Annotated in this window: 60 protein-coding genes and 1 pseudogene; 44 read left to right on the forward strand and 17 right to left on the reverse strand. The window is 36.4% G+C overall.

Features of this window, described 5'->3' with window-relative positions; all coding sequences use genetic code 11:
• Nucleotides 1-107: 107 nt before the first annotated feature.
• A complete protein-coding gene (locus ACIQZG_RS18725) occupies nt 108-443 on the reverse strand; it encodes a hypothetical protein (RefSeq protein WP_402756984.1) in 336 nt (111 codons plus the stop codon).
• Nucleotides 444-528: 85 nt separating this feature from the next.
• Here ACIQZG_RS18725 and ACIQZG_RS18730 point away from each other — a divergent pair, with 85 nt between their 5' ends.
• The 6 genes from ACIQZG_RS18730 (at nt 529) to ACIQZG_RS18755 (ending at nt 6,986) form a co-directional block, all read left to right on the forward strand.
• Nucleotides 529-885 carry a hypothetical protein gene (locus ACIQZG_RS18730; protein ID WP_402756985.1) on the forward strand — a complete coding sequence of 119 codons (357 nt, stop codon included), beginning with the start codon at nt 529-531 and terminating at the stop codon, nt 883-885.
• 250 nt (nt 886-1,135) lie between these two features.
• Entirely contained in the window at nt 1,136-2,869 is a 1,734-nt protein-coding gene (locus ACIQZG_RS18735; protein ID WP_402756986.1) for an ABC transporter ATP-binding protein, read from the forward strand.
• On the forward strand, nt 2,866-4,680 hold the full coding sequence (locus tag ACIQZG_RS18740; RefSeq protein WP_402756987.1) for an ABC transporter ATP-binding protein: 1,815 nt from the start codon (nt 2,866-2,868) through the stop codon (nt 4,678-4,680). The genes ACIQZG_RS18735 and ACIQZG_RS18740 overlap by 4 nt, the downstream gene beginning before the upstream one ends.
• Before the next feature lie 111 nt (nt 4,681-4,791).
• Complete coding sequence (locus ACIQZG_RS18745) at nt 4,792-5,331, forward strand: sigma-70 family RNA polymerase sigma factor (RefSeq protein ID WP_402756988.1); 540 nt, start codon at nt 4,792-4,794, stop codon at nt 5,329-5,331.
• Nucleotides 5,322-5,708, forward strand: a complete 387-nt coding sequence (locus ACIQZG_RS18750) for a PadR family transcriptional regulator (protein ID WP_402756989.1) — start codon at nt 5,322-5,324, stop codon at nt 5,706-5,708. Before ACIQZG_RS18745 ends, ACIQZG_RS18750 begins: the two co-directional genes overlap by 10 nt.
• Before the next feature lie 6 nt (nt 5,709-5,714).
• On the forward strand, nt 5,715-6,986 hold the full coding sequence (locus ACIQZG_RS18755; RefSeq protein ID WP_402756990.1) for an FtsW/RodA/SpoVE family cell cycle protein: 1,272 nt from the start codon (nt 5,715-5,717) through the stop codon (nt 6,984-6,986).
• 61 nt (nt 6,987-7,047) lie between these two features.
• Here ACIQZG_RS18755 and pdxR read toward each other — a convergent pair whose 3' ends face one another.
• Complete coding sequence (gene pdxR, locus ACIQZG_RS18760; RefSeq protein ID WP_402756991.1) at nt 7,048-8,478, reverse strand: MocR-like pyridoxine biosynthesis transcription factor PdxR; 1,431 nt, start codon at nt 8,476-8,478, stop codon at nt 7,048-7,050.
• A 179-nt stretch (nt 8,479-8,657) separates the two neighbouring features.
• Between pdxR and ACIQZG_RS18765 the strand changes: the two genes are divergently transcribed.
• From ACIQZG_RS18765 to ACIQZG_RS18795, 7 genes and pseudogenes are all read left to right on the forward strand, one after another.
• Entirely contained in the window at nt 8,658-9,194 is a 537-nt protein-coding gene (locus tag ACIQZG_RS18765; RefSeq protein ID WP_402756992.1) for a pyridoxamine 5'-phosphate oxidase family protein, read from the forward strand.
• An 87-nt stretch (nt 9,195-9,281) separates the two neighbouring features.
• A complete protein-coding gene (gene glyA / locus ACIQZG_RS18770; RefSeq protein ID WP_402756993.1) occupies nt 9,282-10,535 on the forward strand; it encodes a serine hydroxymethyltransferase in 1,254 nt (417 codons plus the stop codon).
• Nucleotides 10,536-10,684: 149 nt separating this feature from the next.
• Nucleotides 10,685-10,816 (forward strand): hypothetical protein, encoded by a 132-nt coding sequence (locus ACIQZG_RS18775; RefSeq protein ID WP_402756994.1) that lies wholly within the window; start codon nt 10,685-10,687, stop codon nt 10,814-10,816.
• A complete protein-coding gene (locus ACIQZG_RS18780) occupies nt 10,786-11,883 on the forward strand; it encodes a benzoate/H(+) symporter BenE family transporter (RefSeq protein WP_402757040.1) in 1,098 nt (365 codons plus the stop codon). The genes ACIQZG_RS18775 and ACIQZG_RS18780 overlap by 31 nt, the downstream gene beginning before the upstream one ends.
• Nucleotides 11,884-12,079: 196 nt before the next feature.
• Nucleotides 12,080-12,409 carry a DUF3889 domain-containing protein gene (locus ACIQZG_RS18785; protein ID WP_483869793.1) on the forward strand — a complete coding sequence of 110 codons (330 nt, stop codon included), beginning with the start codon at nt 12,080-12,082 and terminating at the stop codon, nt 12,407-12,409.
• Between the two features lie 158 nt (nt 12,410-12,567).
• Nucleotides 12,568-12,729, forward strand: a pseudogene (locus ACIQZG_RS18790) (3-ketoacyl-ACP reductase); the annotation flags it as partial.
• Nucleotides 12,730-12,831: 102 nt separating this feature from the next.
• Nucleotides 12,832-13,563 carry a sulfite exporter TauE/SafE family protein gene (locus tag ACIQZG_RS18795; RefSeq protein ID WP_402756996.1) on the forward strand — a complete coding sequence of 244 codons (732 nt, stop codon included), beginning with the start codon at nt 12,832-12,834 and terminating at the stop codon, nt 13,561-13,563.
• Nucleotides 13,564-13,715: 152 nt separating this feature from the next.
• Here ACIQZG_RS18795 and ACIQZG_RS18800 read toward each other — a convergent pair whose 3' ends face one another.
• Entirely contained in the window at nt 13,716-15,485 is a 1,770-nt protein-coding gene (locus ACIQZG_RS18800; RefSeq protein WP_402756997.1) for a methyl-accepting chemotaxis protein, read from the reverse strand.
• A 241-nt stretch (nt 15,486-15,726) separates the two neighbouring features.
• The gene (locus tag ACIQZG_RS18805) at nt 15,727-16,578 is read right to left on the reverse strand and encodes a LysR family transcriptional regulator (protein ID WP_402756998.1); all 852 of its coding nucleotides are present in this window, start codon (nt 16,576-16,578) and stop codon (nt 15,727-15,729) included.
• Between the two features lie 132 nt (nt 16,579-16,710).
• Here ACIQZG_RS18805 and ACIQZG_RS18810 point away from each other — a divergent pair, with 132 nt between their 5' ends.
• Entirely contained in the window at nt 16,711-17,931 is a 1,221-nt protein-coding gene (locus ACIQZG_RS18810) for an MFS transporter (RefSeq protein WP_402756999.1), read from the forward strand.
• A gap of 82 nt (nt 17,932-18,013) precedes the next feature.
• Here the strand turns inward: ACIQZG_RS18810 and ACIQZG_RS18815 are convergent, their stop codons facing one another.
• Both ACIQZG_RS18815 and ACIQZG_RS18820 read right to left on the reverse strand, forming a co-directional pair.
• A complete protein-coding gene (locus ACIQZG_RS18815) occupies nt 18,014-18,172 on the reverse strand; it encodes a P-loop NTPase family protein (RefSeq protein ID WP_402757000.1) in 159 nt (52 codons plus the stop codon).
• On the reverse strand, nt 18,163-18,528 hold the full coding sequence (locus ACIQZG_RS18820; protein ID WP_402757001.1) for a P-loop NTPase family protein: 366 nt from the start codon (nt 18,526-18,528) through the stop codon (nt 18,163-18,165). The genes ACIQZG_RS18815 and ACIQZG_RS18820 overlap by 10 nt, the downstream gene beginning before the upstream one ends.
• A gap of 207 nt (nt 18,529-18,735) precedes the next feature.
• Between ACIQZG_RS18820 and ACIQZG_RS18825 the strand changes: the two genes are divergently transcribed.
• The 3 genes from ACIQZG_RS18825 to ACIQZG_RS18835 all read left to right on the forward strand — a co-directional run bounded on the left by ACIQZG_RS18825 (nt 18,736) and on the right by ACIQZG_RS18835 (nt 21,018).
• Nucleotides 18,736-19,341 carry a DedA family protein gene (locus tag ACIQZG_RS18825; RefSeq protein ID WP_402757002.1) on the forward strand — a complete coding sequence of 202 codons (606 nt, stop codon included), beginning with the start codon at nt 18,736-18,738 and terminating at the stop codon, nt 19,339-19,341.
• 254 nt (nt 19,342-19,595) lie between these two features.
• Complete coding sequence (locus tag ACIQZG_RS18830) at nt 19,596-20,126, forward strand: sigma-70 family RNA polymerase sigma factor (RefSeq protein ID WP_402757041.1); 531 nt, start codon at nt 19,596-19,598, stop codon at nt 20,124-20,126.
• On the forward strand, nt 20,110-21,018 hold the full coding sequence (locus ACIQZG_RS18835; RefSeq protein ID WP_402757003.1) for a hypothetical protein: 909 nt from the start codon (nt 20,110-20,112) through the stop codon (nt 21,016-21,018). Before ACIQZG_RS18830 ends, ACIQZG_RS18835 begins: the two co-directional genes overlap by 17 nt.
• Before the next feature lie 86 nt (nt 21,019-21,104).
• Here the strand turns inward: ACIQZG_RS18835 and ACIQZG_RS18840 are convergent, their stop codons facing one another.
• Nucleotides 21,105-21,494, reverse strand: a complete 390-nt coding sequence (locus ACIQZG_RS18840; RefSeq protein WP_402757004.1) for a hypothetical protein — start codon at nt 21,492-21,494, stop codon at nt 21,105-21,107.
• A gap of 203 nt (nt 21,495-21,697) precedes the next feature.
• Here ACIQZG_RS18840 and ACIQZG_RS18845 point away from each other — a divergent pair, with 203 nt between their 5' ends.
• From ACIQZG_RS18845 to ACIQZG_RS18855, 3 genes are all read left to right on the forward strand, one after another.
• Nucleotides 21,698-22,063 carry a hypothetical protein gene (locus ACIQZG_RS18845; protein ID WP_402757005.1) on the forward strand — a complete coding sequence of 122 codons (366 nt, stop codon included), beginning with the start codon at nt 21,698-21,700 and terminating at the stop codon, nt 22,061-22,063.
• 123 nt (nt 22,064-22,186) lie between these two features.
• A complete protein-coding gene (locus ACIQZG_RS18850; protein WP_402757006.1) occupies nt 22,187-22,903 on the forward strand; it encodes a toast rack family protein in 717 nt (238 codons plus the stop codon).
• Nucleotides 22,904-23,018: 115 nt separating this feature from the next.
• A complete protein-coding gene (locus tag ACIQZG_RS18855) occupies nt 23,019-23,198 on the forward strand; it encodes a hypothetical protein (protein ID WP_402757007.1) in 180 nt (59 codons plus the stop codon).
• 154 nt (nt 23,199-23,352) lie between these two features.
• On the opposite strand, the gene ACIQZG_RS18860 is transcribed toward ACIQZG_RS18855, so the two are convergent.
• Nucleotides 23,353-25,167 carry an L-lactate permease gene (locus tag ACIQZG_RS18860; protein WP_402757008.1) on the reverse strand — a complete coding sequence of 605 codons (1,815 nt, stop codon included), beginning with the start codon at nt 25,165-25,167 and terminating at the stop codon, nt 23,353-23,355.
• 141 nt (nt 25,168-25,308) lie between these two features.
• On the opposite strand from ACIQZG_RS18860, the gene ACIQZG_RS18865 reads away from it, so the two are divergent.
• Complete coding sequence (locus ACIQZG_RS18865) at nt 25,309-26,031, forward strand: FadR/GntR family transcriptional regulator (protein WP_402757009.1); 723 nt, start codon at nt 25,309-25,311, stop codon at nt 26,029-26,031.
• 108 nt (nt 26,032-26,139) lie between these two features.
• Complete coding sequence (locus ACIQZG_RS18870; RefSeq protein ID WP_402757010.1) at nt 26,140-26,664, forward strand: tubby C-terminal domain-like protein; 525 nt, start codon at nt 26,140-26,142, stop codon at nt 26,662-26,664.
• 189 nt (nt 26,665-26,853) lie between these two features.
• On the opposite strand, the gene ACIQZG_RS18875 is transcribed toward ACIQZG_RS18870, so the two are convergent.
• From ACIQZG_RS18875 to ACIQZG_RS18885, 3 genes are read right to left on the reverse strand one after another with little or no spacing between them, the layout of a single operon-like run.
• The gene (locus ACIQZG_RS18875; RefSeq protein WP_402757011.1) at nt 26,854-29,358 is read right to left on the reverse strand and encodes an ABC transporter permease; all 2,505 of its coding nucleotides are present in this window, start codon (nt 29,356-29,358) and stop codon (nt 26,854-26,856) included.
• The gene (locus tag ACIQZG_RS18880) at nt 29,358-30,086 is read right to left on the reverse strand and encodes an ABC transporter ATP-binding protein (RefSeq protein ID WP_402757042.1); all 729 of its coding nucleotides are present in this window, start codon (nt 30,084-30,086) and stop codon (nt 29,358-29,360) included. Before ACIQZG_RS18880 ends, ACIQZG_RS18875 begins: the two co-directional genes overlap by 1 nt.
• Before the next feature lie 52 nt (nt 30,087-30,138).
• Nucleotides 30,139-30,735, reverse strand: a complete 597-nt coding sequence (locus ACIQZG_RS18885) for a sigma-70 family RNA polymerase sigma factor (protein ID WP_402757012.1) — start codon at nt 30,733-30,735, stop codon at nt 30,139-30,141.
• Nucleotides 30,736-31,039: 304 nt separating this feature from the next.
• Here ACIQZG_RS18885 and ACIQZG_RS18890 point away from each other — a divergent pair, with 304 nt between their 5' ends.
• The 7 genes from ACIQZG_RS18890 to ACIQZG_RS18920 all read left to right on the forward strand — a co-directional run bounded on the left by ACIQZG_RS18890 (nt 31,040) and on the right by ACIQZG_RS18920 (nt 38,767).
• Entirely contained in the window at nt 31,040-31,954 is a 915-nt protein-coding gene (locus tag ACIQZG_RS18890; protein WP_402757013.1) for a DoxX-like family protein, read from the forward strand.
• Nucleotides 31,951-32,562 carry a DUF4166 domain-containing protein gene (locus ACIQZG_RS18895; RefSeq protein ID WP_402757014.1) on the forward strand — a complete coding sequence of 204 codons (612 nt, stop codon included), beginning with the start codon at nt 31,951-31,953 and terminating at the stop codon, nt 32,560-32,562. The genes ACIQZG_RS18890 and ACIQZG_RS18895 overlap by 4 nt, the downstream gene beginning before the upstream one ends.
• Nucleotides 32,531-34,087 carry a YndJ family protein gene (locus ACIQZG_RS18900; protein ID WP_402757015.1) on the forward strand — a complete coding sequence of 519 codons (1,557 nt, stop codon included), beginning with the start codon at nt 32,531-32,533 and terminating at the stop codon, nt 34,085-34,087. The genes ACIQZG_RS18895 and ACIQZG_RS18900 overlap by 32 nt, the downstream gene beginning before the upstream one ends.
• Before the next feature lie 134 nt (nt 34,088-34,221).
• The gene (locus ACIQZG_RS18905) at nt 34,222-34,659 is read left to right on the forward strand and encodes a hypothetical protein (RefSeq protein ID WP_402757016.1); all 438 of its coding nucleotides are present in this window, start codon (nt 34,222-34,224) and stop codon (nt 34,657-34,659) included.
• A gap of 585 nt (nt 34,660-35,244) precedes the next feature.
• On the forward strand, nt 35,245-36,930 hold the full coding sequence (locus ACIQZG_RS18910) for a methyl-accepting chemotaxis protein (RefSeq protein ID WP_402757017.1): 1,686 nt from the start codon (nt 35,245-35,247) through the stop codon (nt 36,928-36,930).
• 303 nt (nt 36,931-37,233) lie between these two features.
• Complete coding sequence (locus tag ACIQZG_RS18915) at nt 37,234-37,761, forward strand: sigma-70 family RNA polymerase sigma factor (protein WP_402757018.1); 528 nt, start codon at nt 37,234-37,236, stop codon at nt 37,759-37,761.
• Nucleotides 37,751-38,767: an LCP family protein gene (locus ACIQZG_RS18920; protein WP_402757019.1), complete on the forward strand. Its 1,017-nt coding sequence runs from the start codon at nt 37,751-37,753 to the stop codon at nt 38,765-38,767. Before ACIQZG_RS18915 ends, ACIQZG_RS18920 begins: the two co-directional genes overlap by 11 nt.
• A 516-nt stretch (nt 38,768-39,283) precedes the next feature.
• Here the strand turns inward: ACIQZG_RS18920 and ACIQZG_RS18925 are convergent.
• Nucleotides 39,284-39,709 carry a HEAT repeat domain-containing protein gene (locus tag ACIQZG_RS18925; protein ID WP_402757020.1) on the reverse strand — a complete coding sequence of 142 codons (426 nt, stop codon included), beginning with the start codon at nt 39,707-39,709 and terminating at the stop codon, nt 39,284-39,286.
• Nucleotides 39,710-40,495: 786 nt separating this feature from the next.
• Between ACIQZG_RS18925 and ACIQZG_RS18930 the strand changes: the two genes are divergently transcribed.
• The 8 genes from ACIQZG_RS18930 to deoD all read left to right on the forward strand — a co-directional run bounded on the left by ACIQZG_RS18930 (nt 40,496) and on the right by deoD (nt 45,928).
• The gene (locus ACIQZG_RS18930; RefSeq protein WP_402757021.1) at nt 40,496-41,338 is read left to right on the forward strand and encodes a DegV family protein; all 843 of its coding nucleotides are present in this window, start codon (nt 40,496-40,498) and stop codon (nt 41,336-41,338) included.
• Between the two features lie 173 nt (nt 41,339-41,511).
• Nucleotides 41,512-42,441, forward strand: a complete 930-nt coding sequence (locus tag ACIQZG_RS18935; RefSeq protein WP_402757022.1) for a GDSL-type esterase/lipase family protein — start codon at nt 41,512-41,514, stop codon at nt 42,439-42,441.
• A gap of 4 nt (nt 42,442-42,445) precedes the next feature.
• Entirely contained in the window at nt 42,446-43,024 is a 579-nt protein-coding gene (locus ACIQZG_RS18940; RefSeq protein ID WP_402757023.1) for a YpmS family protein, read from the forward strand.
• A 13-nt stretch (nt 43,025-43,037) separates the two neighbouring features.
• On the forward strand, nt 43,038-43,565 hold the full coding sequence (gene msrA, locus ACIQZG_RS18945; protein WP_402757024.1) for a peptide-methionine (S)-S-oxide reductase MsrA: 528 nt from the start codon (nt 43,038-43,040) through the stop codon (nt 43,563-43,565).
• Nucleotides 43,565-43,993 carry a peptide-methionine (R)-S-oxide reductase MsrB gene (gene msrB / locus ACIQZG_RS18950; RefSeq protein ID WP_402757025.1) on the forward strand — a complete coding sequence of 143 codons (429 nt, stop codon included), beginning with the start codon at nt 43,565-43,567 and terminating at the stop codon, nt 43,991-43,993. The genes msrA and msrB overlap by 1 nt, the downstream gene beginning before the upstream one ends.
• A gap of 192 nt (nt 43,994-44,185) precedes the next feature.
• The gene (locus ACIQZG_RS18955) at nt 44,186-44,401 is read left to right on the forward strand and encodes a hypothetical protein (RefSeq protein WP_402757026.1); all 216 of its coding nucleotides are present in this window, start codon (nt 44,186-44,188) and stop codon (nt 44,399-44,401) included.
• Between the two features lie 489 nt (nt 44,402-44,890).
• Nucleotides 44,891-45,118: a YozE family protein gene (locus ACIQZG_RS18960; protein WP_402757027.1), complete on the forward strand. Its 228-nt coding sequence runs from the start codon at nt 44,891-44,893 to the stop codon at nt 45,116-45,118.
• Between the two features lie 102 nt (nt 45,119-45,220).
• Nucleotides 45,221-45,928, forward strand: coding sequence for a purine-nucleoside phosphorylase (gene deoD / locus ACIQZG_RS18965; protein ID WP_402757028.1), 708 nt, complete (start codon nt 45,221-45,223; stop codon nt 45,926-45,928).
• A gap of 117 nt (nt 45,929-46,045) precedes the next feature.
• Here deoD and ACIQZG_RS18970 read toward each other — a convergent pair whose 3' ends face one another.
• The 3 genes from ACIQZG_RS18970 to ACIQZG_RS18980 all read right to left on the reverse strand — a co-directional run bounded on the left by ACIQZG_RS18970 (nt 46,046) and on the right by ACIQZG_RS18980 (nt 47,500).
• A complete protein-coding gene (locus ACIQZG_RS18970; protein WP_402757029.1) occupies nt 46,046-46,189 on the reverse strand; it encodes a hypothetical protein in 144 nt (47 codons plus the stop codon).
• Nucleotides 46,190-46,197: 8 nt separating this feature from the next.
• Nucleotides 46,198-46,401 carry a hypothetical protein gene (locus tag ACIQZG_RS18975; RefSeq protein ID WP_402757030.1) on the reverse strand — a complete coding sequence of 68 codons (204 nt, stop codon included), beginning with the start codon at nt 46,399-46,401 and terminating at the stop codon, nt 46,198-46,200.
• Between the two features lie 361 nt (nt 46,402-46,762).
• Nucleotides 46,763-47,500, reverse strand: coding sequence for a hypothetical protein (locus tag ACIQZG_RS18980; RefSeq protein ID WP_402757031.1), 738 nt, complete (start codon nt 47,498-47,500; stop codon nt 46,763-46,765).
• Between the two features lie 146 nt (nt 47,501-47,646).
• Here ACIQZG_RS18980 and ACIQZG_RS18985 point away from each other — a divergent pair, with 146 nt between their 5' ends.
• Complete coding sequence (locus ACIQZG_RS18985) at nt 47,647-48,522, forward strand: alpha/beta fold hydrolase (RefSeq protein ID WP_402757032.1); 876 nt, start codon at nt 47,647-47,649, stop codon at nt 48,520-48,522.
• A 105-nt stretch (nt 48,523-48,627) separates the two neighbouring features.
• On the opposite strand, the gene ACIQZG_RS18990 is transcribed toward ACIQZG_RS18985, so the two are convergent.
• Nucleotides 48,628-49,134 carry a hypothetical protein gene (locus ACIQZG_RS18990; RefSeq protein ID WP_402757033.1) on the reverse strand — a complete coding sequence of 169 codons (507 nt, stop codon included), beginning with the start codon at nt 49,132-49,134 and terminating at the stop codon, nt 48,628-48,630.
• Between the two features lie 550 nt (nt 49,135-49,684).
• Nucleotides 49,685-50,341: a pentapeptide repeat-containing protein gene (locus ACIQZG_RS18995; RefSeq protein ID WP_402757034.1), complete on the reverse strand. Its 657-nt coding sequence runs from the start codon at nt 50,339-50,341 to the stop codon at nt 49,685-49,687.
• A 315-nt stretch (nt 50,342-50,656) separates the two neighbouring features.
• Here ACIQZG_RS18995 and ACIQZG_RS19000 point away from each other — a divergent pair, with 315 nt between their 5' ends.
• From ACIQZG_RS19000 to ACIQZG_RS19025, 6 genes are all read left to right on the forward strand, one after another.
• Nucleotides 50,657-51,397 carry an N-acetylmuramoyl-L-alanine amidase gene (locus ACIQZG_RS19000; protein ID WP_402757035.1) on the forward strand — a complete coding sequence of 247 codons (741 nt, stop codon included), beginning with the start codon at nt 50,657-50,659 and terminating at the stop codon, nt 51,395-51,397.
• A 302-nt stretch (nt 51,398-51,699) separates the two neighbouring features.
• Entirely contained in the window at nt 51,700-53,223 is a 1,524-nt protein-coding gene (locus ACIQZG_RS19005; RefSeq protein ID WP_402757043.1) for a lmo1851 family serine protease, read from the forward strand.
• Nucleotides 53,224-53,293: 70 nt separating this feature from the next.
• Nucleotides 53,294-54,196: a CobW family GTP-binding protein gene (locus ACIQZG_RS19010; protein WP_402757036.1), complete on the forward strand. Its 903-nt coding sequence runs from the start codon at nt 53,294-53,296 to the stop codon at nt 54,194-54,196.
• 64 nt (nt 54,197-54,260) lie between these two features.
• On the forward strand, nt 54,261-54,815 hold the full coding sequence (locus ACIQZG_RS19015) for a hypothetical protein (protein ID WP_402757037.1): 555 nt from the start codon (nt 54,261-54,263) through the stop codon (nt 54,813-54,815).
• Nucleotides 54,816-55,019: 204 nt separating this feature from the next.
• Nucleotides 55,020-55,637: a CAP domain-containing protein gene (locus tag ACIQZG_RS19020; protein WP_402757038.1), complete on the forward strand. Its 618-nt coding sequence runs from the start codon at nt 55,020-55,022 to the stop codon at nt 55,635-55,637.
• Between the two features lie 308 nt (nt 55,638-55,945).
• The gene (locus ACIQZG_RS19025) at nt 55,946-56,869 is read left to right on the forward strand and encodes a CAP domain-containing protein (RefSeq protein WP_402757039.1); all 924 of its coding nucleotides are present in this window, start codon (nt 55,946-55,948) and stop codon (nt 56,867-56,869) included.
• Nucleotides 56,870-56,999: the final 130 nt, after the last annotated feature.

Raw genomic sequence — 56,999 nt, forward strand, 5'->3', positions numbered from 1 at the left:
CGCTGTCCGTCAGACTTCATGGAACCGCCGTATACGGATCCGTACGTACGGTGGTGTGAGAGGACGGGAGTTAGTCGCTCCCTCCTACTCGATTTGTAGTACAGTGATTATTCTTCTCCCTTTAACTGCATCATTAGAGAGGATTGAATATGTAATAAAATTAATAATGCGACGAGCCATCTCGGAAGGGGAAGCATCATAGTCGTTACGAATCCACTCAAGAATAAACTATAAATGCCATATGAGCGATACTGAATGAAATAGTCGTCATTAATTTCAACGTACTTGTTGCTGACAAATGACATTTTCTCTTGGAAAATGTATTGCAATTTGCTGAGAAGATTTTCTCGAATATTTGGAATGCAGTCTTCCATAACGACTAAGTCATAATAGTCACAATTGTCAACGATATATTGAAATACATTTGTACCCTTTGGTTGCATATGTGTTAAATCGAGCAGGGGATTGTAATAAACATTGACTGTTAGTATGCGTTTGTATACAATTGTATTCGAGGGTGTGGTATTTATGAGGGAAAAAAGATTTCGACATTCAGAAGGTTTGAACATTGAAGATTATAGTCGAGATGACAGCAAACAAAGACGAGGCGGTGGTCGAGGCCATGGTCGTGGAGGCGGTAGAGGAGCTCAAACGTTTCGACGTGGCCGTGCCATTGAATTTTTAAATCGATTACAGGTTAAGCGTACTACATTGAAACAACAGCTTGAAACAACGGAACTTCAAACGATTAACGCTATTTTAGTTGGAGAGTTAAAAGCAATTGATGGAGTAATTAACGAATTTACACAGCTATTTGAGTTATATGAAGACGAAACAAACTTGAAAGAATCCAATACTTCTGAAATAGCTACAAACAAGGATTAATCTTATGCCTTACTTCTTAATAAGTATAAAAATTGAGAGGTGAATAGCTTTTACATACGATTAATGAGGATTATAACGTTTGTATAAATTCGTAATAGGACTGATTTGAAAACTTTCAGATTAGTCTTTTTTAATGAAAAAATTGTTTTAGTTTAATATATTACGTGCCACGAAAAACTTTTTCCCTAATGAGAATAATTTTCAGTTATAATAAAGAGTAGATTCTATTAGTAGAAACGGAGACGAATAAATGCAAGCAGTGAAACAATTAGGGCAGTTTTTAGCGCCTTATAAATTCTTTACGATTATTGCGCCACTTCTGATGGTATTAGAAGTCGCAATGGATTTAATCCAGCCAACGATTATGCAACATATGATTGATACTGGTATTGCAAACAGTGACAATGCGTATGTGATGACGATGTTTGGATGGATGCTAGGGAGTGCAGTGCTCGGCCTTGTAGGAGGAATCGGCTGTTCTTACTTTAGCTCAAAGGCAGCGATTCACTTTGCATCAGACGTGCGCGAAGCATTATTTGAGAAGATGATGACATATTCAGCGAAGGAACGAGATGCATTTACGACAGGGAAGCTCATTACGATTTTGACGAGTGATGTTGAAAGTATTCAACGCGCGTTCATGATGACGTTGCGTATTTTTGTGCGTGGACCGCTATTATTTATTGGTGCAATTGTCATTATTTTTGTGACAGCACGAGAATTATTTTCGATTTTATTGGTAATTGTGCCAATCTTAATTATTGCGATGTACTTTTTTACAAGGTATTCAGGAGTTTTATATCGACGAGTACAAGAGGCAATTGATGGTGTGAATACGAAGCTACAGGAAAATTTAGCAGGGATTCGAGTGGTTAAGGCTTTTCGTCGTGAGCAGCAACAAGTGAATCAGTTTGGCGTACTCAATGATACACTGACAAAACGTTTTATTTCGGCAGAGCAAATTGTTGGTTTACTTGTACCCATTACGATGTTTGTTGTAAACCTTGGTATTGTGGCGGGGTTATGGCTTGGAGCTATTAAAGTCGAGGCGGGTATGCTACAAGTTGGGGTAATATTAGCTTTCATTAACTATTTGACAATTATTTTAAACGGCCTTATGTCGTCAAGTATGGTACTTATGCAAATTGCGCGTGCGATTCCTTCAGGAGAACGTATTGTTGATGTACTTAATAGAGAGGTAGCAGTAAGGGAAGCAGAACAAGCTAGTTCGCAAAAGATTAAAGGAGCAGTTGACTTCAAAAATGTTAACTACCGCTATTATGAATCTGCAGAAGATGTATTGAAGAACGTGACATTTTCTATAAAAGCTGGGCAAACAGTTGGTATTATCGGTAAAACAGGTAGTGGTAAGTCAACGTTGGTGAAACTACTGCCACGTCTTTTTGATCCGACAAATGGTGAAGTACTTATTGACGGCAAGTCATTAAAAGACTATGCATTAACGACATTACGTGAGCATATTGGCTTTACGTCACAAAAAGCATTACTATTTTCTGGAGCAATTGAAAAAAATATTCGACTTGGTAACGAAGATGCAACAATTGAGGAATTACATAATGCACTAGACGCCGCCTGTGCATCTGAATTTGTTGACAAGCTCGAAAATGGCTTGGCACATGAGCTAACACAAGGCGCCACGAATTTATCTGGTGGGCAAAAGCAACGTTTAGCGTTAACCCGTGCATTTGTAAGACAACCTGCTATTTTAGTGCTTGATGATACGACATCAGCATTAGACAGTGCATCAGAGAAACATGTACAACAGGCAATTGCTACAAACTTCCCTGATACGACTACTTTTATTGTGGCTTCCAAAATTGCCTCGATTCAGCAAGCGGATCACATATTAGTTATGGAAGACGGCGAAATCGTTGGGCAAGGAACTCATCAACAATTACTGAAAGATAACGTGGCCTATCAAGCTATTTACGCATCCCAACAAAAGGCTGGTGAACAACTATGAGTCAAAATCAACCAAAACAAATGAACTTCGGTCGAGGCCCCCGCATTGGTGGACCTGCTGAAAAGGCTACGAACCAAAAAGCAACAATTCTACGTGTATGGCAATATTTGAAACAACAAAAAGTTGGGTTATATTTCTCGATTTTCTTTGTTATTGCTTCTACATTTCTAAGTCTTGCAGGACCGTATTTAATCGGACATATTGTCGATGCGTACATCATGAAGAAAGACATTGATGGCACAATTCGTCTAGGGCTGGTACTAGCAGCTGTGTTCACAGTAGTGTCTATTTTTACGTGGCTACAAACGTTTGTCATGATTAATGTGTCGATGAAGACAATACGCACACTACGTTTAGAGTTATTTAATAAACTCCAAACGTTAACTCTAAAATTTTTCGACCAACGTGCACTAGGTGATTTAATGAGTCGCGTGACAAATGATATTGATAATTTAAATACAGCTTTAGCGCAAAGTGTCACGCAAATCGTCTCGTCTATTTTAACTGTCATTGGTGTAAGTATTGCGATGTTCTCATTAAGCTGGCAATTAGCCATCGTGACACTTATTATTATTCCATTAATCGTTTTTACAACAAAGCAAATCGTCAAACGTAGTAGTAAAAACTATGTGGCACGTCAGCGAGATTTAGGGAAACTAAATGGTTATGTCGAAGAAATGATTACAGGAGCAGAAGTTGTGACGTTGTTTGGAAAAGAACAGCAAACAATTGAAACGTTCCATCAACAAAATGAAGCGTTACGTAATTCGGCACAGCGCGCTGAGATAACATCTGGTTTACTAGGGCCGATGAACAATTTCATGAATAACTTAGGACTAACGGTTGTCATTGGTACAGGCGCAGTATTAGCAGTGAAAGGTGTTGTTACGGTCGGTGTTATTGCCGCATTTGTAACGTACACTCGTCAGTTTTTCCGTCCACTCAATCAGCTCTCTACCTTACTGAATACATTTCAGTCAGCCATTGCTGGAGCGGAGCGTGTATTTGAGATTTTAGACGAACCATCAGAAGTAGCCGATAAAGAAGGGGCACGTGATTGTAAGCATCTATTAGGAGATGTAATATTCCGCGATGTGTCATTTAGCTATGTAGCAGATAAGCCTGTATTAAAAAACATTAGCTTCCATGCAAAAGTGGGTGAAACAATCGCACTTGTCGGACCAACTGGATCTGGAAAAACGACGATTATTAACTTACTAACACGCTTTTACGATGTGGATGCTGGAGAAATCCTTATTGATAATACTAATATACAAGACTATAAAATGGCGACAATTCGTAAGCGTGTAGGTGTCGTCTTACAAGATACGTACTTATTTTCTGGAACTATTCGAGAAAATATCCGCTTCGGCAAACTGGATGCCACAGATGAAGAAGTAGAGGAGGCTGCGAAAATTGCTAATGCACATAACTTTATTAAATATTTGCCAGAGCAATATGACACACCTGTACAAGCGGGTGGGGCGAATCTAAGTCAAGGGCAAAGACAGCTACTTGCGATTGCACGTGCTATTTTAGAAAATGCCGATATATTAATTTTAGATGAAGCAACGTCCAGCGTCGATACGCAGACCGAGGTCGATATTCAAAAAGGGTTACTACGTTTGATGCAAGGAAGAACGAGCTTTGTCATTGCACATCGTTTGAAAACAATTGAAAATGCTGACCAAATTCTTGTCATCCAGCAAGGTGAAATTGTGGAGCAAGGCAATCACCAACAGTTAATGAAGCGACAAGGAATATACAGTAATCTACAGCAAAAACTGCTTTTAGAAAACGATGCGATGTAAATATTAGTTAGTGATTTAAAAGAACAATCATCGAGTAAAGTATGATTGTTCTTTTTTATGCAAACTTTTGTTATTTGGGACTCGTCTAATAGTTGAAATGGAGGTACGAACGTGGATGAATTTACATTATCACTTGAAAATACGCAGGTGCATACCATAGATGATATTATTCAAGCGTATGGACAAGAATTGTTACAGCTTGTATATGCTTATGTGAAAAATCAGGCAATTGCTGAAGATTTAACACAGGAAATATTCGTGAAGTGTTATCAGGCACTCCCTACATATAAAGGCAAATCGTCCGTAAAAACATGGCTTTGGCGGATTGGCATTAATCACTGTAAAGATTACTTAAAAAGTTGGTACAACCAAAATGTACATATAAGCACAGATGATCATTTCAGTCGCCAAGAAAGTAATGTCGATGTCGAGCAAACCGTAATCCAACAAGATGAGGATGCTAGGTTGGCGGGAAATGTAATGCAACTACCAATACTATATCGTGAAGTAATTTATTTGTTTTATTTTGAAGAACTTTCCATAAAAGAAATTGCACATGTACTTGCAATCAATAGCAATACGGTAAAAACGAGGCTGCGTAAAGGTAAAGCCTTATTAAAAGAGCAATGGGAGGTACAAGCATGGACTTAAACAATCTACGAAAATCGATGAAAAAGACAACATTTAAGAAGCTAGAATTTAAAGATAATCATAGACAAGCTGTTCTAGAGAAAATCGCTCAACTTTCTGAGATAGAAGATGTACGATTGGCAGTGCTCCAACTCTTAATGCAGCAAAAAACAGGATATGAGTTAACTCAATTACTCCTTGCTAGAGGGATGAAAGGGATTGAACGTAATGAAGGAGCGCTGTATGCTTTGCTCCATCAATTGGAACAGGAAGGACAGGTATACGCACATTGGTCGGATGAAGGAGAGAAGTTTTATGTTCTGAGCAAGCAAGGTGAAAAATTGCTAAAGAAACCCTCATCCAATAAATTCGCTAGAAAAATTTTACTACAGGGGTGAGGTTTCATGAATGTACTAGATACATATTTAAAACGCGTCACAAACTATATCAAATCAAAAGATGCACGTTCATTCGTAGTTACAGAATTAACGCAACATATTAAACATGCACAACAAGGGTGGATGAATAAAGGGTTGACTGAAGAGGAGGCTTTACAAAAAGCGATTGCAGAAATGGGGAGTCCATCAACATTAGGTGCGTCATTAAATAAAATCCATAAACCGAAAGTGGACTGGTTGCTGATAGGTTTGTTGGTGTTAGTTATGTTGCTGAGTTTTTTACCTGTTATGACACAGACGATGTATAGTTCAGATTTACTTGTGAAGAGAAAAGTTATTTTCGTTGTACTAGGGATTATTCTTGCGATAGGTTTGATGTTTTTGGATTATCGAAAGTTACAGAAATACGGCTATGTATTTTTCGGTATTGGGACAGCTATTTTACTCTGTGTTCATGCATTTCGTACGGGATATATGGGTGGTCAACCTATATTCGTCATTGGCTCGTTAAGAATAGAAAGTTCGATGGCGATACCGTTTTATGTTATTGCTTGGGCAACCTTGTTTCATAATCGGACGAATCTGTTGATGTGTATCCGTTTATTTTTCATCTCTCTTTTTTTACTCGCTTTTAATGGGCAAACAGTGACTTTAGTTATGTATTGCATGTTAGTTGCCGTGCTTTTCTGGTACAGCACTTTTTCAAAGAAAATCAAATTGATTGCCACGGGGATTGGTGTGACGTTTGGAAGTGCTATACTATTATTTTTTGTGAAAACGATTCGAACTTTTCAACTTTCGCAAATTGGCGTTTTTTTCAATCCAGAGGTGCATGTGGATAAAAAAGGATTTTATTATACGCTACTTCAAAATGTTATCACGCAAGGAAAATGGATCGGTGCAAGTGATAGCATGGTTATTCCAGATTCGCATACGGATTTTGTATTAGTAGGCGTGATTCAGTCATATGGTTATGCATTTGTTATTGTTTTTATAACATTATTAGCTTTATGTGTTATTCGTTTAATGAAGATTGTACTTCGTGTTCAGGATCCTTATGCACGCTTACTCCTTATTGGCGGTATGACGATTTTTGGCGGGCAGTTTGTCTATCATGTCGGCATGACATTTGGTTTTTTACCGATTGTAGTCATGCCAATGCCGTTTGTTAGCTATGGACTGATGCCGACAATGCTTGGCGCGTTTATTGTAGGTCTTGCATTAAGTGTATGGCGTAGAAGAAATTTATACGTAGAATATAACGGTCCTGTTAGTTGAGGTACCCAATCGTGAATCAAAGTAGCCGGCATCAAGTTTGATGTCGGCTTTTTTCAGTATTTCATGTAAGAATATTAGACAATTGTCGAATACCACGAATAATTGTTTCCTCATCTACTTTGGAGTATCCCAATACCCAACCCTTTCGCTTACTCTCAAGACAGTAAGGGCTGAGGGGATAGACACGTACCCCATTCCCTAATGCCTTTTTCGTCATTTCTTCTTCATTAAAATCTTCACTTGCTTCCAGTAACATATGCAGACCTGTTTCCACACCTTTAACTGAAAATACCTCTCCTAATTTGGTTGAAGCTATTGCCTTTATCATAGCCTCGTGCCTTCGTCGGTAGACATTTCTGACACGTCTCATATGTAGCATAAAATGACCATGCTCAATGAAGTGAGCAAGTGTTAACTGCTCCATGATGGGAAGGTGTCTAGAAGTGAGGTTTTGCACCCGAGCGATTTGCGTAATTGCTTCAGCGGGTCCAATTATGGCCGAAATCCTAATTCCTGGGGCAATCATTTTAGAAAAACTCATAAGGTAGAGCGTACAAGCAGGTTCTTGGCTAAATAATGTCGGAAGGGGCTCACCACTATGGCGAAATTCACTATCATAGTCGTCTTCTACAATCCAGGTTTTATTACGAATTGCACGTTCAAATAGTTGCCTTCGCCGCTTAACAGACATGATTACACCGGTCGCACATTGATGGGAAGGTGTAACATAGACAAGTTTAGATTGTGTAGGAATACAATCGACAACAATACCTTGTTCATCAACTGGTACGGGTATGATGTTCATCTTGCGGTACATCATTGTCAGCCAAGCAGGTGGAAATCCTGGATCCTCAACTGATACTGTGTCCCCCTCTAAGAGAAGTGCTTGTGAGATCAAATCTATGCTTTGCTGAGCACCTGATGTGAGTAAAATCTGTTCAATATCAACATGGATTCCTCGTTCTACTGATAAATAATGCTGAATTTGACGTCGCAAAGGTTCGTAACCAAAAGTGTTTCCATAAGTCCAGCAGGATAAATCCGCTTTGGCCGACGCATGGAGAAAAGATTGCCTCCATTTTTTCTGAAATAAAGGGTCTAAGTAAGGCTCATGAGGAGAAAAATCAATATCGACAGCGTTTTGCCTTTTCTCACCTGACCAATCATGTAATCGGCCTACTGCTTCTTCTAAAACTGGAAGCGGAGGTAGTGTCAGGTGGTGAGCTAATCTTTCTTCTTTTGAAATCAAGGGCTGGTTCCAGTCACTTACTCGTGTTCCTCCACGCCGTGATGTAACCGTATAGCCTCTACTAAAAAGTTCTTCATACATCGCCTGTACCGTTGAGCGAGCGATTCCTAATTGTTGCGCGAGTTCACGAGTCGGGGGTAGTCGATAACCAGCTCTCCATTTTCCGCTTGTAATATTATGTATTGCTTGATCTAGTAGCTGTTTCCAAATTGGTTTACTATCATGTCGATCGACTTTTAGCATTACGTATCGGACTCCTTTATGGACTGATAAAAAACTGTATATTTGGATATATCATACCATTCCAAAAACTACTAAACTACAAGCAAGTGGAAAAAACATCTTAGTACTTCCACAGTCACGCATACGCGAAAATCCGTAAAGGATGACAGTAGAACAAACTACAAAGGAGTGGATTCGATTTGAATTCAATACGTTATAAGGCTAGGGAGTGTAAGGATCAGAGAAAAATCGAGAATTTTCTTCAGACTTCGAGGGTCGGCCACCTTGGTCTATCGGATGGGAAACATCCATATGTTGTGCCATTAAATTATGTGTGGATGAATGACAAAATCTATTTTCATGGTGCAGAGGGGGGGAAAAGAAATCAAATCATGAAGGATAATGCTGAAGTCTGTTTCACAGTTTGTGTAGAATATGGCACCATTACTGATCCAGTTCCAGCAAAGACAGATACAGCGTATATGAGTGTCATACTTTTCGGGAAAGCGGAGGTTGTCACAGAGTTAGAGGAATCGACAAGTGTATTGCAAGAAATGATGGATAAATATATTCCAGGTTATCATAGCCGTTCGCTTTCTAAACAACATGTTGAAAAGTATAGGTCATCAATTTATGGATCGGCAGTTCAAGTTTATAGCATCAAACCACATCATCTTACAGCAAAAGAGAGTCCGATTGAAGTGGAAAAGATGTTTAAGCCAAATTCTGTTGAATAGCTACTTTCCGCTTTTAGGCAGGGATAGAAACCGTTTTGCATAGGAATTAAGGTATTCAAATAAATTGTGAATGGAGAGAAACAAGCTATGAATTTTATCAAAATGCAGGATCCTTTATTATATGAAGCTATTGAAAATGAATTAGAACGTCAGAGATCAAAAATCGAATTAATCGCTTCTGAAAACTTTGCATCAAAGGCAGTAATGGAAGCGCAAGGGTCTGTTTTAACGAATAAATATGCTGAAGGTTATCCAGGACATAGATATTACGGAGGATGTGAGTTCGTAGATATTGCTGAAGAGATCGCCCGTGATCGCGCAAAACAGATTTTTGGTGCATCCTATGTGAATGTTCAGCCTCATTCCGGTTCACAGGCGAATATGGCTGTATACTATACAATTCTTGAACAAGGTGACACGGTATTAGGCATGAACTTGTCTCATGGTGGACACTTGACCCACGGAAGTCCAGTCAATTTTAGCGGCAGGCAATTTAACTTTGTACAATATGGGGTTCGTGAGGATACTCAACATATTGATTACGATTATGTTCTTGAAGTTGCGCAGAAAACAAAACCCAAGCTGATTATTGCAGGGGCCAGCGCTTATCCTAGAGAAATGGATTTTAAGAAATTTCGTGAAATTGCCGATGAAGTGGGTGCTTTCTTTATGGCAGATATTGCGCACATTGCAGGCCTAATCGCGGCAGGACTACACCAAAATCCAATTCCATATGCACATTTTGTAACAACAACAACCCATAAAACACTCCGTGGACCTCGTGGTGGTATGATCTTGTGTAATGAAGAGACTGGGAAAGAATATGGAAAAAGGCTTGATAAATCCATTTTTCCAGGAATTCAGGGTGGACCACTTATGCACGTGATTGCTGCAAAAGCTGTAGCTCTTGGTGAGGCGCTTACTGATGAGTTCAAAACGTATTCACAAGCTATTGTTACGAATGCAAAACGATTGGCAAAGAAGTTACAATTGGAAGGCATAGATATAGTTTCAGGAGGAACAGATAATCACTTACTTCTGTTAGATTTGCGTTCAATTGGTGTTACAGGAAAGGTCGCTGAAATAACACTTGATAAAGTGGGGATTACGTCTAACAAAAATAGTATACCTTTTGATCCAGAGAAACCTTTTGTGACAAGCGGAATCCGTCTAGGTACGGCAGCAGTGACATCACGCGGTTTTAATGAGGAAACGATGGACGAGATTGGCGAACTTGTCGCAATAACGCTTAAGAATATTGAAAATGAGCAGGAGCTAGTGAAAGTGAGTAAGCGAGTGTCTACTTTAACAAGCCGTTTTCCTTTGTATTCTAACTTATAAAGATGGCACGCAAATATTTTAAATATTCGCGATTGCATTCAGTTGATTGTAAATAGTATTTATCATTCATTTTCATAATTTAAAAGAATTATGATTTGCAAAGTTACTGTGTACGATGAGCTATTAATACTTAAAGAGGTGAGTACGAAATGAAATCCAAAACAAGTGTGATTCATGTAGATGATCTTTTTTTTCCATCAATTGCTGCATTAGTATCCGTTCTTATTAATATGGAGGAACTTTTGCGATTATATTCCAAGCTGCCAAAGTTGCAAATCTAAGTCCCGAATTAACCGCCTCATGGGTTTTCTCCTTATCCATAGGTGTGGGCATAACAGGCATATGGTTAAGCTACAAATATAAAGAGCCTATTATTACAGCCTGGTCCACTCCAGGTGTAGCATTTTTAGCATCGGCATTATTATTTACTTCATATAATGAAGCAATAGGTGCTTATATCATGTCTGCAATAGGATTCGTTATTTTGGGCATGACTGGTATGTTCGATCGTCTCATTAAATACATTCCACCTGGCATTGCATCTGGTTTATTGGCTGGTATATTGCTGCAGTTTGGAATAGCGGCATTCGGTGGAGCGCAAGTGGAGCCTGCCTTCGTGATACTGTTGTTTTTTACGTATATCGTTATAAAACGTCTTGTTTCCCGATTTGCAATAGTAGGGATATTAGTTGTTGGGTTAGTATATCTCATCCTACTAAATAAAGTTAATTTCCATGGTATTGGGCTCGATTTAGCGCTACCGGTGTTAACTACGCCTGAATTTTCGATAGCTTCTGTATTAGGTGTCGCGTTACCTTTATTTATTATCACTTTAACCGGACAATATATCCCGGGTATGTTGATTTTAAGGAGAGATGGATTTAAAACTAGCGCCAATCCGATATTGACCGTTACAGGTTTAGGTTCATTAATGATGGCTCCGTTTGGTTCACATGCTTTTAATATCGCAGCCATATCTTCCGCAATTTGTACAAGTCCTGATGCCCATAAAGATAAATCAAAACGTTATATTGCTGGGATAATATGTGGGTTTATGTACATAGTTGTTGGTATTTTCGGGGTTACACTCGTAACACTATTTTTAACATTACCACCAACTTTTATAGCCACTCTAGCTGGTTTAGCATTGTTAGGGACAATTGGAAATAGCTTATCGGAAGCATTGAGCAACCCAGACAATCGCGAAACGGCACTGATTACATTTTTAGCTACTGCAGCAAATGTGACTCTCCTAGGAGTAGGTGGCGCATTTTGGGGATTGGTAGCGGGTATGTTAGCGCATGTAGTGATGAATTTAGGTTCTTTTAAGAAAGCTGTTACTACCTAACGTGTAATATAAGGACTAAAGGATGGGTAATTAAGTTTTTAATTCTATACATTCATCTATCGGTGATGAAGTTAATATTTTCAAGTCAATAATACACATGCCAATTCTGGTTTTTAAACTTGTTATGGAGTTTTTTTTAATGTCGAATGATATTAAGCAAATGACTCATCCTATAAGAAAGGAGATGAGTTCAATTATGCGGAAAAAAATCATTGCACTTGGCGCCTTACTTACAGCCAATGTAGTTCCAACACAAACCCCGATTACCGCTCTTGCACAACAAGAAATTCCATCCTACGCTAAATGGGGCCAGCTCGCGATTAAAGAAACTAAAACAAAGTATCCCAATGCGAAGATTATTGACTACTTGTATGAGGGAAGCGAGTCTAAAGAAGCATCTACAATTGAAAAATTTAAGCTTTGGTTAAAAGAAGGTGACCATGAATTCGGAGTTTTTGTAAGAATTGAATTCATAACTGATACTGAAAAAATGGTAAAGATAGAATTTCAAGAAACGACAAGATAAGGCTACTTAATGCAAGAACTAATACTCTATCCTTTTTAGTTTTTTCTTTTGTTAATAACATATACATTTTTACATCAATTAATTATTAGCACTTTAAAGAAGTAAGATGGGGGTATTTATTTAGCATTAATGATTTCGAATCAATAGATACCCCAATCATATCGGATTGGAGAAAGGATGAGTATTTAAACCAGCAATTAATGGATTCACCTGTGACGCCTAAAGATGTAGCGGATACCGTAGTTTTTTTATTATCAGACAAAGCAAAGCATTATACAGGGGTGACATTTGATCTGAATAATGGTGGATATCTAAGGTAGTCGTTAAAATTCAAAAGTGACCAATTGAATAGCAACCAAATGAAAAAACATCCTCGAAATGATAAAATAATAGTTAGTATATTATTGGTTAGGGGGATGGTTTTGGAAACAATAGTTATTTTCATTTGTATCATATTAGTAGCCTCTATTTTGCAAGCAAGTACCGGCTTTGGTTTTTCAATCATGGCAACACCGTTTTTGCTGATGCTATTTCTTCCACAAGAGGCGATACAAATAAATATAATTATATCGTTAATCATTTCCTCAATTTTAGTGTGGAAAATACGGGATGATATTGATAAGGTTCTATTAAAACGAATCTCGTTAGGTAGTATAGTAGGGCTACCATTTGGCTTTATCATTTTTATGTTTAGTAATATTACAGTAATAAAAATAGTTGTGGGCATTCTTCTTATATTATTGACGTTGTTATTAGTATGCAAATTCAAAATCAAAGCTACTTCTAATAGGGATTTTATTGTTGGTGGTATTTCAGGTATACTGACATCGAGTATTGGGATGCCAGGACCACCATTAATACTCTACTTTACAGGAACAAGCATAAAAAAAGAGCAACTACGCGCAACTAATTTAGCTTTCTTTCTCATAATATTTTCGATCAGTCTTGTAACTCAAATCCTCTTTACGGGAACAAACATATTAATATGGAAATACAGTCTTTATGCAATTCCAATTGTATGTACCGGGTTATATATTGGCCAAATTATTTTCAAGAAGATTAACCAACAGATTTTCACGCTATTTACATACATCCTATTAATTTGTACAGGAGTATTCCTATTAATAGAAAGTTTAAAATCGTTATTACATTAGATTTGAAAAATCGCCGACAGTGAGAACTGTCAGCGATTTTTTTTGCTCATCACCAAAAGGTGGGGTTAACATTTAAAATAAAGTGTTTGTTGATTGGCGTAACCGAAATTAATCCAAAAGTTAGGGTGATGAATCCTTTTTGTAAAGTACAATTATAAATTATATTTTCTAAGTGTATCATTTACCTTTTCACTTAATTCCGTTAAATCTTGTGCTAACGTTGTTACACTGTGAATAGCTTTGATTTGTTCATCGATGGATGCCGTTACTTCTTCAGAAGAAGCGGCTGTTTCTTCTGAAATAGCAGATATGTTTTGAATAGCATCAATAATTACTTTACTTTGTGCGGTCACCTGATGAATTTCTGTATTTAAGTGCTCCATCCCCATAGTTATTTCCTGAACAGTGTCTGAGATTTTATTGAATTCAGTTTCTGTATCGTTGACTGCATCATGTAGTTGGCTAGAGAGGGTATAGGTCATAGCCATAGCTGACACTGTAACTTCAACTTCTTTTTCAATGCCTGTAATCATTTGCTGAATTTGCTGCGTCGATGTTCGAGATTCTTCTGCTAATTTCCTTACTTCCTCTGCGACAACTGCAAATCCTTTACCATGTTCACCGGCACGTGCTGCTTCAATGCTTGCATTTAAGGCCAATAAATTGGTCTGTTGCGAAACGTTATTAATTGTGTCTGTGATTTTAGATATATCTTTAAGCTGATTATAGAGCTTTGTAATACCGATACTTATTTGTTCAGATGCTTCAGCCGATTCATCATTGGATTTTTTTAGAACTGTGACGATATCTTTTCCTTTAGCTGTTGCGTCTTCAGAAATAGCTGTGATATCTCTTATTTGTTGATTTTGATTGTTCATCTTTTCAATAGAAGTCGTTAAGAGATCTAAGCTTCTATTGGTTTCTTCTAAATTAGAAGCCTGCCCAATTGCCCCTGTTGCAATTTCTGTCATCGCAACTCCGATCTCATCACTACTAGCTGATGTTTGTTCGGAAACGGCCGATAATTCGCTAGCTGATGTTAATAGTGTTTCAATCGTTTGTTTTACATCGAATAGTAAGCTACGTAAATTTCGTGTCATTTGGTTGAAAGTTGTGCCAAGCTGACCAATTTCATCGTTTGATTCTGGAAGTTGCTTGCCGGTTAAATCACCTTCTGCAATTTGAAGGGATGATTGTGAAATGTCACTTAGTAATGCGAATTTCCTTTTCGTTGTAATATAGAAAATAGTTAAACCAAATACAACTGCAAGTACTGTTAATAAAGTAGAAATCCATTTTAACTTAGCGAGGGGGGCATAAAATTCATCTATATAAGCACCAATCCCAATATGCCAATCCCAAGGTTCGAAATAGGTGATGTAAGAAATCTTCTCACGTTCCTTTTCACCCTCATTATTGATCCAGCTGTATTCATAAAAATGATCTTCATATGAAGATGTTTGCGAAATTTTCAATAAATCTTGAACTACATATTGGCCACGATTATTTTGAAAGTTCGTTCGATCTTCGTTTAATGGAATTACTGGATGTAAAGTAATGCGATGATCTGAATCGTAGGCAAATAAATAGCCTTCGTTTTTATAAACAAAATTGGACTTACTATAGTCATGTAAAAGTGAAGAATCTTTAGCAGTAGGGCCGAGTATAACAGCGCGTGCTTTTTCTTGTGCTTCTTCTTTTGTTAGATGACCCAGCTCTACGTCATCATTTAACAGTTTAAGGACTTCAGTAGCGGAATTTGTTAAATGTGCTAAATCTAATTTTCCGCTAGTGATTAATTCCTTTTTTGCAAAATGATAATTTGTAATACCAATTGTAGAACCTATAACAGTAATTAAAAAAAAGATCAAAACAAACAATTTAAATGAGATAGTACTAGTAAAGCCTTTGTCTTTTTTCATATTTGAGCTCCTTTTCTTATGTAATTTGCCCCTATTAAGATTTTAATAGTTTTATAACAGTAAAGTTAGTGGATAACCTTACCAATAACCGTTTAGAAGGCCAGAGAAAGAAAATATAATAAGCTACAAAAGTCCAACTTCACAATTTGTACACATTTTATTTAATTTAATTTAACATTCTAGTAATATATTGTAAAGTTATTAGGCTTAAGGGATCGTTGCTTTTTGAAATGAAAGAGGACTAAAGGATAGATTGAATAACATTTTTTAATTGAATGATACTATTTTGATCATATTCGCTCTTTTTGTAGATAAAAACCGTATGTATCGAATTATCCAGTGGTAAATTGTAACTATGAATATTGGTAAATTTATAAAGATCAATCAGTTTGGTATTTAACACAGTAATTGAATGCTTTATTTGTAGAAAATCTAGAATACTACTGACAGATTTTATTTCTTTTATGTTATATGGAATTTGATTGTCTTTAAGCCATTCGACGATTGCTCGCGTATACATGCAACTTTTACTTAAGACGAGTAAGGTCAACGTTGTACGCTCATTAAAGTTAATAATATGTAAATCATTTGAAATTACCTCAAATGTTTCAGTAGCTATGATGTCATAGTTTAAATCTGGATAGATTTTAATTGGTTTACTTGTGAGTGCACAATCCATTTGGGCATTGTGTACTTTTTCATTTAAAGAAATACTAGATTCTACCGTAAAATCTACATCGAGAGAAATGTTATTGTTATTTAATGCGTTAACGATAGAAGCACCATAAATTTTGATTGTTGTAAGTGATGCACCAATATTTACTTTCGTATTCGCTTGCTCAGAACCAATAGCTTGTAAAAATTCCTCGTACTCTTGCGTAATGCGTTCAAGGTAGTTTTTATAGTGAATACCGACATCGGTAATTTTTAAGCCTTGCGGTGTACGTTTAAAAATAGGTTGGCCGATTTCTTTCTCCATCTTTTTGACTTTAGATGTTAGAGCAGATTGCGTATAATTGGTGATTTCGGCGGATTTACTTAAATTTTGACGGTTCAATATTTCGATTTTTAATGCGATATCTTCGATGTTCATATTATTTTGCACACCCTATAAAAAATTTTGATAGTAACAATCACTTTCTTCCATTTTACGCGACTAGCTATCCAGCGTAAACTCTATATAACAACAAATGCATAGTTGAAATGAAAAAATGGAGGTACTGCTTTGAAAGATTATTATAGATGGTTAATCGTAATCGTTGCTACATTTGCACAAACAGCAGCAACATTTGTGACGTATGGAATGGGGCCAATCGCAGCATTTTATCAAATTGAATGGGATTTAAGCCCATTCCAAACAGGCTTTATCGTTTCGGCAGTTAATATTGGTCCGATGTTTTCGATGATATTATTTGGCTATTGGATGGATAAAAAGGGAGAAAAACTGATTATTGGGTGGGGAGCGATACTACTAGGGCTTTCTGCATTAACACTTGTTTTCGTCAACAATTATATGGTCTTACTACTATTGTTATTTTTAGTTGGGGTATGGTATGGAAGTGCTCAAACTGGTGGAAGCACGGCGATTGTGAAATGGTTTCCAGACAAACATAGAGGACTGGCTTTAGGAATCAGACAGACAGGTATACCGATTGGAGGGGCCTTAGCTTCAGTCATACTAACCTATACATATTTTCATTTTGAATTACAAGCAGTCCATATTGTACAGGGGGCTGTCGCTATTGCGGGAGGATTGCTTTTCTTATTCGCGTATCATGAGCCAAAAGCAAACTACTCGTCAACATCTAAATCAGTGTCGTTTAAAGAGAAAATGCGTTCAATAAAAAATAATAAAGAACTTTACCCAATCTATATTGTTGGCATTGTCATGATGTCATTACAAATGATTATCATCGCACATTTTATGAGTTATTTACATCAAGAGGGGGGCTACACATTAACAGATGCAGGAAAGTATTTAAGCCTTGTTTTAATTGGCGGGATGATTGGACGAGTAGTCATTGCATGGCTGAGTGATCAATTCTTTGAGCACAATAGAGAAAGGTTATTGTTTATTGTGATGATTATTACAGTCGTTCATACTGTGATGTTGCCAATGGTTATCCATGCAAAATTAGTAATGCTACCATTCTGTTTTTTATTGGGGTTTGTAGCAATCGGCTGGTATTCTTTGTTTATTGCTTGTGTCACGGAACAATCAGATCCTCTGTTTATAGGTTTAACGGTTAGTTCTGCTTTAACATTAAATCAATTATTTATCGTTATAGCACCGTCTTTATTTGGCTTATTGGTCAATATTTTAGATAGTTATCAAATAGCACTATACGTAGTAGGAATAGCAGTAGCAATGGGTGCAGTGAATTTATATAAAGTGACAAAAAATAAAGTAGCCAACAATCGAACAAATGATAAAGCAGCATATTAAATAACGAAAAAAAGATGTGAATGGACCAATGAAAGGGTTTGTTCACATCTTAAGTATGCAATTTATCAATAATTTGAATTGATTAACGGAACTGTTTTTCATAATCAGACAGCCAATTTGAAAGTTGGCGAGGGCTTTTTATGATGATGGAATCCACTGGAGTTGAGCTCAATACATCTATTGCATTTTGACGTGCTACTTTTGGATACGTCCAAATCCATTTGATAAATTCTACATCCATCTTTTTGGACACCCAGGAGTCATATCAGCACGTGTTTTACCCAGATGTGTTATGTAGCGTTTCATCGCTCTGTATAAACATAGCTTTTTATCGTAATCAAGCATAATAATTAGGTCTGCATATTGAGCGCGTAATTCAAGGGTTGAATCGAAATTTCCATCGATAATCCATGCAAACTTTTGAAGTTCGACAATAAGCTTCTCATTAAACAGTACTTTTTCAGTTCCAATCCATCCAGGTTGCCAATAAAGTGAATCTAAATGAATAATCGGCAAAGAAGTGGCTGCTCCTAATTGTCTTGCAAGTGTAGATTTTCCAGCACCAGATGACCCCACAATTAAAGTACACTCACGCATCACATAATTCCATTTAAACCAATAATTTACTATCGTACTAAGCAGTTTATATTTGGAGAACATTTTTTTTGAATTGAAGGCCAATCTATTGCATCAAAGTAAATGACCAAGTAATGTTTACGACATAGGAATAATAAAATAATGAAGGGCAGATTTTGTTTTGGTTGGAAGGCTAATTTAACATGCGGGAGGCATCTATAAAAGTATATGGAGAATTGGATCATCAATGTGATGGAGCAATATGGCTACATAGGGATTTTCTTTTTAATTACTATTGAAAACATCTTTCCACCAATTCCTTCAGAGATCATTTTGACGTTTGGAGGATTTATGACGACACATAGTGATCTCGGGATTACTGGAGTTATTCTGGCTTCAACATTGGGATCATTACTAGGTGCTCTTGTGTTATATGCGATTGGAAAATTGGTAGATATCAATAAGCTTGAAAGTGTTATTAGCAAATGGGGTTTTTTACTGAGGTTGAAGAAGGGAGATATTCGAAAAGCCAATGATTGGTTTTTGGCCCATGGGGTGATGGCAGTTTTCTTTTGTAGGTTTGTACCACTCATCCGCAGTTTAATCTCTTTACCTGCTGGTATGGCGCGAATGCCTTTAGGCTTATTTCTCTTTTTAACAACACTTGGCACAATGACGTGGAATGTGGTATTGGTGAAAATAGGCGCAGCAGTAGGTGATTCATGGGAGCGAATTGTCTATTATTTAGATATTTACGCCAATATCGTGTATGTAGTGCTATTGGTTATTATGCTTTTGATGGTGACCCGTCTTGTTCGTAAAAGAAGGAATTGAGTAGAGTGAAAAGTTAATTATGCGATAAGCCACCTATGAGCGATTGGATTGATCAAAGGTGGCTTTTTATATTGCTGTACAATAAAAGTTTCATTCCGGGGGTAAAGCAGTAAGCTATAATTGCTGTATACATAGATCTGAAAAAGGTGAATAACAAGCCATTATTGGTAAGTTTTATAGGAATATTTTTTTATGAAACTTTTTCGTTGTTCATCAGTCTAACTAGAAATGATTTTTAGGAGGCGAGCCAGTTGATGAAAGAGCAGAAAGATGCTCGCTTAGCAGAAGCCATGACAGTTTACGGTGATTATTTAGTGCGCCTATGCTACACATACGTACAAGACTGGGCAGTGGCCGAAGATGTTGTGCAAGATACATTTGTCAAATACTATGAAAAAATGGAGCAATTTCGTGAAGAATCTTCGGTCAAAACGTATTTGTATCGCATAGCCATTAATCATTGTCATAGCTATCTAACAAGCTGGCGATACAAAAAGCTACAAGTGATTGATTCTTGGAGTAAATTAATGGGAAATTCAATTGATCCAGCAAGTGAACTAATTGCAAACGAAGAGGATGCTTTATTAGTTGCGGCAATTGAAAAGCTCTCAACCAAATATAAAGATGTAATACTGCTATTCCACTTTGCAAATTTCTCGCTAAAAGAAGTTTCACAAGCACTATATATACCCGAAAACACTGTCAAAACAAGACTAAGGAGAGCACGCCAAATGGTTGGTTTGACGCTAGAGGAAGGGGGATTTGAATATGGATCCAATTCGTAATGCCATCAACCACGTCTATAAAGAAGGTGAGTTTTCAGAAGAAAAACAAGCTGGAACATTTAAAAAAATACAACCAAAAAGAAAGAAAGTTTTCATCCCCTTAATTACCACTGCATTTGTCACCGGCTGTTTGCTAATAGGCCTGACTATGCTGTTAACGCAACATAGTATCGATAATGCTTTCCATCTGAGCTCGACCACAAGTAAAGAAACTTATCCTGAATTTTCTGGGAAAGTGAAAGACTACACCGTGCTAAAACAGCCATGGATGATTGTAGGGATAATAGTAGTAGTTGTAACTTTTTGCTATGGGATATTAGCTTTGGCGAAAAAGTGGTTATGGCAATTATTGTTATGCGGTATTGTTATTATTGCTGTTTTGGGTAATATGTCAGAACATATTGGCTATCGCTATTATGTGAAGGATGAAACTGAATTAATAAGGTCTTTGGATTGGGGTATTTACTCATTTGGAGGATCAGAAGATACCAAATTAAATGATGCAATTACGATTGATCAATACCGTGTAGCTTATTTTACAAGATGGGAATTAGAAGGTGTTGCAATTTTTGAAAATGATGGAAAAGGGTATGCTATTGAATATTTTATTCAAAGTGGGCCAGAAAGAAGGAGTGCTATTTATTTGAAAGAAGTTCAACAGCTAATAATTCCCTTAGGTGATGGGCATGATATAGGAAAGTTGTTAATACAGATGGACGCTGAACAAATTGAGGTTGATGTTTATTCTAATACCGCACAATTAGTGACAATTCCTTATAAGAAAGAAATGGGTATATCTGAAATTAGTATTCAAGCGGTAAGGAATGAAGGAAATATATTTGAGCTTTATGGACCTTCGGATATTTTCACGTATCCTGTAATATTGAAATAGTAGTTTTTATTGAACCTCGAATCAAGAAATTATTGATTCGAGGTTCTTTTTAATGACTAGTGAAACTTGTTTGAGAATGTGGATTTCTATGGAGCAATTTTAAGAAAATAATCCCTTATATCTTCTGGTAGTTCCTCAACGGCAAGGATCTTTAATTTTGTTGTACCAGGAGTGGTCATAATTACATAAGATTTTTGATTATATTCAAAAAGAGTAAATTGGCTGATTCTGTTAGGGCTTGTATCCAATCTACTGATAAAATCGAAATCTTCCTTCTTGAAATTGGCTTCATATCCCTCTAACATATGCTCTTGTGCCTTTTCAAAATCATTAGCAAATGAGATGGCTTGATACAATTCAAGTGAATTTTTCGGTGTTAAGAAAAGAATATAATAGGTTGAAGCACCAATGAAAGTGAAAATTATTATAAAAACTAAAATTAATTCATTTAATGTTGGTTGTTTATTAAATTTCAATGTAGTCACTGCCTTTCGCAGAAATTACTAAACAAAATTCTTCAGTGCTCGCTCTATCTAATTGTCATTACAAATATTTGTAACGAAATATATATTATCCATTTTAGAGAGCCTGTGATGGAAAGTATATAGAAATATTAAAAATAAGGTATAAAATATAATATTTGAGTTAAACTGTCCTCGTATTGAAAGGAGGAATTCCAATGAGAATTAACTATTTTATGTATACTACAATCATTTCTATTGTCGTACTAACGGCATGCTCAAAGAATGAGGTTGTCAATACGGATAATGCGCCAGAAGAGTGGGCTTTTGCATTTGCCGCTTTGGATGGCTACATTTATCAAATAAGTGACGAGTACGTAAAAGATATTAGTAAAGAACTTGGTGAAGTTACGACACATATGGATGTAGAAGGCACGTATGCAGGGAATTTCTCTAATGTATATGAAAAAGGAACAAAATATTATTCTATAGATGGTATTAGTATCAAAGAAGCTATTGCGATTAAAGAAGCAAATGGCACATATAGAAAAGCAGTAAGAAATGATAAGGGCAATGAAGAATAATACTTATCGAGGGAATTCTCTACGCCTTAGGTCTTAGATGAAATTAAAGCGGAGGGTCGTTATTATTAATTAACCTTTTCAATAAAATGGATTTATAGGATTTTTATTGAGGGGGAACTTATAATGAAGAAACCAATTTTAATTGGCTTGCTATTCAGTGCGACTTTATTTACACTATCGGGTTGTAGTTCGTTTATTACCGGAGAAGATAGGGAAGAGTCAATCTCTGTGAAGAAGGATAAAGCGAAGGAATTAGATGTAGAACTTAATTTAGACTTGGGTGAAATAACAGTTCAAAAAGGTGCTAAAGAGTGGGTTGAAGGCAGCGCTGTATATAATTTAAAGAAGCTGAAACCGCATGTTCAGTATGATCTTCATCGTGATAAAGGTGAAGTTGTAATTGAGCATAAAGATCAAAAAAGGTTTAAGATTTCTGAAATAAAAAATGAGTGGAATTTAAAGCTAACGGATGAGATACCTATAAACTTATCGATTAACACAGGTGCAGCAATGGCAAATCTTGATTTACGAGGGTTGGAAATTGAGGATTTAGATATTGAAGCGGGTGTAGGGGAGCTTTCTATAGACTTACGCGGTGATTGGAAAAAAAGCTTTGAAGCGGATATCGAAACTGGCATAGGGCAAACCACAGTACATTTACCATCAGAGGTAGGTGTGAAAATCACAATCGATAAAGGTATTGGCACAACGAATGTAGCTGGATTTATTTCTAAAGGTAATAACGTTTATGTCAATGAAGCTTATGAAGACGCTGACGTAATTTTAACGGTTAACGCGGAAATGGGTGTAGGTGAAGTTTCATTTGAATTAGATAAATAATTGCATATTTTCATGGACTATTTCTATAAGAGGTAGTCTTTTTTATTTCATCCCTAGTATGAAACAAGTATAAATCATGCCAAAATGGATAATTTATTAATTGGAGGTGATTATTTTGGCTAAAGATAATCGAAATAAAAAAGGCTTAGATCGAGAAGAGTTTGGATTTGGATTCGATATTAGTGCCGATGATTTAGCTGTGATTGGAAAAAACAATCAAGCGAAAAAACAAAATACGAATGACAACAAAGAAAAGCCGCAAAACAAAACAAATCCTGCAACATTAAATGAATAAGTATAAGCACTATGGATACTAACTTCCATAGTGCTTATTTTTAATTCATTCTTTAAATGAAAAATAGTTACTAATATTTGAACACTGCTAGATAGAGCGGAAAGCTCTCATACTTTAATAGAATGAAAATAACTGTTTTGCAACTTGCTCATTATTAGTTCGTTGTTACTTTGTAAAGGGGTTTATCTACTTTACGTTGTAAGAACCAGATGAAGAAAATTACGACAGAAGCAAACAAAAGTAGCCAAATATTTAAAACTCCGTGAATCACTGCCATTCCGAGGAAGCCAGCAGCAATTATGTAATACACAAATGGTAACCAGATAGTACGGATGATCTTACCTTCTTTACCGACTAGACCAACTGTTGCGGAAGCGGCTACGATATTGTGTACACAAATAATATTTCCTGCTGCACCACCAACTGCTTGTAGTGCAATAACCATACCTGATTGCTCTACTGAAAGGCCAATATTTTGCGCTGTACCAAATTGGAATAAAGAGAACATCATATTACTAAACGTATTACTACCTGCAATGAAGGCGCCCAGTGCACCAATGGCAGGTGCTACAAGAGGCCAGAAATCTCCAACGACAATGGAAACTGATTCAGCTAAAACAAGTGGCATATTTTGGCCAGCTAACGTTGATACTGTTTCTGCCACACGATCTTCTGCAAGTGCGGTATTTAAGAAAATTTTAATCATTGGTACTGCTAAAATTAATGCTGCACCTGCTGAAACTGCAGTCTTCGCAGATTCTTTTACACCTGACATAAAATCTTTCATTCTCATACGATGGACAAAGATTGTTAATATCGCAGAGAGGATAAATAATGTTCCTGGAAGGAAGAATGGTGTTGAAGTTGTGGTAATCCCAGAACCAAACATATCTTCAAAGACAATGGTTGGCGCTTTTAAGAATGCACCGAGTGAATCAATTGTACGTGAAGCAATTAAAAATAGTGCTAGTAATACATATGGAACCCAAGCTACAACGATAGAAAATGAACGTTTACCATCTTCAGGTGGTAATTCCTGATTGTTAAGTTTACCAATCCATTCAGGTGCCCATTGATTTCTAGATGGGAAATCAAAAGTTTTGTCCTTTGGTGGCATAAAAGTACCTTTACTAACCACTGGAATAACAATACACAAAGAGATAAGTCCACTGATTAATGATGGGAACTCAGGTCCTAAAAAGGTACCGATTAAAAAATAAGGAATTGTAAATGAGAATGCTGCGAATAAAGCGAATTTCCAAATTCCTAAACCTTCACGGTATGATTTGTTCTCACCGAAAAATCTAGTCAATAAACAAGATAAGAAGATAGGAATTAGCGTGCCAACAATCCCGTGGAATAAAACCACTTTACTTGTGATGAATAAAAGGTATTCACTTTGATTCATTCCTATTGAAGTAAGCCCTTCCATAATAGAACTTTGTCCAGAAATACCTGTGTTAACACCTATAAGTATGGGCGTTCCAACTGCTCCAAATGAAACAGGTGTACTTTGAATAACAAGTGCTACAACAACAGCGGCCATTGCTGGGAAGCCAATAGCAACTAACAGCGGTGCAGCTACTACTGCAGGTGTTCCAAAACCTGAAGCCCCTTCGATAAATGAACCGAATAACCAAGCGATTAAAATAGCTTGTACACGGCGGTCTGGTGAAATCTTCATAAAGCCATTACGTATCGTATGAATTGCCCCACTATATTTGACTGTATTTAACAGTAATACGGCTCCGAAAATAATAAAAATAACCTCGAGTGCTGTAATAAGCCCGTTAAAGGCAGCTCCAGCAACAATATTGCCATCCGTCCCCCATACGAATATAGCAATTAATGACGTGAATACTAATGTGATCAACATAGCACGACTTGCTGGCCAATTAAGAATAATTAAAAAGAAAAATATAGAAAGAATCGGCAGCAGTGCAACGATTGACAAAATCAATAAGTTCACATTTATTTCCCCCTTTGTATCATTAGATGATTAGGTCGTCAGATGACCTGCACTCATTATATAATAGTAAATTCAGAATTATCAATAAGATTATTAAAAACTATGAATATTTGGTATAATAAAAAAGAGGTGCATAGAAAATTGAACTATAAAAAAATAACTCGTAAAAAGATATATGAAGAAGTAGCAGATATCATAATAGAAATGATTAAAAGTGGTCAGCTAAAGCCAGGTGATCAACTAGATTCAGTTCAAGAATTGGCAAATAAATTTCAGGTTGGCCGTTCAGCAATCCGTGAAGCACTCACATCTCTACGTGCCATGGGCCTAATAGAAATGCGACAAGGTGAGGGTACTTTTGTTAAAACATTTACCCCAAACAACCTTACATATCCAATTCAAAGTGCTATGCTGATGACGAAGAAAAATATCGAGGAATTATTAGAGGTACGGTTAATATTAGAAGCGGCCATAGTTGTAAATGCAGCTCAAAAACGAACAATGGAAGACTTGCATGAAATGCGACTCCACTTAGAAGAAATGATGGTTCATGCTGAAAACGCGGAGCTAGGGGAACGCGCAGATTTAGCTTTTCATTTAGCAATTGCAAAAGCAGCTGATAATGCCCTACTAAGCTCGTTAATGCAACATGTATCTGATCTAATGACTGAGGCCATGCGAGAAACACGACGAATTTGTTTATATGATGAGAAGCAAACATTAGCTCAATTAAATGAACAGCACCTTTTGATTTATCGTCAAATCGAAGCGCAAAATATAGCAGAAGCCGAACAGGCGATGAAGTCACATTTACGATTTGTAGAAAGTGTATTGGCAAAGCATATGGAAGGGGAAATTGACTAATTTTCCGAGGGAAAGCACTATGGATAAAAGTAACCATAGTGCTTTTTAGTGGTGATGCCAATATATTTTGTTAGAATAGAATTAACTGTACTTGAAGGAGAGAAGTGATTGAAAACTTTTACATATAAGCAACCAGCAGCTATTGAATCGACAGAAATCGTAGAGGTTTTAGATGATAAAGGTAAGGTGTCGTCAACTGTTCAACGCGTCTATTCTAACGTGTTAAAAAAAATATTTGATCGTTCAATGGATTATCGTTATTTTGTACGTTTCGATGTGACTTCTACAGATGGACGCCCACTTTTCACATGTAAAAAGGTATCCCGTCGTGGCCGTGTATATTTTAAAGGAAAAGATTTAGGTACCGGTAAAGATTATATGATCGCCTATGATGGCTGGAAAATAATGATTCCTGATCTGATCATAATGGACGGTGAGCGAAAAATAATGTTGAATAAGGAAATGGAGGATTGGTCTGTTTTTAAAATAGATGAGCAGCCGATTGCACGTTGGAAAGCTACTTTCCGTGAAACCCATTTTAACATTGAATTACAAATAGAAGACACGAGTCCGATTCAACAGGAAGCATTTTTTATAGCAATTGGACAAGCTGTGTTATTTGTTGGTGCATAATATCGGAGCATCTCCCTTCATTAGGGGGATGTTTTTTTGTTGGATATACGGTGGATATCTATAAATTCCGGAATGTGGGCGATAAATATGAAAAGTAGGGTGATAAATATAGCAAGAAGGACGATAAATCGGAAATCGTGTCTGATAAAACAATAAAAGACCCTCAACTTTCAAGGGCCTGATTGAATATTACATATCTACAATCTCATTTGCTAGTTTTTTACGACTAATCCAGTAGCCTTGTAAGGTGAAAACAACGAGTGTTGCTATTAAAAAGACAAGACTGGTAATGCCTAATGTAAAGAAGTCATAGGTAGGAGCCCCCTTGTCAATAAAAGCAAGCATCCTTGTTAAAATGAGGCCAAGGAAAGTACCTACAGTCAGCCCGTATAGAACAAATGATAATACTTGCGTCAAAATGAGTTTCATTAATCCATTTGGCGAAAGACCAATTAGACGTTGAATTGCATAATCACCACGTTTTGCGTAAACCGAGTGAAGGAGTGTTTGTAACACGCCGAGGCAAGTAGCAGCAATTAAAATGACAAACACACCTACAAATAGACTCCAACGTTGGAAGGTAGCTTCATTATTTTGTTCTATAATTGTCGCTTTATCACTTATTTTTAGCGCAGGCCAGCGTTCTTCTAAATATGTTAGGTCAGCTAATGCTTGCTGTGTATCGGTTGCCTCCACCATAATGTTTGTAATGATAGGTGGATCTAAAACTAATAAGTCAGATGACCAATCGACATATAAGTTAGCAGCATATTCAGCAGGATTTGATCGAATACCAACCACTTGTAATTCATCTGAAGGGACCATTTGTTGAATCGTTTCATTGAAATTTCCTGTCAGTAAGCTATCACCAATAGTTAATTGATGTTTTTTCGCAAATCGCTCTGTAATAATTACACCATTCGTTAGATCACCTGTAACAGGATTTAACTTACCTAGTTGAACATATTTTTGGATATCAATTGGGTCAAAGTCTTCATCGTGCCAGTCATTCTCGAATTGTAGCGCTATCCTATAAGAGTGACTTTGCTCAATGGCATAAGATACACTTGGTAATAATTCGATTTCTTCTATTAAAGCAGGTGTAATGGTTGGATCATATAATTCATTTTTTATTTTAATAGATGTTTCATATTGAGAATTAATGAATTCATTGCTGTTTTTTTGATTTGTTTTAAATAATGTACTACCGAATATTAAAATAATCATTAGGCCAATAATACTGAGTACGATCGGCATGTTTTTGCGCACCTGGGGCATCAATTGCTGGCACGCTAAAAATGCCTCTTTCCCGAAAGATTTACGAATTGGTTTTAATGAAATGTTTAGTATAGTAGTAAACAAGTAAGGCATTAAATAAAGCAACACTCCGCAAGTAAGGAGTGTACCAATGAGTAGCATCAGCGCACTTTTTCCACTTCCATTATTCATTGCTAAGGAATTTAAAAATATAAATAGTGCAATGATAGAGACGCCACTTACAGCAATCGTTTTCCATTTTGTCCACTTTAGGCTTAAGTTCTCATTTTCTGTTGCAATTTGTAATGGTAATAGGCTGGCGCTTTTTCGTACTTGCCACTGTGTAACCAGTTGAAGGATACAAAAACTAGCAACTGCAATAATAAAAACAAATATAATAGGAAGTTCAGTTCTAGCACTTGGTAATTTCATTAGGTTAATAAGCTGAGGTAGCCAGTATTTAATGACCAATAAACTGACTGCCGTACCAAGTACTACTCCAAAACTAACAATAAGTGATAATTGCAGTTGTACAATACGACCTACTTGCTTATTGGTGGCGCCGAGTGCTCGTAATACCATTAGTTGTTCTTTAATTTTATAGAATAATAGCTGGAATGTTGACATCAATAAGACACTTGAAATGAGTAATATAAAAACTGAAAGTACAATCATAAAAATCATTAATGCTTGTAGATTTCTTTTATAGAAATCATATTCACTCGCAACATCCACACGTAATGTTTCATCTAACTGTTTAATTTCCATGCCAACATTCGTCGCATTACCATCTGTTTGAATGAGCGAATACATACCCGCTGTTTGCTCATCACTATTAACCATCCACGTTCTTAACACATCGTTTTGCAGAAGAATAAAATTTGGGCTTTCAGTGCCCTTAATAGGTGGCAGAATTTCTTGGATGATAAATTCACCTATGTCAGCTTCAAGTGAACCGTCAACGGATTTATTGAACGTAATTTGCAGTGTATCGCCAAGTTCTTTTTTAAAAAGGCGAGCAACATTTTCAGTAATCACGACGTCGTTTGGCGTTAGATCCACTGAAAAATGATAGCGACTTTTCACAAGATCATCGTTTTCTACACCAGCCGTATAAAATTTAGTATTGAATTCATTTTCTACAATTGTATGGGTCAGTGATACACTAGAAACTTTTGTTACACCATAGATGGACTCGAAACTAGCTATTTGCGAATTTGTTAGTACCTTATGTTGCTCTGGATTATAGCCAACCATTAAATCCATCTCACCAAATAACGCTTGAATGTCTTCTTTCATTTGCGTATTAGCATTCCAAATGTAGACACTCATCGTCATCACTAAGCAAATCGATATGGTGATAATGCTAATACTTGTAAGCACATTTGTCCAAGCAGCACGGAAGAGCTTGAGTGCAATGGTCCGCATTGAAAACATTAGCTATCACCCCTAGTAATCAACTTGAACTTCGTTAATATACAATCTAAATCCTCATGCGTTTTATTATTTTGATAGGAGTCAACAATCGCTCCATCATGGAAGAACAATACACGATTTGCGTAGGTAGCTACATATGGATCATGTGTGACGAGTAAGATTGTTTGATTCATATTTTTTTGTAGCTGTACAAGCAATTGCAAAATTTCATCTGTTGTATTCACATCGAGCGCGCCAGTTGGCTCATCTGCCAGTAAAATAGGGGGATTGGCGATGATGGCGCGAGCAATAGCGACACGTTGTTGTTGTCCGCCTGAAAGCTCGGTTGGTCGATGCTTACGCCAAGCTTCAATGTTCAATTGCTCCATAATTTGATGTACACGCACTTTAATCTCTTTACTTGGTAGATCATTTAAGATAAGCGGTAGTGCAATATTGTCTTCAACGGATAGATCTTTCAGCAGATGGAATGATTGAAACACAAAGCCGATATTTTCTTTTCGGAATTTCGATGCATTCGGTTCCTTATACACGTCTTGCGCTCGTTTTCCAAATAAGAATAGTTCGCCTTCAGTTGGCTCATCAATAGCACTAATCATATTAAGTAGTGTACTTTTTCCTGAACCACTCGTTCCCATAATAGCAACCATTTCACCTTGATAAATTGTACAATGAATATTTTTCAAAGCATTCACAGTATGATTTTTTTGCTGGAATACTTTTGACATGCCCTCCACACGTAGTACTTCTGTAAGTCGCCTTTCTGGAATTGGAATCGCGTCAATGACTTCCTTCAGCGGATTGAACCCATTCATCTACATATGCCCCCTTTAATTGTTGTCTTAATGTTTGTAAGCCTCTACGTATGTGTGTCTTTACTGTTCTCTCAGGACATTGCAAAATTGTCGAGATTTGCTTGACGGAGTAGTCTTGATAAAAACGTAATAATAGCGCGGTTTTGTATTTTTCTTCTAACTGGCAAAGTGCCTGCCATAAGTCTAGTTCTTCTTCGATATAAGAAGGTGATGTACTATTGACATCTTCGAGCGTGTGGGGCTCTACAAGATGGACGACTTTTCTTTTCGCTATGTATGTTTTACAGCAGTTAATAATAATTCGAGTAAGCCATGTAGAGAAGTAGTGTGGCTCTTTTAATTGAGGTAAACCTTCATACGCGCGAATAATCGTCTGCTGAAAAACTTCAACAGCATCATTTTCATTTTGCACATAGACATAAGCCATGCGATACAATTTATGTTGCTCTTGTTCAATGAGCTGATAAAATGCATCTTCATCACCGTTTTTAGCCAACTCAATAAGTGTGATTTGTTTAGTTGTAATGAAAAACGCCTCCCATTCGACCGTTAGACTCGGCAATCGATCATTTCGATTCGAATTTTTGTTTTTTTTGTAAAAATTATTTAAAGGTCGTCCAAATCTGAATTACTCCAATGAACATATATTGCCAATTAGTTTGGTCGAAAGCAATTACTTAAAAACTTAAAACAGTTAGCAATACCGACCTTTGTTTTTGCAAAAACCTACATTAATAAATGATGTTGTTATGTTATAAGTCATGTAATATAGAGGTGTTAGATATTTTACAATAATGTCTAAGTCGTGAATAAATGGGGAAGAGAGGAATGTAAAGGATTTATATTATTAATTAGGAGGGATTTTTTTGAAGAAGAACCCCATTTATGTAGAAATTGATATACAAGCACCGATCGATGATGCTTGGGCGTATACGCAAAATCCAAAGTTGCATGAGCAGTGGGATTTGCGTTTTACATCAATTACATATATTGAAAAGAAGTCGCTCGAAGACCCGCAACAATTTACATATGAAACAAAGGTAATGCCTGGCCTAAAGGTGAGTGGCTGGGGTGAAAGTAAGGGCACGCATCATAAAGAAAATGGCACGAAAACGTCTTCGCTTCATTTCGGGACCGCACAAAAAATATCACCTATTGCGGAAGGGAAAGGATTTTGGCAGTACATTCCACATGATAAAGGGCTGACGTTTTTAACGCAGTATGACTATGAGGTGCGTTATGGAAAACTAGGAGCTTTACTTGATATTGTTTTTCAACCGGCAATGGGCTGGGCAACGGCTCTTAGTTTTGATGTATTAAAGAGATGGCTTGAAAAGGGAGAAAATCCGTTATCTCAATATCGTCGTTTCTTTTTAACGATGCTTATTAGTGTGTTGTTTTGCTTTGTTTGGTTTTATCAAGGACTTGTACTTAAAGTATTAGTACAGCATCCAATGGAGGTTTCGATGTTAGCGAAATTAAGTGAGTTTCAACCAAATACTGCTACAAAAGCGGTGTTCTGGGTAGGGGTACTCGAAATTATTTTTGCTCTTTGTTGGTTGTTCCCACGTGGAAAGCGTCTGCTTTTTGGATTGCAAATATTAATATTCCCGCTACTAACAATTAGTGCAGTATTATCTGATATGGGTCTCTCGACAGCCCCATTCAATCCAGTAACTTTGAATGCGACTTTATGGATACTAGCGATTGTTGGTTTCGTCTTAAGTAAAGATTTACCGAGTGCAAAAAGTTGTATTCGAAAGAAAGGTGAGCGACGTTGACAATATATCAAACATTGTTAGGTGAAGACTTTAAGCGACTGCATCCTGAGCTTCAACAGCGTTATGCATTGCCAGTGGATGAGCCGTTTTTTGCAACGGGTGTGATGAAAAAGATTGAATCAGGTGCTGCGTGGATGCGTCCATTTTATACAGTCGCTACTCGGACAAAGTTTTTATTCCCGGAATCAGGTGAAAATATACCGTTTTCGATTCGCAATACTTGCAAAGTATTACCAACTGGTGAACTTGAAGTGTTTTGGGAACGAAGCTTTCACTTTGCTAAAAAAACAAGAAAATTTGATGCAAGAATGACGATTGATCCAGTGAAAAAAGTGGTTAAGGATTATTTAGGATCTCCATCACTTTTCTACTCGGATTTGCATTTTTCTGTAACAAAAGAGGGGAAATTACTAATTCGTTCGGGTATACAGCGTTTTGTATTATCGAAAATGGAGTTACCGATTCCAAAAGTTTTAGAGGGGCGTGTCATAGTAGAGGAAGGTTTTGATGAAATGCGACAAGTATTTACCATACATGTGTCAATCCATAATCCAATGTTTGGGAGGCTGATGATGTATGCTGGTGAATTTACGCCACAATCTATGTAGTCCAGTATTGATGTTTGGCATGATGCTCACTGTGATTTGTTACTTCTTTAGCCCACAACCCGACTATTTGTTAATGCTTACAGTTGCTCAGCTTGTCTTCGTGCCAGCAATGCTGAAGATGGTCGTCAGCCTAAATAAAGTAGGGGATATCATCCTTGTTGTCATGATGCTAGCGGTTACGATGCTTCACTGGTGGCCTGATGGTGGAATAGCTATTACACTTGCTCTTGTGTATGTTTGCTATACGGCATTTGTTGCGCTACAAGGAGTAAAGCGGTTTTTACAACGGGGCTTTACGAATATTGCTGAAATTGCAATTGATGTCGGACTTATTTATTTGTTTGTCGGAGGATTGTGGTTTTTCGCGTTTATAGCGAATATTGACACTGGTTTTACACCAATTATTACGTGGTTAACGGGTATCCACTTTCATTACTCTGCATTTTTGTTAGCCACATCAATTGGACTTTTGGGACGACTTCATCAAAGCAAGTGGTTCACTGCTGCGGTCGTTATTTTATTAGCAGGGCCAATGCTCGTAGCAATTGGTATTACATTTTCAACGATCCTAGAAATCGTATCGGTTGTGCTATATATTTTTGCAATATATAGTTTGTTTATTTTATCGATAAAAACAAAATTACCACGTATGCAAGGGTTACTTTTACGCATTTCTTATGGGGCTATATGTGTAACAATTTTATGGTCACTATTATATGCATTTGGTAACTTGATAGGAACATCAATCGTTGGTATACCTGATATGTTGAAATTCCACGGCTTCTTTAACTGTGCATTATTTGGAGGTTTTGGTGTTTTGGCTTGGGCGATAGCCGTTCCGAGGTCCACGCAACAACCGTATACGTTCCCGGTGAGTAAAATTCGTGGGAAGTTAACTGAAACCAATGGGGAACATCCTGGTTTAGTGGACGCATTAAGTGATTATGTAGATACGGTGAAACTGCCACAGGCCATATCGCATTTTTATGAACATACAAATGAGTATACACTTACTGCTTCAGTACAATGGCATACGTGGTTTAAGCCTTTTGCTTTCATTTACCAAGGAGTTAGTCGCTGGATGCAGCAATTGAATTTGCCACTTTCGAGAAAACCAATAGAAATGACAGGTAATATTTTGAAGGTAGATGAACAGTTAGATGGACGAATGACCCCGCGTGCCTGGATTCGTAAAATTGGCAAGCAAACGACATTCGTGGCAATTTATTCGCAACATACAACTGCACAAACGACATATATGAATATTGCACTACCGCTACCTTTTTCAACGATGATAGGTGTTTTGTATTTATATGAAGAAGATGGAAAACTGCATTTGACGAGTGCACACGATGGAGATGCGGGTACATTTTTAGCCATTCATCATTTTGTTTTCAAACTGCCATTTCATGAGCATTTCACACTTACTGCCTCAAGTGAGATGTCATTATCTGCAATTCACAAAATGCGTATTCTCGGGTTGCCATTCTTGAAAATTGATTATCATATTGAACATAATAAATAATTTTGTAATCGGAAAGGTAACCACCGCTTTTCTATTAAAGTTAATAATACTTTTCAATGAAATGACTGATTTAGCAGGGATATCAGTGTTTGCTAACGAAGAGAAGAATAATCGAATAGATAAGGGGTGGTTAGATGCGATTAACGAAAGGGATAACTGGATTGGATTCACAGCATTTACTACAACAGGATTTGCGAACATTTCAGTCAATGGTCTATCATCTTGTGACGAGTGAGCCACGTGCGAAAGTTTTTGCATTTGTTGATGATCCTCATCATGTCTATATGAGTGCAACTGTTCAGCTTGAAGATGAGCAGTTAATCATATTTCATCACCGATTAGCGCCCTATGTTGCCTTTGCCGTGGGTGAGGAGAATTTAGCGTTTGAATTTACAACCAAAATGGATCTGCATAAATATTTTCCTATGCGTAAATGTTTAGAAGCAGAAGTATTAAATACATCTCTCAAGAAGGATAAGCAACTGCATAATTTATCTGAGAGAGAATGGGAATTAGTCGATTATTTCCGCAGTGAGACGATTGGCGATGTTATGTTTAATTATTGGGATTAATTAATGCATATTTTAAAAACTTTTAATACAGAAGATATTCAAGTGAGAATCATAAATCCACGGCATTTAAGAAATATCGACTATTGACGCAAGATTGAGCAAACTTTTTCTATTAAGGTAAGAATGAAGGAAATGGTTATGCAGTTGTTGTTTGGAGAGCAGAGGAACGGAAATTGAATAGGATGGAATTGCATCTCAAAAAGAATCACTAGCTATTGGGCTAGTGATTCTTTTTGAGGAGTTAAAGACTTATGTAGTGTAATGAGTAGTTAATTGTACCTATTAGATATTGTAGTTGTATAGTAGAACGAAATAATTATTGAATTGCTGTAAAAAACAAAAAATTCTTGCGTTTATTTACTAATGTGAAGAGAAAATTTCAAACCTCTCTATTTTTGAGATAAAAATGGTAGATTACTAATATTGTGGAATTTTTTCTAGCTTTATTGGATGTGAAAGAAGATATATTCAAATGCGTAACAAATAATAAAGCAAATTGAAATTTCAAGCATTTTTTGCAGTAATAGATCCTGAAAAATGTAGTCAGTACTTGAGTAAAACTAGAAAAAATAGAGGAGAGATATAGTGTTTAAATTTAAGTCAATAAGTGCACGAATTGTTTTTGCTTTTAGTATTATTGTTGCGGTAATTGTATTATATATTGGTTTCAATATGTATACGAGCCTTCAAAATAGCCAGACAACAGATGCAATTGTAAATGAGGAATTACAATTACTGATTGCAGATTATGAACTTGCTTCGTCTATAGGGTTGCGTATTGCTGCTGCAAGAGGTTATGTTTTATCTGGTGAAGAAAAATATAAAGATATATATTTGCAAAATGTAAACCGTGCTAATAAAAACGAGAAAATTCGCTTAGCGCTTACAGAGTCAGGGGATTTCAATCGTTTTGCCAAAATGGCTACAGAATGGAGCAGCTATGTTCAAAAAGAAGTATTTGATGTATATGATCAAGGAAATAAAGAACTAGCCATACAAAATCTAGCGGCAATGGATGCCAAAGCTACTGAAGTTCGTGAAGGCTATGAGGGATTGGCAGAACAACGTAGACAATCCATAAATGCTGTGGGCGAAGATATGATGACTGCTAGTAAAAAAACGCAAGTTACAGGTATAATAGTTGGAATTGTGATTGTTTTGATCTCAATATTAATCGCATTGGCTAGTGCTAAATTAATTTCAAAACCAATAAAAGCTGTTACAAATCGTATGCAGCAAATTGCTCGAGGTGACTTAAGTGAGCCAGCTTTAGCGACAAATGGTAGAGACGAAGTAGGGCAACTTACGGATGCCACAAATAGTATGTCTGAAACGATGAATCACTTATTGAAGCATATTCAAACCGTATCAAATGATGTTGCATCACATAGTGAAGAATTGATGCAGTCTGCAACAGAGGTCAAAAGCGGCACTGAGCAAATTGTAGATACGATAACAGAAATTGCTAACGGTACAGAGTTACAAGCAAGTAATGCATCGAATGTTGCGACTACAATGACAGACTTTACAACGAAAGTGACAGACGTCAATACTAGTAGTAAAGACATCAATCAATATTCAAATGAAGTGATGAATTTAACTGAAGAAGGCAGAGGGCTAATGGAAGCCTCAACAAATCAAATGAAGACAATTGACCACATTGTTAAAGATGCGGTAATGCAAGTGGATGAGTTGAGTAAACAAACACAAGAAATTTCAACTTTAGTGTCAGTCATTCATAATATTGCTGATCAAACGAACTTATTGGCACTCAATGCTGCTATTGAAGCGGCACGTGCAGGTGAACATGGCAAAGGATTTGCAGTCGTTGCAGATGAAGTACGTAAATTAGCAGAGCAAGTTTCTTTATCTGTTGGTGATATAACAATCATCGTGCAAAAAATCCAAAAAGACTCTGTATTAGTAACAACTTCTCTAGAAAATGGATACGGTGAAGTAGAGAAAGGTACAACACAAATCGCTTCTACAAGTGCAACATTCACACATATTGCGGAGGCGGTTTACTCAATGTCAAACCGTATTGTAGATATGTCCAAAAAGTTAGAGGATGTTGTACAAAATACAATGATCATTGACAAATCTGTCGATGAAATTGCAGCTGTGTCAGAGGAATCTGCAGCAGGCATTCAACAAACATCTGCCACAGTCCAGCAAGCTGCAAGCTCAATGGATGAAATTACAAGCAGTGCTGTCAATTTAGCAGAGATGGCTGAAAATTTAAATGAAACCGTACGTAAATTTAAATTGTAGTTTACCAGAGGCCATTTTAAAAAGATTGATGCTATTGAACTAATGGCGCAGAGTGAAATATGCATAATAATTAAACAAAAGCCTGTATCTATGATTACTTGATAATCTAAGATACAGGCCTTTTATTTCAACTATAATCGTCATATATAGTAATGCTTGTTTTGGAGCGACGCGAATGAAGCGCCCCCGTCTGTAGTGGATTATGCTGTAAAAAATAAAATATTTTATAAAAATTGAACCTATTATGATTTGTTAATCGTCTAATAGCAGAATTTGAAGTAGGTTGAAAGGGAGGGTAGTAGATTGGACAGAGAAGAAAAAGATTACATATTAGAAAAAATAATGATCGAATACGGTAATGAATTAGTACGATTGGCCTTTTCTTATGTGAAGGATGCAGAGATTGCTAAGGATATGGTTCAAAACACTTTTATCAAATGCTACAAAAACCTCGATTCGTTCCGATTTGACGCACAAATAAAAACATGGCTCTATCGAATAACAATAAACGAATGTAAAGATTACTTAAAAAGCTGGAATTACAAAATGGTACATGTGAAAAGTTTTATCCATGAAACAGCAAAGTCAATATTACCATCAACAGAAAAAACAGTTATCGATAAATACAATAATGATGAAATAAAAGATACAATCTTCTCTCTTCCAAAAGTGTATCGGGAAGTGGTTTATCTATACTATTACGATTCATTAAAGACAGAGGAAATCGCCAAAGTTTTGGATATTCCAGTTAATACAGTGAAGACTCGATTAAGAAGAGCAAAACAAAGATTAGAGTCGATGATAAGGGAGGCAGAACTTAATGGAAGATAAGCAATTAAGAGATAGATTTTATAATGCGTCTGATCGAAAACTAAGATTTACGGAAGAAGATCGTAATGAAGTATTTGAAAAAATTCATAAGCTGGGGGAGAAGAATACTACACAAAAGAGTTTACTTGTTTCTTCTAAAAAGTTCGCTCCACTTACGGTTTCTTTATTGGTGGTAAGCTTGTGTATGTTTTTGTTTCTTCCGTTGATTTTTCCTGGAGGCTTTAATGAAGAATCTCATACAAGTGATGCAAGTGTATCAGTAGTTCAGGAAAATGAATTTTTAACCTCTTTAATTTCGGTGAAATCGAAAGAGATGGATAATCGAATATATCTAAATCTTTTACTGACATATAGTAAAGATAAAAAGATGATGAAGGTTGTATCGTTACCATATGATACGTATGCACCGGTAGCAGATAACAATGATGGGACTACTTTGTACGATAAATTGTTATTTTCTTATAGTTTTGGCGGCGCTGAAAATGTAAGCAAAACAGTTTCAAAACTAGTAGATTTACCAATTGATTATTATGCAGTCATCGATTTAGAAACCATTACTACGCTAATAGATTCTATGAATGGGATAGATTACGACTTGCAAGAAGATATTCGCGTAAGAGCGATATCACAAGTGGCATTTGAATTCGAAAAAGGAGCGCATCGCTTGAATGGAGAAGAAGTTGTGGCATTAATGATGGCTGCTACAGAGGGAATCAGCTTAGATGAAGAAGTCCTATTAAATCTAATGAATGCGGTAATGGATAAAGCGGAAAACGAAATTCCACAAATACAAATAAAAGAACTGTTTACTCAAATTGAAGCCAATGTATCGCTTGATTCGTTGTTAGAGAATCCAATGGAAATAAATACTATTAAATCGATTTCTTTAAGTGATGGAATGATATCTGACTCAATAATATTAAGTAGAACTGAGGGTAAACACATATATAAATTTGAGAAAGATTTCTTAAATTCTGTTTCAGAAGAGTTAACTACATTTAATTAAATATAAATTAGGAACATTTGGATAATATCTAATGAAGGCTGTTTGCGAAAAAGTTGAAGTTTTTCAGCTTGAAGCAGGATAATTGAATATGAATTCTGGTGTGTTGATTAGAGAATTATTGAAGAAACCCTTCTTGTACTGTGAAATTACACTGCGAGAAGGGTTTGGTGATTTTTCATTGAGCTGTTTTGGAAAGTTTGTTGCATTTTTTAATTAAACGGAGGGTTATAATGAGTAATGTTGAGTTAATAGATCCTTTTATAATGCAATTATTCATTGTTCCCTTGATAGTCATTAGACTAAGTGTTATAGCATCTGCCCTATTTAAAAAGGTATTTATTGCACCTTTAACGACATAGATTTTCTAGAAATTATGGTGTTACGCTAATAGGTAGACTCATTTCCCTTAGCGCTTTCCTAGCGATTATGATAGGGGAACGATAAATATAACGTATGGACAACTAAAAACGCGTTACGAAAAACATCCATTTTCGTAACGCGTTTTTATATGGGCATTTAGATTGATTGCCATTTTGTTTCTAGCCAAGAAAGGAAATTCTCGCCATGGTGGCCTTCATAGGCATCATATACATCTAGGCGCATACGTTTTAGCTTTTCCGCGAAATCTGAGATAGTGTGGTCAGCAGGTAAGCTTTTCTTTACACGTACAAACACTTTATCAGCACCTTTAATCAGTTCGAATTTACGGCGTACAGGTGGTTTTACATCTTCGCCAAAGGCAGTAAGCGCCTCAAATGCCGCTTGTTGTACAGCAAAAACCGTATCTGCTTTCACACGATTTTGTAGTAAATCAATTACTTTTTCATGCTTGTAGCTGCTTAGAGCTTGTACAGCGTCTAAACGATCACGCCAGCTAGATGTGTAATTGGCAGCTTTTTTTAAGTCTGCATAGTTTTCAGGTAACTCTGTTATAAATTTCATATGAACACTCCTTAGTTGCGATGGAGATGATTACTTCGACGAAATGTCTGTGGAATTTGTCTCTTCTTCATTGCTCATTATATAGAAATTACCGGGGATTGCAATAATTAACGACGTTTATTTGGTAGGAAAACTGTGTTTTATTAGGAATAAGGGAAATGGATTAGAGACTTAATAATTAATTATTCAGAAATATTTCATCCGAAGAAGTAGAAAAATTGCATATTCAGTTGTTCGTGGCTCATTTAACGGCAAATAAAGGAAATTGAAAAGAAATTGAAGATGAATATAATTGTCGCCCAGACAAGGCAGACTATATATTAGAACGTGTTGATATTCAAGTAAACTGGTTACGGGACATAGGCTTCAAACGTGCTGATTGTTATTTTAAATGGATGGAGCTAGCAGTATTTGGCGGGGTAAAATAGTTGCTTTTAGTGGGTGGGAATTGTTGAGAGGTGATCTTATTCAAAAATATAACTACCGATTTTTTATGTAAATCACATGAACAATATGACTTTGTATGATAAGGGGTTATTATGTATATATTATATTATGCGAAATAAAAATATATTTTACATTTATTTCAAGGTAAAAGTGTCATCACAAATTTCCAACTAATTTTGAGTCATTTATTAGACAAGATGGACAGAAAACGCTATAGTATCAAAGGAAAAGAATACGGTAGAGACTGAAAATGTACTTGGCAAATGACAAATGTCATGTTTACATATGGAAACTATTGTCGATATAATAATATTTAATGAAGTAAAAGGATGTGTCAACATGGGACGAATTCATATTGTAACTGACTCAACTTGTGATTTAACAAAAGAGGAAGTCGAAAAACATGGTATACATATCGTGCCGTTAACGATTCAAATTGATGGAAAAACGTATACGGACGGGGTTGATTTGAAGCCTCAATCATTTTTAGACTTAATGAAAGGTTCAAAAGAGCTACCAAAAAGTTCGCAACCTGCACCCGGTAAATTTAAAGAATTGTACGATGAACTTGGCAAAGATGGCGATCAAGTTCTTTCGATTCATATGACAGGTGGAATGAGCGGTACTGTAGAATCTGCTCGTCAGGCTGCACAAATGACAGATGTAGATGTTACAGTTGTAGATTCCCGTTTCATCGCATTTGGGCTTGCATTTCAATTACGCGAAGCTATTAAAATGCGTGATGCAGGGGCAAGCGTGGAAGAAATTGTTGCACGACTAGATGAGGTACGTGCTGGAACACATTTATATGTTATTGTCGATACACTTGAAAACCTAATTAAAGGTGGACGTATTGGTAAAGGTACTGGTTTTATCGGTTCACTTCTAAATATAAAAGTAATTGCGAATTTAGAAGGTGGCGTGTACAACCCTGTCACAAAAGTGCGCAGTCATAAGCAAGTCGTCAATTACTTATTTAAACAATTCCAGGCCGATACAGATGGGAAAACAGTGAAAGCTGTTGGTATTTCACATGCTGATGGTCTGACAACAATGGGTAATCCGTTGAAGGCGCTAATCGAAGAAACTGGATTTAAAGATGTGGAGATTGCCTTTACATCTCCAATAATTTCTACACATACAGGGCCAGGTGCGATTGGCTTTATTTATTTCGCCGAATAATTTAGATGAAAGCTAGTACAACTTTTGACGGGTGTACTAGCTTTTTTATGAAGCATTTTTTTGGGAAAGATGAAAACCTTGGAATTATTCTGTTACTTTAGAATAACAAGCTTTTCATACGTTAACGAACAATTTATAATATAGTTATCAGCAAATAGATGGAAGGTGGTCAAATGAACATTTGGCGAGGTTTCTTGTCATGTTTGATCGTCTTAGTACTAAGTGGTTGTACCATTTCAATTGATGAACCGGATCCGCAATCTGATCAAGTAGAAGAACAAACAGTATCTGAACAAGAAACGACAAATGATGTAGAACAGATGCAAGAAGAGGGAGAGCCATCTAAAAATGCTATAAAGAAATTTTTTGAGCATTTTTTCGATTCGTCAACAGAGGATTCACCGAGTGTAGATGTTGAAAAAACGAAGCAACTGCAATACTTGGCGCTAGGCGACTCTTTAACGGAAGGTGTCGGTGATGAGTATAGTCAAGACGGTTATGTAGGTAGATTAGCAAGTACACTGCAAACCTGGTCGTCAATTTCAGAAGTCGAAATTGATAATCGAGGTAAACGAGGTCGTCGCAGTGATCAACTACTAAAATTAATTAAAAAAGGACATTATGATGAAGAGTTGCAGCAAGCTCAGCTCATTTCGATGACGATGGGTGGCAATGATGTCATGAAGGTCGTTAAACAAGACTTATTCAACTTGAAGCGTGATGCCTTTGATGCAGAATTACTTGCTTATAAGGAGCGCTATAGTAAAATTATAGACGGTATTCGAGAAAAAAATTCAACAGTACCCTTGTTGCTTATAGGATTTTATAATCCATTCTCGATTGTGACAAGAGAGGCAAATGAATTCGATACGATTATTACCGAATGGAATCGAATTATCGAGGAAATTGCGAGTGAGGACTCCAATGCTTGCTACGTATCAGTCGAAGATTTATTTGAATCAAATGAAGAGCTGGTCTACCATACAGACTTCTTCCATCCAAATGCAAAAGGCTATGAAATGATGGCAGAACGCATTGTGGCAAGTATGGAATTATGTGGGTTGGAACAAAAAATTAAAAAGGAAATAGGCTTCGAGGAGTGACATGATGAATAAATGGAAAATCGCATTTTTTGCGTTAGCAGGCACGATACTTTTTGCGATCATCCTCGTCGTATATTTAGCTACGAAACCAGTAGATGATGTGAATTTAAAGAAGAGTCCAGAGAGTAATGCAACAGAAGGAAATGTTCTTGTTGTGCAAACTTCAACGAAGGAATTTGAGTCCATTTCGAAAAAGTTTTTAAAAGATGCAGCGGAGGGTTCACCATTACCAATTGATTTTACAGTTGGCGATGATATTCAACTAAAAAGTAAGTTAACGGTTTTTTATACGGAAATTCCAATTACAATGAATTTTGAGCCGATTGTTGATGAGAGTGGAAATATTACGTTGAAACAAACGGGGATGAATGTCGGTTTACTAAATATTCCACCGGAGACTACAATGAAAATTATGAAGGATACGGTGGAATTCCCGTCATGGATTACGGTGAATCCGAATAAGGCAGAAATTTATGTGGACTTGTCCCGCATAAACATTGCCTCGGGTTCTCGAATTCGTGCGAAAGAATTAGACTTACCGAACGATAAAATTTTACTTGAAGTAATTGTACCAGCTGAGTAGGGAGTGAAGATGAATGGCAACACAATACGCAACATTTGCGGGTGGCTGTTTTTGGTGTATGGTTAAGCCGTTTGATGAAACACCTGGTATAGAAGCGGTTATTTCTGGCTACACAGGTGGACATGAAGAAAACCCAACATATGAACAGGTTTGCTCGGAAACAACAGGGCATTTAGAAGCAGTACAAATTACGTTTGATGATGAAATTTATTCGTACAAGCAGTTACTGGCAACATTTTGGACATTAATCGACCCAACGGATGCCGGAGGGCAATTTTTTGATCGTGGAGAATCTTATACAACCGCTATTTTCTACCATGATGAAGAACAACGCATATTAGCTGAGCAGTCGAAAGCGGATTTAGCAGCTTCTGGCAAGTTTGATAAGCCGATAGCAGTGAAAATATTACCTGCGGACAAGTTCTATCCAGCAGAAACATATCATCAGTATTACTACAAAAAAAATCCGATGCATTATAATCGATATTCTGTTGGCTCGGGGCGTAAGGCATTTCAAGAAAAGCATTGGGGGCACAGTTAATGAAAAAAGAAGAGCGTTTAAAAGAATTAACGGAAATGCAGTATTATGTCACGCAAGAAAACGGGACAGAACCACCATTTCAAAATGAGTTTGATCAGCAATTTGCAGAGGGAATCTATGTAGATATCGTATCTGGGAAACCCCTTTTTAGCTCACTCGATAAATTCGATGCAGGCTGTGGCTGGCCAGCTTTTGCAAAACCGATTGTTAAAGAAGAAGTAGTAGAACATTTTGATACATCCCACGGTATGCGTCGTGTAGAAGTACGTAGTAAAGACGCTGATTCCCATTTAGGACATGTCTTCCCAGACGGACCAAGCGAGCTTGGTGGCTTACGTTACTGTATTAACTCTGCAGCACTACGCTTTATCCCAAAAGAAGATTTAGAAAAAGAAGGCTACAGTGAATACGTAGCGTTATTTAAATAATGGTATACCCCTAGAGTGTTTTGCTCTGGGGGTTTTTTACTTTGACTGTTTTCAGAAAGATTGTTGCTATTTAACAAGGTTAGTTGATTAAGGGGAGTTGTATTTTTTAGTAAAATCGAAACTTTCGTTGACTTTAAGCGTAATAAATTAAAGGGGTAGATTGGTTCCGTTGGAATAAAGGAGGTGGTGAAAATGAATATCTTTAAAAAAAAGGAAATAAAAATGTTTTTATGGCTGTTCATTATTGCTTTATTAGGAGTATCTTTTATGATACATACCTATAGTTATTTCAATGCTAAGGAAATAAATTTACTCATTGCTGGATGCTATGAAAATGATGGGGAAGTCATATTAGAAATCCATAATAATCTCACAAGTAATTATTCTTTTGAGTGTAGACCTAAATAGACTTAATTGTAAGTATTTAATGTATTGTGAGGAACTTAATTAAATTGAGTTCCTCCAATAATTGAAGAAAATAGCCATACCAGAAACAACAATCTTTGAGAAAACAGCCTTCATTTTTAACGAAAAGGTTCTATAACATTGGTTGGGGTAAACACGATTTTGGCTCTGAACTAAAATTGAGGTTGAAAATTTAATAAAGTGATTGTTGATTGATTTTGAGCCGGCGTGACCATTTGGGGATTAACGTCACGTTTTGTGCAATTTATCTGCGCGAAAGCAAAGCGACAGCAGTATACCTATAATTCAATTTCAATTCTGAAAGTAGGTTTTATTGGTATGGTGAGTCAAAAATTGCGTAAAATAGTAGAGGAGAATTTACTATTAGGTATTACTTCTTATGAGAATTCAACTTTTTTTTGTGACGGACACCCTTTTTTTTGATACACTAACGAAAAGTATATTGGTGATGAAGGGTGGCACTTTTCGTTTATGAAAAAGAGCTTTTATTTATTTGTTTTAACATTTCGAGGAGGGGATTGGTCAGATCTAAAAGTCCGTTTTGCAGAGGAAGTTTTCTATGAACATAATTTCCCTAAGCAATCCACGGATTTCAATGAACTTTCATCCTATATTGAGATGTATGCTACGGAAAATTTAACGATAGAAACATTTGATAATTTGTGGAGTTTATATGAAGAATATTTACAAAGGGCTTGAAAAGTACTAGCTTTTTTCTAAAGTTAGACGTCTATCGTTGCGAAAAAGACTGAAACAAAGTATCATTTACAGTGATAAATTATAGAGAAGAGGGATTGCAGTATGAGTATTCATATTAATGCAAAAAAAGGCGAAATTGCTGACACTATTTTACTTCCAGGAGATCCACTACGTGCGAAATACATCGCTGAGACGTTTTTAGAAGATGTTACTTGCTACAACGAAGTACGTAATATGTTCGGCTATACAGGTACGTATAAAGGAAAGCGAATTTCTGTACAAGGTACTGGTATGGGTGTACCATCAATTTCAATTTATACAACTGAACTTATGCAAGAATATGATGTACAAAAATTAATCCGTGTAGGTACTTGTGGGGCGATTCAAAAAGACGTAAAAGTACGTGATGTAATTTTAGCGCAATCAGCGTCATCTGATACACGTATTAATCAAGTAATTTGGGGCGGCAACATTGATTTCGCGCCAACTGCAAACTTTGATCTATTACACAAAGCATATAAGGCAGGACAAGCAGCAGATCTTAACTTAAAAGTAGGGAACATCTTCACAGCGGATATGTTCTACTCAGAAGAAAATCAATATGATAAGTTAGCAAAATACGGCGTACTTGCTGTCGAAATGGAAGCAGCAGCACTTTACACATTAGCAGCAAAATTTGGTCGTAAAGCGCTTGCAATTCTAACAGTAAGCGACCACATCATTACTGGAGAAGTAACTACTTCAGAAGAGCGCCAAACAACGTTTAATGACATGATTGTTGTTGCATTAGAAGCGGCTATTCAAGAGTAGTCATAATTTAAATTGATGATTTTTGTAAAAATCTAAGTGGAAAATACCCAATGAGTGACTAGATATCTAGAGCTTGTTGGGTTTTTTTGTTGATATTGATGCAAACAAGGAACGCGTTTACTTACTTCTTTCAGCCATTATCATTTTATATTTACGTAAGCCTAAACCGATAGTCCATATTAAAATATTCATTAAAACTAAAATTACGATAAAACGACCATTTGAAAAGGTGTCACTCATAGTAGCAGTGATTAAATCCATATGAAGTATTACTCATTCACCACCATTTTTTTCTGTCTCTTCTTATCAAGAATTTTTATTAAAAGGAACAGTAGACTACAAGAAAAAAATATCGACATTATACCTGTAATCGCACGCATTATAAATGTATCCATAGGGAAACCGATAATAATATGTCCCAAACAAACTATCCATGATATAACTATGAATAGGTTGAATAAATTACTTTTCATGAAAAATCCCTCCTTAAAAGAACTGCTCTTTTCCTTACTAATTGAAAATTTCACTTACAAAGAATCATAACATAGAAAAGTATGAGCTGGTAGATAAATGGGAATCGTTGGTACAATGGGTGATAATTCTCCATTATTCAGTGTGTTTTCATTAGTATTAAGCAGATAATGCTTACAGTTGCAATTACATACCATATTGTTTTAATGGGTCTCTCCAAGTGTCAAGCTTTGCTATAAAGATCACGATTAGTAATAGAACGTAAAATAAAAAACTTCGCATATGGTAACCCCTAAGAACAATACTCACACGCGTAATTCTAATCATACAAGCTATACCAATTAGTGTAATTAACTATTGTTTTTAATTCTCGTTAGCTTCGTCTACAAATGACCAATACATTTGATAAAATTCTTTCGTTTTCTGATCTTCTGATGGAGTGGCATCATACTGCCATTTCCCATTTGAACTTCTGAGTAATGTTTGCCCACCAGCTTTTACATCATAATCATACCCTCCAAATGAGTTGGCGATTGGACTAACCGTACCGCCGTTTGAGAGTAGCTTTACTTTGTCAGTATCTTTGATGAGGCCCTCCATTTTCATTAAAAAGTAGACGAGTGTTAGTTCTCCAAAAGGTGTTAGTTTTTCTTTTTTTTCAGATTCGAATTTTTCAATGGCATGCCTAGCCTCTTTATAAAGTGCTTTTCGGTCTGGTGATACGGAAGAAGTGTATCGTATCAGTAGTTTATTTATTTGCATATTATTGGGGTCAAGTTCTTCATAGGATGTGTGTTGTCCAGCTAAAGCTTTCAATTGTGTAATTAGTTCATCATTTGGTAGAATAGTCATACCTTTTGTCGGTATCAAATACCAATTAGGTGTAGACAAACTATTTAGTCTAGGCAAATTGCTATTAATATTTGAATTACTCACAACCTCATTTGGTGAGTAATTCCGTATACTCGCCATTCCTTGGCTGTCTGTACGCTTAGGAATATAGTTTTCTATTTTTGGGTCAATGGTTGATTGTGATTGTTCAAGGTTATTTGTAGTTACGAATGATTGAACCTTTGTAAAATGATTCTCTCGGATTTTCATACAACGTCCACCTTTCCTCTATGTATCCTTTGTATCGACCATAGTATGAGGTATTATTATAAAAAAAGAGAGAATATTGGATATTATATAAATGTTGTACTCGTTTAGATTGAGATGATGTGAAATTAATTGTAGGGGATGAGTGAATGGTGAAAACAATTTATAAAAGTGAAGAGGGTAGACTGCAAATAGTAGGGCATTATGAAAATTACTTAAAGTCTTTTCAATTTGAATTTGAACGAATTCGTGTAAACACATCTTTTGGGGAAACACATTTGCTTGTTGCTGGTCCATTAGAAGGAAAGCCATTGTTTATATTCCAAGGAGGAAATTGCATAAACCCTATGACATTGTCATGGTTTAAGCCTTTATTGGTACAATATAGAATTTATGCGCCGGATACGATTGGGCATCCAGGATACAGTGCTCAAAATAGAATTTCTGGTAAGGATGATAGTTTTGCTCGATGGACGACGGAGCTTATGGATTATTTTAGGATTGATAGATGTGCTTTTTTGGGTCCTTCTTTTGGTGCAGGAATAATTTTAAGATTGGCAGCGTTTATACCGAATAGGATAGAATGTGCTATTTTAGTTTCTCCAGCGGGATTAAAGCTAGGGTCAAAAGTAAAGATGATAAATGATATTTTAATACCTATGCTGCGATATAAAAATACTTTGTCAGAAAAACATCTTGAAAAACTAGCGAATAATATGTCAGCTACTAGTATGAAGGAAATAGATAAGATTATTATTGGGGATATTTTCCGTTATGTAAAACTTGAGCAAGAGATGCCTAAATTAACAACGAAAAAAGAATTGCGGCACTATCAGTCACCCACGCTAATTATTACTGGTGAACAAGATATTTTTTTTCCTGAAAGGGCAGTACAAAAGAAAGCGGAAGAAGTGATACCAAATTTGACGGTTTTTCAGTCATTCAATATGGGCCATTTCCCTTCAGAAGAGCATTTAACAAGAATAAATACGTTTATAAGTAGTTTTTTAAATGATTATTATTAAGGCTGTTTTCTCAAAGTTTGTTGCTATTTAAGCTTTAAAATAAAACAGAGTTTGATCTACAAATCTTGTAGAGTCAAACTCTATTTTATTTGAGGGTGTTTTCCTTTAGTTCTGAGATGCCTTTTTTTCTAACTTTGCAATGGCTTTAAGAACCACATCTCGATTTTTGGTGGATTTCATCCATAAAGGTAATCTACTTTCTATACTTAGATAATAGGGATGGTTTTCTCTTAGTTCGGCTTGAACATATTTTTTTAGATACTCTAAATGTTCAAGATTATATGCCCATAAAGTCTGGCCACTACAAGGCATTTGCAGATATAAGGGATATCCAAAGTACCAATCAAATACTCCTCCAATATTAATAAAGCCATCATTCCACTTACTACCATATGAAATTATTGATTGGTTAAAGCAGTTACTTTTGGGGACAAATTCTTTAGTCATTCCACAGTATAAACATATAAACCTTTTTGTAATTCTTGTTTCATAAGGGGAATGTTCGCCTAATGAAATAACCTTTGATTTACTATTACAGTTAGGACAAACTACAAGGAATTCATAGCCGAAACTTTCTAGCATTAGGTGCTGATTTTTAAAATTTTTTTTCATTTAGTATGACACACGCCTTATTTTAGATATATTGATAATTTTACAAAAGTAATAGGAGTAATTTAATATGTTGTTGTTCGATGTACAGTTAAAAATCCGGGGAAAGTGTAGCGGATTTTTACCATATAGAAAGCTAGTTGTAATGCTTTAAGGAATCTATTGAGAACCAATCATTTTTTTATAACATGATTATAAGTACTTTTCCTTGAACCTGTACTTTCGGGATATGTTGTTGTAAGAAAGAGATGATGAGAGGATCATCACTATATATTTGAAAGTCACACTGGACATATTGAGCATTTATTTCTTTGAGATAGTCAAGCATTAATGAATGGCTATTACCGTTCGACTCAACGTTCACAAAGAAGGGGAGTGTAATTTCCTTGGGGCAGTGAATGCCTCGTGTAAAATATATTTGATGTAATGGCAAATAGCGGATGGGTAACTGTCTATTGCAAGCTATAATACACTTCATCAAATCATCACCTTATTTCTGTTTTTGACTGTATTAGTATAACCTGCTCAAATTTGTTTATTAAATGACATGCATTTATTGCTTTACTTGTAAACCTAGCAATTTTGAGAAACCAATCGCTTGATCGGCTGAAACAACACAACCATTTAAACTTTCTGGCGTCACATTAAGTACTTCATATGTACATGTACTAAGATCTATTCCTTTAAGAGATGTATGATAAAAGTCAGCTTTGTTAAGCTCACAGTTGTCAAACTTTATCTTGTTAAATTGACAATCGTAGTAATTAGCACTTTGCAATGTTGTTTGATCGAAAATTACCTGTTTTAAACGTGCCTCTACAAAATTACTGAAGTTCGACATGCAATTTTCAAATGTAACATTACCCAGAGTAGCTACAGAGAAATCTACACCCATCAATTTGCAACCTTTAAACGTAACTCTGTGTATGATGCCTTCCTTAAAGCTCGTATTAGATAAATCACAGTTTTCAAAAACAATATCGACCATATCGATTTTTTCAAAACGACTATTGATAAATGTTGTATTTTTAAAAATGATTGTTGATAAAACAGCTTTATCAATCTCCACATTATCTATTTCTGCATTGGAAATTGTACAGTTCGATAAATAAGGATCGTCCTCAGTATAAATATCTTGGAAATTTCCATTTTGTAAATCAGTTTGGATTTTCGGACGTTCAATTTTAAAATTGCGTGTCAAAACTATCACCTATCGCCTTCTACATTAATTAAGAGTAATAAAAACTATTGTATGTTAGTTAAGCTCTTTTAACAAATCAAAGCCCACCATAAAAATCAGTCATTGAGATAAGCACAGTAAGAGAAGCTGAAGATGCATAATATAGAATTAACAACAAATTTCATAGTTGTTAAAAGATTTTTGTAAGTGTACGGTGGTGACGAAGGTTTCTCTGGAGGTTAATAGTAGTGCTTTGCCGATTACAGTTTTTGTAATCGGTTTTATTTATAATCAGTTCAACTACTCAATTGTTTTTTTAAAAATTTATAGAAAGGAGGAGTGGGAATGGTTTCAATTCGTCAAAAATTAGTATCCGTCACACAAGCTACAAAAGTGACGAATGGGAAAAATAATGCGAGAAAATATATAGTTGTCCATGAAACCGATAATACAAATACAGGGGCTGATGCAGACGCACATGCCCGGTTACAAATAAACGGGAATAGTAGGGATGCAAGTTGGCATTGGCAGGTAGATGAAAATGAAGCGGTACAATCATTCGAACATTTTTGGGCTTGTTGGGCCGCTGGAACTTTTACAGGTAATAACCAAGGCATTCACGTTGAGATTTGTGTGAATAGAGATGGAGATTTTAACAAAGCATTACAAAATACAGCGAGCCTCGTTGCTAAAATCATGAAAGAAGAAAACATCCCAATAAGCAAAGTTGTCCAGCATAACTACTTTAGTGGGAAAAATTGTCCGCGTAACATCCGTGCTGGGAAAGTATCTTGGGCGACTTTCTTACAAATGGTTTCGAATGCAAATTCTGTACAACCTGAAAAACCTATACCTGATTCTAAAAAATATCGTATTCAAACAGGCACATACAATGATCGGAAAGTGGCAGAAAGTGTGGTAGAAGTCTTAAAAACTCGTTTTGGCTGGATCGCTTACGTCGAGCAGAATGGCAACAATTTTCGCGTGAAAACGGGTACATTTGTAGGGATAACCGCAGCGCAAAATGCCGAAAATAAAATAAAAACCGCAAGATTAGCGCAAGTGACGTATATTCTTGAAGCATAAGGAATAAAAATTAATGATTTTATCGAACATTGTTTATAAAAGTTTGACTGTTGCTATTTAATGCGTACAATAGAATGGTAGTATACGTGCACACTAGACTTAAAAGGTATTTGGATAATAAAAAAGGCAGGACAATAATTACCTATGTCATAATATTTCTAGATTAGTTTTTCATAGTTAATTGAAAGAAGAAGACGGTCGTGAAATTTTGACAGTCTTTTTCTTTTCGTCTTCTCTATAACCTGTTAAGATGGTAGTAGTGTGACAACAAGTTAGTGTATATGAGAGTGGTGACAATCAAGATGGATGAACAGAAAAAAGATGGTTTAGAACAGCAAGAGCATACACCGCAGGAAGAAATAAAACCAGCGGGGAAATTTATTCAAATCAAACCGTTTAAATTTATTATGCTTATGTTTCTAACGATCTTAATTACCGCAGGCTTAACGATTTTTGCGTTAACTTTCGGTGAAAAGAAAGTAGTAGAGGTAAAAGTACCAATTGAACGTGCAGAGTTTGCAACATTATATGAAGCATTTGATGAGCTTAAAAGCAAATACTACAAAGATATTGATGATGAAAAAGTGGTTGAGGGTGCCATCAACGGTATGTTTGATGCACTAGACGATCCGTATTCTGATTTTATGGTGAAAAAGGAAGCGGATGATTTTAGTTCTGACTTATCATCTAGTTTTCAAGGAATCGGTGCTGAAATTCAAGATCGTAACGGCTTTATTACAGTCGTGTCACCAATTAAAAATTCACCTGCAGAAAAAGCAGGGTTATTACCAAAAGATATCATTTTAACGGTTGATGGCAAGAGTATTCAAGGATTTAGTGCATCTGAAGCAGTTGCGTTAATTCGTGGAGAAAAAGGGACGCCTGTAAAGTTGACTATAAAACGTGGAGAAACAGCAGAGCCTATCGCAATGACAATTGTGAGGGATGAGATTCCTGTAGAGACGGTTTATGGTGAAATGCTAGATGGTAATATTGCTCACATTCAAATTACGTCCTTTAATGAAAGTACGGCAAAAGAATTAACGACAATTTTAGCTGAGTACGAAGGGAAAGGGATGAAGGGCATTGTCTTAGACCTTCGCCAAAATCCTGGAGGTTATTTAGAACAAGCCGTTGAAATTGCCAATTTGTTTGTAGCTGAAGGAAAAACGATTGTACAGGTTGAAGAAAAAAACAAGAAGATAGATGTAAGAAATGCGGTTGGCGGTAAAAAATACAATTTACCGATGACAGTACTTATTGATGGTGGAAGTGCATCCGCTTCTGAAATTTTAGCAGCAGCACTAAGTGAATCCAAAGGTGTAAAAATCGTCGGAGAAACATCATTCGGTAAGGGAACAGTTCAGAATGTGAATAAATTCTTGAAAGATGGTTCTATCTTAAAATTTACAACAGGCAAATGGTTAACGCCAAATGGCAACTGGATTAATGAAAAAGGAATTAAACCAGATGTTGCAGTTCCATACCCAACTTATGCGTCTCTTCCTTATTTAGATTCTTCTATCGAAATGAAAGAAGGCTCAGTATCTGAAGCAGTGAAAGCTGCGGAGGAAATGCTCGAAGTTCTAGGCTACGAGCCAGGAAAAGTGGATGGCAATTTTGATAAGTATACTGTGCGTGCAGTGAAGAAATTGCAAGCGGCAAATGACCTAGAAGAGACTGGCGTGTTAACAGGCGTCACAACGTATGCTTTAATGGATGCATTACGTACAAAACTGAAAACTGACGATCCTCAAGTTGTTAAAGCTAAAGAACTATTAACAAGTACTGATAAAGTAGAAAAAACTGAGGAAACAACAAATTAACACTGTAGCTGTCGCAGCAGTCGTCTCGTACGGCACGCTCGCGGCAGCTTTTTGTGTAGGAGGATTTTAAATGAAAGACGTATATTTATTTAGTGGGTTTTTAGGTAGTGGAAAAACATCTATGTTAACAGATGTCATTCGCCAACTGAAGGAAAAGGGATTAAAACCAGCTGTCATTATGAATGAGCTTGGAAAGCTTCCTTTTGACTCTCAAGCAGTTGAAAAAGACGTTCCATTAAAAGAAATGTTAGAAGGCTGTATTTGTTGTACAGGTGCTGAAAAAACAGAGGCACAAATCCAATCACTTCTATTAGAAAGTGAATTTGATGTACTTATTATTGAAACAACTGGTGCTGCTCATCCGGTGGAAGCACTAGATGCGGTGTATTCTCCTTTATTCGCTGAGAAATTAGCGATTAAAGGGATCGTGACGGTAGCAGATAGTAAGCTATGGTTAAACCGTGATACGTTAACGCCACAAGTGCGTTCTTTATTTATGGAGCAAATCCGTCATGCACATTTACTGCTAGCAAATAAAATGGATTTACTTACTGAAGAAGAGCAGGGGAAAGTAGTCTACGAGCTACAAGGCTTTAATCCGGGAGCATTTATTTTACAAACGACAAATGGGCGTGTACCTCTGCATTTACTAGAAGGTTTAGTAGCAACTGCACCAGTGGATAAAGCGGATGTTGTGAAAGCGCCGATTTCTTCGATGCAATTAGGATCACGCTTAGTGGAATTTGAAAATTGCGTATTTACACAAGATCAGTTTGAAGATTGGGTGCGTCAATTACCAGATTCAGTGTATCGTATGAAGGGTTTTGTTCCAATTGAAGGTGTGAAAAATCCGATGCTGTTCCAATACGCATATGGCATGGTTCAGTGGATGCCTGAGTTTGTGAAGATGCCTGCTAAATTGGTCATAATCGGAGAAAATGTTGGCAGCGTGCAAGTAATTGGGATGTATTAAAAAGCGTAGCTAGAAATCGATAGTTGATTTCTAGCTCTTTAATTTGAAAGGCAGGTTTCAAGGGTTGAAGAAAGTTTTAACTAGTGTGTTAGGCGTACTAATTGTAATAGGTGGATGGTTGTTGTATCAATATTATTCTGATTCAGAGGCCATCAAAGAAAGTGTAATGGCTGGTGATGGTTATCGCTCTACTATAGGAGAAGAATATAGAGCTGTAAAATTTTTTGTGATGCCTAATTGGTACGACCTAGATACAACAAAACGTCAAAACGTAAATAAGGTCGTTGGACAAGTTGGGAATTCTCGAATCGTGCTAACAGAAGTAGCTGTACGCGAAGATGTAAATGATATTTATTTCACATTCGGCATAGAAAATAAACTATCGACAAAAAGTGGCTATTTTTTAACACAAAACGTAGCAAATAATCTAGCTGATCTACCAATGCCAACTATTGAATTACTGACTGTGGATGATAAGAAAATTCCACTTGGGCATTTTGGACAAGGGCCAGACGAGTATTTTAGCTTTGGGATCAATCTTGAAGATATAGATGAGATTAAGCATGGGTTTTCAGTTGTAGCAAATATCTATTTTGGTGTTCAATATTATAAAAACTAGTAAAAATTTTACAAGGTTAAGAGAAGTGTCAACCCTATTTCAAACGAAAGTATTTCATAGACTGGTCAAATCTTCAAAAAAACTAGCAAGTTAAAGGCTTTTCTAAAGGGAACCTCTGAGTTAAATGGTGATACAAGAAGATGTTGGGAGGATTTTTCGATGAATCTTCCTTTAGCATAGGTTGCAGAGAGGAGGAATTGCAAAATGAAAAAAACACTCATTGCAATTTGTGTAACATTTCTTTTAGCAGCTCCCATTCAAATGGCTTCTGCTGCAGCTTCAACATCTTCGGGGGATACAACAGTCAAACAGACTTCAACATATAAGCAGGGTCAAAATAAATGGTCGAGTAAAAAATGGCCTTCAAAAAAACCGACTACAAACAATTCTCAAAACAACAATTCATCAACAACACCATCACAACCGTCAACAAACGCTACTGATGTAAATGCTTTTGAACAAGAGGTTGTAAAATTAACGAATGCAGAACGTACAAAAGCTGGCTTAGCACCGTTTCAAACGGATTCAAAATTAATGGCAGCCGCTCGCGAGAAATCACAAGATATGCAATCAAAAAATTATTTCTCACATACGAGTCCAACATTCGGTTCACCTTTTGATCGTATGAAAGCACTTGGTATTTCATATAAAGCAGCAGGTGAAAATATTGCAAAAGGTCAACGTACACCGCAAGAAGTTGTACAAGCTTGGATGGATTCACCAGGTCACCGTGCCAATATTTTAAATACGAACTTTACACATATCGGTGTTGGCTATGTGAAAACAGGCAACTACTGGACACAACAATTTATTAAAAAATGATAAACAGAAGAGGATGTCTCTATAATTTGAGACATTCTCTTTTTTGATTTTACATTTTTTCATAATTTATTCGTTGATTTGAGGAATATTAGATTGTTATTTGTACTTATGAAGTTCTCATGTTCGTAAACTGTCAACCCCTTATTAAACGTAATAGTTTGTTAGATTGGTATAAATATCAAAAAATATTTACGAAGAATTGCAGTTTAATGAGAAATACCATGCCAGATGGTAAGGGTAACAAATTGTGGTGCGATTTTAATGAGATTCCTCAGTTACGATAGTTGGCAGAGAGGAGGAATTGCAAAATGAAAAAAATACTCATTGCAATTTGTGTAACATTTTTATTAGCAGCTCCAATTCAAATGGCTTCTGTAAAAAAATCAAATACTTCAGAAGAGACATTGGTCAAACCTAATTCAATCGAACAGGCTTTAAACAATTTACCATATAAGAATATGCTAATGTCTAATAAAGGGACTGCGGACAATAACGATTTAGAGGTGTTATCTAAACAGGATCAGGATGATGTGACGTCAACAAAAGCAACTCAAACAGAGGTTAAGGTGGCGCCAACTAAATCGCAAACAGAGGATAGAGTAGCAGTCGCGAAAATAACGCCACCTACACAAACAGAAAATAAGGTGACAGCAACAAAGTCAACGCCGCCTCAACAAACAGAAGAGAAGGTGACGGCAACAAAGCCAACGCCACCTCAACAAACAGAAGAGAAGGTGACGGCAACAAAGCCAACGACACCTCAACAAACAGAGGATAAAGAAACATCAACTCAACCTTCGACACCACCAGTTCAAACTCCACCCGTTCAAGCACCAACAACATCAACTTCTGATGTTAGTGCATTTGAAAAGCAAGTGGTTGAACTAACAAATGCAGAACGTACGAAAGCTGGTTTAGCACCACTTCAAGTAGATACAAAATTAATGGCCGCTGCTCGTGAAAAATCTCAAGATATGCAAACGAATAATTATTTCTCACATACGAGCCCGACATTTGGTTCACCATTCGATCGTTTGACTGCATTAGGTATTTCATATACAGCAGCAGGGGAAAATATTGCGCAAGGTCAACGTACACCGCAAGAAGTAGTACAAGGCTGGATGAATTCATCAGGACATCGTGCCAATATTCTAAGTGCAAACTTCACACATATCGGTGTAGGATATGTGAAAACAGGGAATTACTGGACGCAACAATTTATAAAAAAATAACGGTAAATATCACGCTGTCTATTAGGGCAGCGTGTTTTTTTTTGGTGCGCCCGGCATGCACATGAACTATAGGGTGTAAGTCCCGAACCCCGAAGACAGAAGTAGAGGTTAGCCAAGAGCAAGGGTGTCC

Source organism: Lysinibacillus sp. NPDC096418, from assembly GCF_044762775.1.
Classification (GTDB): Bacteria; Bacillota; Bacilli; order Bacillales_A; family Planococcaceae; genus Lysinibacillus.

Excerpts from the sequence above, each read along its gene's own strand:
- ACIQZG_RS18725 (WP_402756984.1), bottom strand. The coding sequence starts at position 443 with ATGCAACCAAAGGGTACAAATGTATTTCAATATATCGTTGACAATTGT.
- ACIQZG_RS18730 (WP_402756985.1), top strand. The coding sequence starts at position 529 with ATGAGGGAAAAAAGATTTCGACATTCAGAAGGTTTGAACATTGAAGAT.
- ACIQZG_RS18735 (WP_402756986.1), top strand. The coding sequence starts at position 1,136 with ATGCAAGCAGTGAAACAATTAGGGCAGTTTTTAGCGCCTTATAAATTC.
- ACIQZG_RS18740 (WP_402756987.1), top strand. The coding sequence starts at position 2,866 with ATGAGTCAAAATCAACCAAAACAAATGAACTTCGGTCGAGGCCCCCGC.
- ACIQZG_RS18750 (WP_402756989.1), top strand. The coding sequence starts at position 5,322 with ATGGACTTAAACAATCTACGAAAATCGATGAAAAAGACAACATTTAAG.
- ACIQZG_RS18755 (WP_402756990.1), top strand. The coding sequence starts at position 5,715 with ATGAATGTACTAGATACATATTTAAAACGCGTCACAAACTATATCAAA.
- pdxR (WP_402756991.1), bottom strand. The coding sequence starts at position 8,478 with ATGCTAAAAGTCGATCGACATGATAGTAAACCAATTTGGAAACAGCTA.
- glyA (WP_402756993.1), top strand. The coding sequence starts at position 9,282 with ATGAATTTTATCAAAATGCAGGATCCTTTATTATATGAAGCTATTGAA.
- ACIQZG_RS18775 (WP_402756994.1), top strand. The coding sequence starts at position 10,685 with ATGAAATCCAAAACAAGTGTGATTCATGTAGATGATCTTTTTTTTCCA.
- ACIQZG_RS18785 (WP_483869793.1), top strand. The coding sequence starts at position 12,080 with ATGCGGAAAAAAATCATTGCACTTGGCGCCTTACTTACAGCCAATGTA.
- ACIQZG_RS18800 (WP_402756997.1), bottom strand. The coding sequence starts at position 15,485 with ATGAAAAAAGACAAAGGCTTTACTAGTACTATCTCATTTAAATTGTTT.
- ACIQZG_RS18805 (WP_402756998.1), bottom strand. The coding sequence starts at position 16,578 with ATGAACATCGAAGATATCGCATTAAAAATCGAAATATTGAACCGTCAA.
- ACIQZG_RS18815 (WP_402757000.1), bottom strand. The coding sequence starts at position 18,172 with ATGGATGTAGAATTTATCAAATGGATTTGGACGTATCCAAAAGTAGCA.
- ACIQZG_RS18820 (WP_402757001.1), bottom strand. The coding sequence starts at position 18,528 with ATGCGTGAGTGTACTTTAATTGTGGGGTCATCTGGTGCTGGAAAATCT.
- ACIQZG_RS18825 (WP_402757002.1), top strand. The coding sequence starts at position 18,736 with ATGGAGAATTGGATCATCAATGTGATGGAGCAATATGGCTACATAGGG.
- ACIQZG_RS18830 (WP_402757041.1), top strand. The coding sequence starts at position 19,596 with ATGAAAGAGCAGAAAGATGCTCGCTTAGCAGAAGCCATGACAGTTTAC.
- ACIQZG_RS18835 (WP_402757003.1), top strand. The coding sequence starts at position 20,110 with ATGGATCCAATTCGTAATGCCATCAACCACGTCTATAAAGAAGGTGAG.
- ACIQZG_RS18845 (WP_402757005.1), top strand. The coding sequence starts at position 21,698 with ATGAGAATTAACTATTTTATGTATACTACAATCATTTCTATTGTCGTA.
- ACIQZG_RS18850 (WP_402757006.1), top strand. The coding sequence starts at position 22,187 with ATGAAGAAACCAATTTTAATTGGCTTGCTATTCAGTGCGACTTTATTT.
- ACIQZG_RS18875 (WP_402757011.1), bottom strand. The coding sequence starts at position 29,358 with ATGTTTTCAATGCGGACCATTGCACTCAAGCTCTTCCGTGCTGCTTGG.
- ACIQZG_RS18880 (WP_402757042.1), bottom strand. The coding sequence starts at position 30,086 with ATGTCAAAAGTATTCCAGCAAAAAAATCATACTGTGAATGCTTTGAAA.
- ACIQZG_RS18900 (WP_402757015.1), top strand. The coding sequence starts at position 32,531 with ATGCTGGTGAATTTACGCCACAATCTATGTAGTCCAGTATTGATGTTT.
- ACIQZG_RS18905 (WP_402757016.1), top strand. The coding sequence starts at position 34,222 with ATGCGATTAACGAAAGGGATAACTGGATTGGATTCACAGCATTTACTA.
- ACIQZG_RS18920 (WP_402757019.1), top strand. The coding sequence starts at position 37,751 with ATGGAAGATAAGCAATTAAGAGATAGATTTTATAATGCGTCTGATCGA.
- ACIQZG_RS18925 (WP_402757020.1), bottom strand. The coding sequence starts at position 39,709 with ATGAAATTTATAACAGAGTTACCTGAAAACTATGCAGACTTAAAAAAA.
- ACIQZG_RS18930 (WP_402757021.1), top strand. The coding sequence starts at position 40,496 with ATGGGACGAATTCATATTGTAACTGACTCAACTTGTGATTTAACAAAA.
- ACIQZG_RS18935 (WP_402757022.1), top strand. The coding sequence starts at position 41,512 with ATGAACATTTGGCGAGGTTTCTTGTCATGTTTGATCGTCTTAGTACTA.
- ACIQZG_RS18940 (WP_402757023.1), top strand. The coding sequence starts at position 42,446 with ATGAATAAATGGAAAATCGCATTTTTTGCGTTAGCAGGCACGATACTT.
- msrA (WP_402757024.1), top strand. The coding sequence starts at position 43,038 with ATGGCAACACAATACGCAACATTTGCGGGTGGCTGTTTTTGGTGTATG.
- msrB (WP_402757025.1), top strand. The coding sequence starts at position 43,565 with ATGAAAAAAGAAGAGCGTTTAAAAGAATTAACGGAAATGCAGTATTAT.
- ACIQZG_RS18955 (WP_402757026.1), top strand. The coding sequence starts at position 44,186 with ATGAATATCTTTAAAAAAAAGGAAATAAAAATGTTTTTATGGCTGTTC.
- ACIQZG_RS18960 (WP_402757027.1), top strand. The coding sequence starts at position 44,891 with ATGAAAAAGAGCTTTTATTTATTTGTTTTAACATTTCGAGGAGGGGAT.
- deoD (WP_402757028.1), top strand. The coding sequence starts at position 45,221 with ATGAGTATTCATATTAATGCAAAAAAAGGCGAAATTGCTGACACTATT.
- ACIQZG_RS18970 (WP_402757029.1), bottom strand. The coding sequence starts at position 46,189 with ATGGATTTAATCACTGCTACTATGAGTGACACCTTTTCAAATGGTCGT.
- ACIQZG_RS18975 (WP_402757030.1), bottom strand. The coding sequence starts at position 46,401 with ATGAAAAGTAATTTATTCAACCTATTCATAGTTATATCATGGATAGTT.
- ACIQZG_RS18980 (WP_402757031.1), bottom strand. The coding sequence starts at position 47,500 with ATGAAAATCCGAGAGAATCATTTTACAAAGGTTCAATCATTCGTAACT.
- ACIQZG_RS18985 (WP_402757032.1), top strand. The coding sequence starts at position 47,647 with ATGGTGAAAACAATTTATAAAAGTGAAGAGGGTAGACTGCAAATAGTA.
- ACIQZG_RS18990 (WP_402757033.1), bottom strand. The coding sequence starts at position 49,134 with ATGAAAAAAAATTTTAAAAATCAGCACCTAATGCTAGAAAGTTTCGGC.
- ACIQZG_RS19000 (WP_402757035.1), top strand. The coding sequence starts at position 50,657 with ATGGTTTCAATTCGTCAAAAATTAGTATCCGTCACACAAGCTACAAAA.
- ACIQZG_RS19005 (WP_402757043.1), top strand. The coding sequence starts at position 51,700 with ATGGATGAACAGAAAAAAGATGGTTTAGAACAGCAAGAGCATACACCG.
- ACIQZG_RS19010 (WP_402757036.1), top strand. The coding sequence starts at position 53,294 with ATGAAAGACGTATATTTATTTAGTGGGTTTTTAGGTAGTGGAAAAACA.
- ACIQZG_RS19020 (WP_402757038.1), top strand. The coding sequence starts at position 55,020 with ATGAAAAAAACACTCATTGCAATTTGTGTAACATTTCTTTTAGCAGCT.
- ACIQZG_RS19025 (WP_402757039.1), top strand. The coding sequence starts at position 55,946 with ATGAAAAAAATACTCATTGCAATTTGTGTAACATTTTTATTAGCAGCT.